The 56,206-nt window shown below is 71.8% G+C and carries 51 protein-coding genes (1 of these 51 only partly in view); 31 read left to right on the top strand and 20 right to left on the bottom strand.

The window, feature by feature from the left end; all coding sequences use genetic code 11:
- Both AB0K35_RS07115 and AB0K35_RS07110 read right to left on the bottom strand, forming a co-directional pair.
- Nucleotides 1–1,173, bottom strand: partial view of an MFS transporter gene (locus AB0K35_RS07115; RefSeq protein ID WP_363884169.1) — the 5' portion only. The gene continues 123 nt to the left of window position 1, outside the view; only the first 1,173 of its 1,296 coding nucleotides appear in the window; the start codon lies at nt 1,171–1,173; its stop codon lies off the left edge, out of view.
- Nucleotides 1,174–1,247: 74 nt separating this feature from the next.
- On the bottom strand, nt 1,248–2,528 hold the full coding sequence (locus AB0K35_RS07110) for an MFS transporter (RefSeq protein WP_357364313.1): 1,281 nt from the start codon (nt 2,526–2,528) through the stop codon (nt 1,248–1,250).
- A 152-nt stretch (nt 2,529–2,680) separates the two neighbouring features.
- Between AB0K35_RS07110 and AB0K35_RS07105 the strand changes: the two genes are divergently transcribed.
- Complete coding sequence (locus tag AB0K35_RS07105; protein WP_124817985.1) at nt 2,681–3,448, top strand: phosphoglyceromutase; 768 nt, start codon at nt 2,681–2,683, stop codon at nt 3,446–3,448.
- Between the two features lie 65 nt (nt 3,449–3,513).
- Here AB0K35_RS07105 and phoU read toward each other — a convergent pair whose 3' ends face one another.
- A complete protein-coding gene (gene phoU, locus AB0K35_RS07100) occupies nt 3,514–4,167 on the bottom strand; it encodes a phosphate signaling complex protein PhoU (RefSeq protein WP_238666950.1) in 654 nt (217 codons plus the stop codon).
- Between the two features lie 204 nt (nt 4,168–4,371).
- On the opposite strand from phoU, the gene AB0K35_RS07095 reads away from it, so the two are divergent.
- Complete coding sequence (locus AB0K35_RS07095; protein ID WP_238666949.1) at nt 4,372–5,655, top strand: ATP-binding protein; 1,284 nt, start codon at nt 4,372–4,374, stop codon at nt 5,653–5,655.
- A 24-nt stretch (nt 5,656–5,679) separates the two neighbouring features.
- Nucleotides 5,680–6,363 (top strand): response regulator transcription factor, encoded by a 684-nt coding sequence (locus AB0K35_RS07090; RefSeq protein ID WP_030329696.1) that lies wholly within the window; start codon nt 5,680–5,682, stop codon nt 6,361–6,363.
- Between the two features lie 272 nt (nt 6,364–6,635).
- On the opposite strand, the gene AB0K35_RS07085 is transcribed toward AB0K35_RS07090, so the two are convergent.
- Nucleotides 6,636–7,433, bottom strand: coding sequence for a hypothetical protein (locus tag AB0K35_RS07085; protein WP_363884501.1), 798 nt, complete (start codon nt 7,431–7,433; stop codon nt 6,636–6,638).
- Between the two features lie 80 nt (nt 7,434–7,513).
- On the opposite strand from AB0K35_RS07085, the gene AB0K35_RS07080 reads away from it, so the two are divergent.
- Nucleotides 7,514–8,458, top strand: a complete 945-nt coding sequence (locus tag AB0K35_RS07080; RefSeq protein WP_238666948.1) for a Ppx/GppA phosphatase family protein — start codon at nt 7,514–7,516, stop codon at nt 8,456–8,458.
- 75 nt (nt 8,459–8,533) lie between these two features.
- The gene (locus AB0K35_RS07075; RefSeq protein ID WP_238666947.1) at nt 8,534–9,340 is read left to right on the top strand and encodes a sugar phosphate isomerase/epimerase; all 807 of its coding nucleotides are present in this window, start codon (nt 8,534–8,536) and stop codon (nt 9,338–9,340) included.
- A gap of 31 nt (nt 9,341–9,371) precedes the next feature.
- Here AB0K35_RS07075 and AB0K35_RS07070 read toward each other — a convergent pair whose 3' ends face one another.
- From AB0K35_RS07070 to AB0K35_RS07060, 3 genes are read right to left on the bottom strand one after another with little or no spacing between them, the layout of a single operon-like run.
- On the bottom strand, nt 9,372–9,959 hold the full coding sequence (locus AB0K35_RS07070) for a CGNR zinc finger domain-containing protein (protein ID WP_238666946.1): 588 nt from the start codon (nt 9,957–9,959) through the stop codon (nt 9,372–9,374).
- An 18-nt stretch (nt 9,960–9,977) separates the two neighbouring features.
- The gene (locus AB0K35_RS07065) at nt 9,978–11,144 is read right to left on the bottom strand and encodes a glutathionylspermidine synthase family protein (RefSeq protein WP_238666945.1); all 1,167 of its coding nucleotides are present in this window, start codon (nt 11,142–11,144) and stop codon (nt 9,978–9,980) included.
- A 1-nt stretch (nt 11,145) separates the two neighbouring features.
- Nucleotides 11,146–11,418, bottom strand: a complete 273-nt coding sequence (locus tag AB0K35_RS07060) for a hypothetical protein (RefSeq protein ID WP_238666944.1) — start codon at nt 11,416–11,418, stop codon at nt 11,146–11,148.
- Nucleotides 11,419–11,524: 106 nt separating this feature from the next.
- Here AB0K35_RS07060 and AB0K35_RS07055 point away from each other — a divergent pair, with 106 nt between their 5' ends.
- The 11 genes from AB0K35_RS07055 to AB0K35_RS07005 all read left to right on the top strand — a co-directional run bounded on the left by AB0K35_RS07055 (nt 11,525) and on the right by AB0K35_RS07005 (nt 21,922).
- Complete coding sequence (locus tag AB0K35_RS07055; RefSeq protein WP_238666943.1) at nt 11,525–12,445, top strand: proline dehydrogenase family protein; 921 nt, start codon at nt 11,525–11,527, stop codon at nt 12,443–12,445.
- Nucleotides 12,446–12,551: 106 nt separating this feature from the next.
- Nucleotides 12,552–13,352, top strand: a complete 801-nt coding sequence (locus AB0K35_RS07050; protein WP_363884164.1) for an alpha/beta hydrolase — start codon at nt 12,552–12,554, stop codon at nt 13,350–13,352.
- Complete coding sequence (locus AB0K35_RS07045) at nt 13,345–13,920, top strand: TetR/AcrR family transcriptional regulator (protein WP_238666941.1); 576 nt, start codon at nt 13,345–13,347, stop codon at nt 13,918–13,920. The genes AB0K35_RS07050 and AB0K35_RS07045 overlap by 8 nt, the downstream gene beginning before the upstream one ends.
- Nucleotides 13,921–13,989: 69 nt before the next feature.
- On the top strand, nt 13,990–15,279 hold the full coding sequence (locus AB0K35_RS07040) for a hypothetical protein (RefSeq protein WP_363884162.1): 1,290 nt from the start codon (nt 13,990–13,992) through the stop codon (nt 15,277–15,279).
- 79 nt (nt 15,280–15,358) lie between these two features.
- Complete coding sequence (locus AB0K35_RS07035; protein ID WP_363884499.1) at nt 15,359–16,705, top strand: efflux RND transporter periplasmic adaptor subunit; 1,347 nt, start codon at nt 15,359–15,361, stop codon at nt 16,703–16,705.
- The gene (locus AB0K35_RS07030; RefSeq protein ID WP_363884160.1) at nt 16,702–17,604 is read left to right on the top strand and encodes an ABC transporter ATP-binding protein; all 903 of its coding nucleotides are present in this window, start codon (nt 16,702–16,704) and stop codon (nt 17,602–17,604) included. The genes AB0K35_RS07035 and AB0K35_RS07030 overlap by 4 nt, the downstream gene beginning before the upstream one ends.
- Complete coding sequence (locus AB0K35_RS07025; RefSeq protein WP_238666938.1) at nt 17,601–18,785, top strand: ABC transporter permease; 1,185 nt, start codon at nt 17,601–17,603, stop codon at nt 18,783–18,785. The genes AB0K35_RS07030 and AB0K35_RS07025 overlap by 4 nt, the downstream gene beginning before the upstream one ends.
- 212 nt (nt 18,786–18,997) lie before the next feature.
- A complete protein-coding gene (locus tag AB0K35_RS07020; RefSeq protein WP_007465625.1) occupies nt 18,998–19,207 on the top strand; it encodes a helix-turn-helix domain-containing protein in 210 nt (69 codons plus the stop codon).
- Nucleotides 19,208–19,477: 270 nt separating this feature from the next.
- Nucleotides 19,478–19,579 (top strand): AURKAIP1/COX24 domain-containing protein, encoded by a 102-nt coding sequence (locus tag AB0K35_RS07015; RefSeq protein ID WP_007465623.1) that lies wholly within the window; start codon nt 19,478–19,480, stop codon nt 19,577–19,579.
- Between the two features lie 122 nt (nt 19,580–19,701).
- Entirely contained in the window at nt 19,702–20,778 is a 1,077-nt protein-coding gene (locus AB0K35_RS07010) for an NAD-dependent epimerase/dehydratase family protein (protein ID WP_238666937.1), read from the top strand.
- 235 nt (nt 20,779–21,013) lie between these two features.
- Nucleotides 21,014–21,922: a lysophospholipid acyltransferase family protein gene (locus tag AB0K35_RS07005; protein WP_238667159.1), complete on the top strand. Its 909-nt coding sequence runs from the start codon at nt 21,014–21,016 to the stop codon at nt 21,920–21,922.
- A 35-nt stretch (nt 21,923–21,957) separates the two neighbouring features.
- Here the strand turns inward: AB0K35_RS07005 and AB0K35_RS07000 are convergent, their stop codons facing one another.
- The 3 genes from AB0K35_RS07000 to AB0K35_RS06990 form a co-directional block, all read right to left on the bottom strand.
- Nucleotides 21,958–22,827, bottom strand: a complete 870-nt coding sequence (locus tag AB0K35_RS07000) for an HAD-IB family hydrolase (RefSeq protein ID WP_238666936.1) — start codon at nt 22,825–22,827, stop codon at nt 21,958–21,960.
- A gap of 126 nt (nt 22,828–22,953) precedes the next feature.
- On the bottom strand, nt 22,954–23,823 hold the full coding sequence (locus AB0K35_RS06995; protein WP_363884157.1) for a DUF5667 domain-containing protein: 870 nt from the start codon (nt 23,821–23,823) through the stop codon (nt 22,954–22,956).
- A 289-nt stretch (nt 23,824–24,112) separates the two neighbouring features.
- Complete coding sequence (locus AB0K35_RS06990; RefSeq protein ID WP_238666934.1) at nt 24,113–25,069, bottom strand: ECF subfamily RNA polymerase sigma factor, BldN family; 957 nt, start codon at nt 25,067–25,069, stop codon at nt 24,113–24,115.
- A 585-nt stretch (nt 25,070–25,654) separates the two neighbouring features.
- On the opposite strand from AB0K35_RS06990, the gene AB0K35_RS06985 reads away from it, so the two are divergent.
- The 3 genes from AB0K35_RS06985 to AB0K35_RS06975 are packed head-to-tail and all read left to right on the top strand — an operon-like array spanning nt 25,655 to nt 28,189.
- Nucleotides 25,655–27,262: an AMP-binding protein gene (locus AB0K35_RS06985; protein ID WP_363884154.1), complete on the top strand. Its 1,608-nt coding sequence runs from the start codon at nt 25,655–25,657 to the stop codon at nt 27,260–27,262.
- On the top strand, nt 27,252–27,506 hold the full coding sequence (locus tag AB0K35_RS06980) for a glutaredoxin family protein (protein ID WP_030490173.1): 255 nt from the start codon (nt 27,252–27,254) through the stop codon (nt 27,504–27,506). The genes AB0K35_RS06985 and AB0K35_RS06980 overlap by 11 nt, the downstream gene beginning before the upstream one ends.
- Before the next feature lie 20 nt (nt 27,507–27,526).
- The gene (locus AB0K35_RS06975; protein WP_238666932.1) at nt 27,527–28,189 is read left to right on the top strand and encodes an HAD hydrolase-like protein; all 663 of its coding nucleotides are present in this window, start codon (nt 27,527–27,529) and stop codon (nt 28,187–28,189) included.
- Here AB0K35_RS06975 and AB0K35_RS06970 read toward each other — a convergent pair.
- Both AB0K35_RS06970 and AB0K35_RS06965 read right to left on the bottom strand, forming a co-directional pair.
- A complete protein-coding gene (locus AB0K35_RS06970; protein ID WP_030329744.1) occupies nt 28,170–28,823 on the bottom strand; it encodes a response regulator transcription factor in 654 nt (217 codons plus the stop codon). The genes AB0K35_RS06975 and AB0K35_RS06970 overlap by 20 nt on opposite strands.
- A 58-nt stretch (nt 28,824–28,881) precedes the next feature.
- Nucleotides 28,882–30,186 (bottom strand): sensor histidine kinase, encoded by a 1,305-nt coding sequence (locus AB0K35_RS06965; protein WP_238666931.1) that lies wholly within the window; start codon nt 30,184–30,186, stop codon nt 28,882–28,884.
- 371 nt (nt 30,187–30,557) lie between these two features.
- Between AB0K35_RS06965 and AB0K35_RS06960 the strand changes: the two genes are divergently transcribed.
- The 6 genes from AB0K35_RS06960 (at nt 30,558) to AB0K35_RS06935 (ending at nt 37,025) form a co-directional block, all read left to right on the top strand.
- A complete protein-coding gene (locus AB0K35_RS06960) occupies nt 30,558–31,328 on the top strand; it encodes a redox-sensing transcriptional repressor Rex (protein ID WP_238666930.1) in 771 nt (256 codons plus the stop codon).
- Complete coding sequence (locus AB0K35_RS06955; protein WP_238666929.1) at nt 31,325–32,722, top strand: glutamyl-tRNA reductase; 1,398 nt, start codon at nt 31,325–31,327, stop codon at nt 32,720–32,722. The genes AB0K35_RS06960 and AB0K35_RS06955 overlap by 4 nt, the downstream gene beginning before the upstream one ends.
- A complete protein-coding gene (gene hemC, locus AB0K35_RS06950; protein ID WP_363884151.1) occupies nt 32,719–33,687 on the top strand; it encodes a hydroxymethylbilane synthase in 969 nt (322 codons plus the stop codon). The genes AB0K35_RS06955 and hemC overlap by 4 nt, the downstream gene beginning before the upstream one ends.
- Nucleotides 33,684–35,264 (top strand): uroporphyrinogen-III synthase, encoded by a 1,581-nt coding sequence (locus AB0K35_RS06945; RefSeq protein ID WP_112584249.1) that lies wholly within the window; start codon nt 33,684–33,686, stop codon nt 35,262–35,264. Before hemC ends, AB0K35_RS06945 begins: the two co-directional genes overlap by 4 nt.
- 20 nt (nt 35,265–35,284) lie before the next feature.
- A complete protein-coding gene (gene hemB / locus AB0K35_RS06940; RefSeq protein WP_363884149.1) occupies nt 35,285–36,277 on the top strand; it encodes a porphobilinogen synthase in 993 nt (330 codons plus the stop codon).
- 244 nt (nt 36,278–36,521) lie between these two features.
- Nucleotides 36,522–37,025 (top strand): helix-turn-helix transcriptional regulator, encoded by a 504-nt coding sequence (locus AB0K35_RS06935; RefSeq protein ID WP_363884147.1) that lies wholly within the window; start codon nt 36,522–36,524, stop codon nt 37,023–37,025.
- Between the two features lie 86 nt (nt 37,026–37,111).
- Here AB0K35_RS06935 and AB0K35_RS06930 read toward each other — a convergent pair whose 3' ends face one another.
- From AB0K35_RS06930 to AB0K35_RS06920, 3 genes are all read right to left on the bottom strand, one after another.
- A complete protein-coding gene (locus AB0K35_RS06930) occupies nt 37,112–40,414 on the bottom strand; it encodes a lamin tail domain-containing protein (RefSeq protein WP_363884145.1) in 3,303 nt (1,100 codons plus the stop codon).
- A 92-nt stretch (nt 40,415–40,506) separates the two neighbouring features.
- On the bottom strand, nt 40,507–41,523 hold the full coding sequence (locus AB0K35_RS06925) for a GNAT family N-acetyltransferase (RefSeq protein WP_238667158.1): 1,017 nt from the start codon (nt 41,521–41,523) through the stop codon (nt 40,507–40,509).
- A 72-nt stretch (nt 41,524–41,595) separates the two neighbouring features.
- The gene (locus AB0K35_RS06920; protein ID WP_363884143.1) at nt 41,596–43,155 is read right to left on the bottom strand and encodes a lytic murein transglycosylase; all 1,560 of its coding nucleotides are present in this window, start codon (nt 43,153–43,155) and stop codon (nt 41,596–41,598) included.
- Nucleotides 43,156–43,191: 36 nt separating this feature from the next.
- Between AB0K35_RS06920 and AB0K35_RS06915 the strand changes: the two genes are divergently transcribed.
- Nucleotides 43,192–43,407, top strand: coding sequence for a zinc ribbon domain-containing protein (locus tag AB0K35_RS06915; protein WP_238666924.1), 216 nt, complete (start codon nt 43,192–43,194; stop codon nt 43,405–43,407).
- A 152-nt stretch (nt 43,408–43,559) separates the two neighbouring features.
- Nucleotides 43,560–46,400 carry an adenylate/guanylate cyclase domain-containing protein gene (locus AB0K35_RS06910; protein ID WP_363884140.1) on the top strand — a complete coding sequence of 947 codons (2,841 nt, stop codon included), beginning with the start codon at nt 43,560–43,562 and terminating at the stop codon, nt 46,398–46,400.
- A 122-nt stretch (nt 46,401–46,522) separates the two neighbouring features.
- Here the strand turns inward: AB0K35_RS06910 and AB0K35_RS06905 are convergent, their stop codons facing one another.
- Together AB0K35_RS06905 and AB0K35_RS06900 are read right to left on the bottom strand one after the other, a co-directional pair.
- Nucleotides 46,523–47,059, bottom strand: coding sequence for a phospholipase (locus AB0K35_RS06905; RefSeq protein WP_363884138.1), 537 nt, complete (start codon nt 47,057–47,059; stop codon nt 46,523–46,525).
- A gap of 178 nt (nt 47,060–47,237) precedes the next feature.
- Nucleotides 47,238–48,890 carry a family 10 glycosylhydrolase gene (locus AB0K35_RS06900; protein ID WP_363884136.1) on the bottom strand — a complete coding sequence of 551 codons (1,653 nt, stop codon included), beginning with the start codon at nt 48,888–48,890 and terminating at the stop codon, nt 47,238–47,240.
- Between the two features lie 202 nt (nt 48,891–49,092).
- Between AB0K35_RS06900 and AB0K35_RS06895 the strand changes: the two genes are divergently transcribed.
- Entirely contained in the window at nt 49,093–50,595 is a 1,503-nt protein-coding gene (locus AB0K35_RS06895) for an amino acid permease (protein WP_363884134.1), read from the top strand.
- 120 nt (nt 50,596–50,715) lie between these two features.
- On the top strand, nt 50,716–51,768 hold the full coding sequence (locus tag AB0K35_RS06890; RefSeq protein WP_363884132.1) for a LacI family DNA-binding transcriptional regulator: 1,053 nt from the start codon (nt 50,716–50,718) through the stop codon (nt 51,766–51,768).
- 46 nt (nt 51,769–51,814) lie between these two features.
- Here the strand turns inward: AB0K35_RS06890 and AB0K35_RS06885 are convergent, their stop codons facing one another.
- From AB0K35_RS06885 to AB0K35_RS06875, 3 genes are all read right to left on the bottom strand, one after another.
- Complete coding sequence (locus AB0K35_RS06885) at nt 51,815–52,540, bottom strand: methyltransferase domain-containing protein (protein ID WP_238666918.1); 726 nt, start codon at nt 52,538–52,540, stop codon at nt 51,815–51,817.
- Between the two features lie 261 nt (nt 52,541–52,801).
- On the bottom strand, nt 52,802–53,110 hold the full coding sequence (locus tag AB0K35_RS06880) for a hypothetical protein (protein ID WP_124822832.1): 309 nt from the start codon (nt 53,108–53,110) through the stop codon (nt 52,802–52,804).
- 38 nt (nt 53,111–53,148) lie between these two features.
- Nucleotides 53,149–54,786, bottom strand: a complete 1,638-nt coding sequence (locus AB0K35_RS06875; protein ID WP_363884129.1) for an ABC-F family ATP-binding cassette domain-containing protein — start codon at nt 54,784–54,786, stop codon at nt 53,149–53,151.
- Nucleotides 54,787–54,848: 62 nt separating this feature from the next.
- Between AB0K35_RS06875 and AB0K35_RS06870 the strand changes: the two genes are divergently transcribed.
- Entirely contained in the window at nt 54,849–55,619 is a 771-nt protein-coding gene (locus tag AB0K35_RS06870; protein WP_238666916.1) for an ROK family protein, read from the top strand.
- A gap of 130 nt (nt 55,620–55,749) precedes the next feature.
- The gene (locus AB0K35_RS06865; protein ID WP_112584722.1) at nt 55,750–56,118 is read left to right on the top strand and encodes a tetratricopeptide repeat protein; all 369 of its coding nucleotides are present in this window, start codon (nt 55,750–55,752) and stop codon (nt 56,116–56,118) included.
- Nucleotides 56,119–56,206 lie beyond the last annotated feature (88 nt).

Here is a 56,206-nt window from a genome sequence, read left to right as displayed (position 1 = left end):
CAGCCCGCCCACGATCAACCAGTGCCGGTCGCCCAGGTGCTGGAGGCTCACCCCGCCGAGGGTGGGCGCGACGAACGCCGCGGCTGGGAACGTCAGGTAGAAGACCGACTGGTAGCGCGCTCGTAGCTGCGGTGGAGCCAGGTCCGCGTTGATCTGCGCGTTGGGTGGGGCGGCGAGCATCGAGCCGACCGTCCAGATCACAGCGGCACCCAGGTAGATGGCGAGTTCGTCGGCGATGGCGAGCGCCCCGAACCCGAGCGCGAGCAGCGCCGTGGAGGCGGACAGCACCACGTGCTTGCGGTGCCTGTCGATCAGCCGGGGCACGAACAACTGCCCGACCACGATCAGCGCGCCGCCGAGCGCCACCACCAGCCCGTACGCCGATGGTCCGAGGCCGTCCGCGCGCATTGCCAGCGGCATGATGGTCGACGTCTGCATGGTGAGTACGGCGAGCACGAAGGTGAGCCCGACGAAGACCAGGAAGGTGCGGTCGGTGAGCGCCGTGTGCAGTCCGGGCCGACGGGCCCGGATGGATTTCGGTGCCGCGACTGTGACGGGCGGTGGGCCTGCCGCTGGTCGGGTCAGCCGCAGGGTTTCGGGCACCTTCCAGGCGATCACGGCGGCGGCGGTCAGTGTGGCGCCCGCGTCGACAAGGAACAGCGCGGTGAAGCTGGCCTCGGCCAGGACCCCGGCGAGCAGCGAGGCGACAGCCATGCCGAGGTTGAACGCCCAGAACTGAAGGTTGAACGCCCGCGAGCGGCGTTCGGCGGGCACCACGTCGACGATCGCCGCCACGAACGCCGGGCTGGGCATCGAGTGGACCACGCCGATCAGCGCGGAGAGCATCGCGATCAGCAGCAGGGGGCGGGTGAAGGCGAGCGCCACCATCAGGCCGACAGTGGCCAGGTGTGCGGCGAGCAGGGTCGCCCGGCGTCCCCACCGGTCGGCGAGCACCCCGCCGAGGAGCACTCCGGCCGCTCCGCCGGCCCCGTACGCGCCGACCACGGTGCCGGCCAGCCCTTCGCTCGCGCCGCGTACGTCGGTGAGGTAGAGCGAGAGGAACAGCATGGCGAACGCGCCGGCCCGGTTGATCAGCAGGCCGGCCCAGAGGTACCAGAAGGTGGCGGGTAGTCCGCCTGCGGTGTCGTGCCACCAGCGCCGCAGGGCGTGCACCCGGCCTCCCGACAGTTCAGGTTGTTAACTGTTTCCACTGCACAGTAGGAACTCCGGCACCGCCGCGCTACTCATTACGCCTCGGCGGGCTGTGGCGCACGGGACGCGGTGGTCGGTGCGAGTGCCTCACCGGAGCGGCGCAGCGCGGTCGCGCGCCGTTCCCGGGCCGGCCCGGACACCAGGTGGGCCACGGCGGTCAGGAGGCCGAGCGCGGCGCAGCCGTACCAGAGGGTGTCGTTACCGGCGTGCTCACGCACCAGGCCACCGAGGATCGGCGCGCTGGCCCCGGCGATCTGCCACGAGAGGGAGAACACGCCCTGATACCGACCGCGCAGTTCGGCCGGGGACAGTTCGGCGATCAGCGTGGAGTTGGAGGGCGAGTTCAGCATCTCGCCGACCGTCCAGATCAGCACCGTCAGCCCGTAGAACCACGGGGTGCCGGCGAACGCGGTCAGCCCGAATCCCACGCCCATCACCACGGATGCCAGCGCGAGCACGTGTGAGCGGCTCCGGCCCCGGATCAGTCGGGGCACGAAGAGCTGTCCGACCACGATGAGGATGCCGTTGAGCGCGATCACCGAGCCGTACGTGGCGGGGCTCAGGCCGTCGTCGCCCATCGCGATCGGCAGCATCGAGATGTGCTGGAGGAACACCAGCGCGGCGAACAGGTTGAGTGCCACGAAGCCGAGGTAGACCCGGTCGGTGAGGATCGTGCGCAGCGCGCCACGTGGAGCCGCCGCTGCCGTGACGTCGGCGGCCGGGCCGGCCTGTCGGGTCTCCGGCACCTTGCTGAAGATGATCAGCGCGGTGATCAGCATGGTGGCCGCGTCGACCACGAACAGCAGCAGGTAGTCGGCCTGGGCGGCGAGGCCGGCGAGGACGGCGGCGCAGGCGAAGCCGAGGTTGATCGCCCAGTAGTTGAGCGAGAAGGCGCGAAGCCGGTCCTTCGCCGGCACCACGTCGATCATCATCGCCCCGAACGCGGGCCGGGCCGCCTCGGCGAACATGCCGAGCAGCAGCGCGCCCAGCGCCACCGCCCAGAGATCCCGGGCCAGCCCGAGCCCGAGCATCATGACCGCCGCGCCCACGTGGGCGGTGAGCAGTGTCGGCCGGCGGCCCCACCGGTCGGCCAGAGTGCCGCCGGCGGTCGTGCCGAACGCCCCGCCAACGCCCCAGAGGCCGATCACCAGGCCGGCCTGCGAGGCCGAGAAGCCACGTTCCTGAGTCAGGTAGATGGCGAGGAAGACGAGGACGAACGAGCCGAGTCGGTTGATCAGAGTGCCGGACCACAGGTACCAGAAGGTGGTCGGTAGGCCGCCGGTGGTGTCCCGGAACCAACTCCGCATCGTCCGCATATGGCGCCCCGCTTGCAAGTAATGACCGATGTGACTGGCGTGCCTTACAACCCTAGTGGCGGCCGGATCCGCTGGTCATCAGCTTTTTCACGTGGTGGTCGTCACGACGGCTGCCCGCGTGTCCGCCGGGCGGTTGAGGCAGGATGATCCGCATGACTGCGAGCGAAGGGCCCACCGTCGGGACGCTGGTCCTGCTGCGACACGGTGAGAGCGACTGGAATGCCAAGAACCTCTTCACCGGCTGGGTGGACGTCGACCTGACCGAGAAGGGCGAGGGCGAGGCGCGGCGCGGCGGCGAGTTGATGCGCGAGCACAGCCTGCTGCCGGACGTCGTGCACACCAGCGTGATGCGCCGTGCGATCCGCACCGCCGAGCTGGCGCTCAACGCCGCCGACCGGCACTGGATCGCCGTGCGCCGGTCGTGGCGGCTCAATGAGCGCCACTACGGCGCCCTGCAGGGCAAGGACAAGAAGCAGACCCTCGACGAGTACGGCGAGGAGCAGTTCATGCTCTGGCGCCGGTCGTACGACACGCCACCGCCGCCCATCGACGACAACGACGAGTGGTCGCAGGTGGGTGACCCGCGCTACGCGCTGCTGCCGACCGAGCTGATGCCGCGCACCGAGTGCCTCAAGGACGTCGTCGACCGGATGCTGCCCTACTGGTACGACTCGATCGTGCCGGACATCCTGGCCGGCCGGACGGTGCTGGTGGCCGCGCACGGCAACTCGCTGCGCGCCCTCGTCAAGCACCTCGACCAGATCTCCGACGAGGCGATCGCCAAGCTGAACATCCCGACGGGCATCCCGCTGCGCTACGACCTCGACCCGCAGCTGCGCCCGCTCACCCTGGGCGGCACCTACCTCGACCCGACCGCTGCGAAGGCAGCCGCCGCGGCGGTGGCCAACCAGGGGCGCTGAGCCACCAGAAGAGGGGGCCCCTCGTCATCGCGGGAAGCGATGGCGAGGGGCCCTTTCCCTGCCGGTCAGTTGCCGCTGGGCGCGCTCTCCCCGGTGATCAGGTAGATCACGTGCTCGCCGGCGTTTACCGCGTGGTCGGCGAAGCGCTCGTAGAAGCGGCCCAGCAGGGTGGCGTCGATGGCCGTCTCCACCCCGTACGGCCAGTCGTCACCGAGCAGCACGGCGAACAGGTTCTTGTGCAGCTCGTCCATGGCGTCGTCGTCGCGGTCCAGTTCGCCGGCGAGGTCGGCGTCGGGCTTCGCCAGCACCGAACCGATCTTCACGGCCATCCGGTCGGCGATCTCGGACATCTCGGTGAAGACCGTCCGCAGCTCGGCCGGGACGGCGGGGGAGGGGTGCCGGCGCAGCGCTGTCTTCGCCACGTGCTCGGCGAGGTCGCCCATCCGCTCCAGATCGGCTGCCACGTGCAGCGCGGTGATCATCGCCCGGAGGTCGGAGGCGACCGGCGCCTGTCGGGCGAGCAGGTCACAGACCCGCTCCTCGACGTGCCGGTAGAGGTCGTCGATCTCGGCGTCCCGCTCGATGACCGTCTCGGCGGCCTGCCGGTCGGCGGTGAGCAGGGCCCGGGTGGCCTGGCGCATGGCGGCGCGGACGCCCTCCGCCATGTCCACCAGCAGTTGGCTGACGATCTGGAGGTCGGCCCGGAACTCGTCGCGCATCATCACGTCCTGTGGTCGGTCGCCGCCGACGGGTGCCGGCGCAGGGGGTTGAGCAGGTGCGACGCCAACGGTAGGGCGCGTGGACGGATCCCGGATGAACCACGGTGAACGACGCCAGACGTGGGGGTGAACACTTCCGTAAGTGAGGGTAGTTCGTCCCGTTCTGTGTGGTAGCCAGGTTAACAATGACCCTACGATCGCCGGGTGGAGTGGGCGGTGGCGGTCGTGGTGGCCCTGGCGTTGGTGGCCGGGATGGCCGCCGGTCTGCTGCTGCCCCGGTTCCTGCCGAGGCGGAACGGTCACTCCACGTCGACGGGGAGCGTCAGCTTCCGCTGGAGCAGGGGGAGGCCCGCGATAGCCGACGAGCAGCAGGCCGGGCTCGGCCGCCGGACGATCGACTCACTCCGGGCCGGTGTCGTGGTTCTGGACAACGACGACGTCCCCGTGCTGATCAACCCGGCCGCCCGCGCGATGGGGCTGCTGCGCACCGGCAGCACCCCCGGCTCAATCGCCGCGCACCCGCTGATCCGTACCCTTGCCGGCCAGGTACGACGCACCGGCGTGCGACGCGAGATCGAGCTGGACCTGCCCCGAGGTCGCGACAGCGCGGGGGAGAACCCGCTCGGCGTGCACCTGCGGGCGATGGGTCTCGGCAACGGCTTCATCGCGGTCGAGGCGGTCGACGTGACCGAGTCGCACCGGCTGACCCGGGTACGACGCGACTTCGTGGCCAACGTGAGTCACGAGTTGAAGACCCCGATCGGGGCCCTGCAACTGCTCGCCGAGGCCTTGCTGGACGCCACCGAGCCGGCCGACGCCGCTGCGCCCGACCTCTCCGAGGACCTGGTGGCCGCCCGCCGGTTCGCGGAACGGATCCAGCACGAATCGACCCGGCTGGGTCGGCTGGTGCAGGAGTTGCTGGAGCTGACCCGGTTGCAGGGGGCTGAGCCACAGCCGCCACCGGAGCCGGTCGCCCTGGACTGGGTGATCGCCGAGGTGGTCGACCGGACCCGCACCACTGCCTCCGCCCGCGGTGTCACAGTGACAGTGGAAGGGGCGCGTGGGCTCACCGCGTACGGCAGCGACTCCCAGCTCGCCACTGCTGTGGCGAACCTGGTGGAGAACGCGATCAACTATTCGGGCGAGGACACCACGGTGCGGGTGACCCTCAGCGGCGACGACGAGCACGTCGAGGTCGCCGTCGCCGACCAGGGCATCGGTATCGCCCCCACCGACGTGGACCGGGTCTTCGAGCGGTTCTACCGGGCCGACCAGGCCCGCTCGCGTGCCACCGGCGGCACCGGGCTCGGCCTGGCGATCGTGAAACACATTGCGAGCAACCATGGCGGACGGGTCGAGGTGTCGAGCACTCTTGGTGGTGGATCGACGTTCACCCTCCGGCTGCCCGCCAGTCCACCGGACGACCTCCTGGCGACACTGCCGCCGGTTGGGATCGAGTCCGGTCCGACTGGGCTACGGCAGGTCTGACAGCAGATGGAAAGGAAATCCCCGTTGAGCCGCGTTCTGGTGGTCGAGGACGAGGAGTCGTTCTCCGACGCCTTGTCGTACATGCTCCGTAAGGAGGGCTTTGAGGTTTCGGTCGCCGCGACCGGCACCGACGCCCTCACCGAGTTCGACCGGACCGGCGCCGACATCGTGCTGCTCGACCTGATGTTGCCGGAGATGTCAGGGACCGAGGTCTGCCGGCAGTTGCGGCAGCGCTCCGCCGTTCCGATCATCATGGTCACCGCCCGCGACAGCGAGATCGACAAGGTGGTCGGGCTGGAGATCGGCGCCGACGACTACGTCACGAAGCCGTACTCGCCGCGGGAACTGGTCGCCCGGATCCGGGCGGTGCTGCGCCGGCAGAGCCCGGAGGTGGCCGAGGCGGGTGCGCCGACGCTGGCCGCCGGGCCGGTGCGGATGGACATCGAGCGGCACGTGGTGACAGTCGACGGCGGGGCCGTGCAGCTGCCGCTGAAGGAATTCGAGCTGCTGGAGCTGCTGCTGCGCAACGCGGGCCGGGTGCTGACCCGTGGCCAGCTCATCGACCGGGTCTGGGGCGCCGACTACGTCGGTGACACCAAGACGCTTGACGTGCACGTCAAGCGGCTGCGCTCCAAGATCGAGCCGGAGCCGTCGGCGCCGCGCTTCATCGTCACAGTGCGGGGTCTGGGCTACAAGTTCGAGCCGTGATCGGCGTACCCGAAGGGGGTCTGCGCTCGGCGCAGGCCCCCTTTCGGGCTGTCCGCCCTTGCTCAGGCGAGCACGTTCAGAGAGCTGAACCACCTGCCCGCCGGGGGAAGCGAGTTCGTTGGTGCGGTCCTTTGGAGCTGATGCCGTAAGCGAGTCATCCAGCGACGTCGTAGCGCCGATGCCGTAAACGAGTCAGCTCCAAAGGAGTTCCACCCGAGGCCCCCGGCTCTTTGTCTGCGGCCGTTGCAGCGCTGCTTTCTCGCCGCCGATCGCTAGACCTCGTCTGCGGGGTGCGGGGCGATCATGCCCTGCTTCGTCCTGGTCGCGCACAGCTCGGCCAGCCGCTCGTAGGCGGCAGCGCCGATCAGCGCGGTCAGCTCCGGCCCGTACGACAGGTACATCGGCTCGGTGCCGACGTGGGCGTCCGTCGAGGAGGTGCACCACCAGTCCAGGTCGTGCCCGCCGGCTCCCCAACCCCGCCGGTCGAACTCGGACAGGGTGGAGACCAGCACCTTGCTGTTGTCCGGCCGCTTGACCCAGTCCTGATCGCGGCGGATCGGCAGCTGCCAACAGACGTCCGGCTTGTATTCCAACGGGTGCACCCCGTCGCGCAGCGCTTGGGCGTGCAGGGCGCAACCGCCACCGCCGGCGAAGTCGGCGTCGTTGAGGAACACGCACGGACCGTCGGGGCCCTGGGTGGCGGTGCGGCGGGCCGGGTTCTTGCCGTCGATGGTGTCCTCGTCGGTCCAGTTCTTGAACCCGCGCCGGAAATGCTGCCAGGTCGACGGGCTGAGCCGCTTGACGGCGTTGCGGACCCGCTTCTCGTCGTCCGAGTCGGTGAAGAACGCCCCGTGCGAGCAGCAACCGTCGGCGGCCCGGCCGGCGATGATGCCGTGGCAGCCCTTGCCGAAGATGCAGGTCCAGCGGGAGAGCAGCCAGGTCAGGTCGGCCCGGATCAGGTGCGTCTCGTCGGCCGGGTCGGTGAACTCGATCCACTCCCGAGGGAAGTCCAGGGGCACCTCGCGACTGCGCGGGTCACCCGGGTCGTCCACCAGCACACGGAGCTCCATCGTCACTCGGCCCAGCGTACGCGCGGTGACGTCCGCAGGCCGGTGAGCCGCGCAAACGTGTTGCGCCTAGGGTCTTCAGCATGCGACTGGGTGTCCTCGACGTCGGATCCAACACGGTGCATCTCCTTGTGGTGGACGCGCACCACGGCGCGCACCCGTGGCCGGCGCACTCCGAGAAGGTGGTGCTCCGGCTGGCCGAGCAGATCGGCCCCGACGGCGCGCTGACCGAGGCGGGGGCGGACGGCCTGGTCAAGGCGGTGGGCATGGCCAAGGCGGCGGCCACCGGGTTGGCGGCCGACGACCTGATCGCTTTCGCCACGTCCGCGGTGCGCGATGCCACAAACGCGGCCGAGGTGCTGGCCCGGGTCCGGGACGAGACCGGCGTACGCCTTGCGGTGCTCTCCGGGGCGGACGAGGCGCGGATGACGTTCCTGGCCGTACGGCGGTGGTTCGGCTGGTCGGCGGGCCGGCTGCTGGTGCTGGACATCGGTGGCGGCTCGTTGGAGATCGCCGCCGGCATCGACGAGGACCCGGACGTGGCGGTCTCCCTGCCACTCGGAGCCGGTCGACTGACCCGCGAGCGGCTGGGGGTCGATCCGGCCAGTGCGGCCCCGCCGTCGGCGGAGGCCGTCGACAAGCTCCGGGAGTACGTGGACGGCCGGCTGGACAAGGTCGTCGACCAGATGACCGAGGTGGGCTGGGGTCGGGCGGTGGCCACCTCGAAGACGTTCCGGACCCTGGCCCGACTGGCCGGGGCGGCCCCGTCCGGTTCCGGGCTGTGGGTGCGACGCAGCCTGACCCGGGCCGGCTTGCGGCAGGTCATCAGTTTCATCCGGCACATCCCACCGGCGCAGTTGATGGAGCTGGAGGGGGTCAGCGCGGGTCGGGCCCACCAGTTGCTGGCCGGTGCGGTGGTCGCCGAGGCGGTGATGCGCCGCCTGGATCTGGACTCGCTGGACATCTGCCCTTGGGCGCTGCGGGAGGGTGTCATCCTCCGCCGACTCGATCAGCTGGAGCCGATCTGATCAGGTGGCCGTTTCCGGTCGGTTTGCCGGCGCTCGTCACGATGCCCCCGGCGCTGCCGGGCTACGCTGACTGATGTGACTTCCCGCGTGCCAGTGCTCCTGTCCAGCTCGTCGGTCTTTCCCGAGCCGACCGCGGCGGCGTTCCAACTGGCCGCGGCGCTCGGCTACGACGGCGTCGAGGTGATGGTCTGGACCGACGTGGTCAGCCAGGACGCGGGCGCGCTGCGCGGCCTCTCCACGCACTACGACGTGCCGGTGCTCTCGGTGCACGCGCCCTGCCTGCTGGTCACCCAGCGGGTGTGGAGCCCGGACCCGTGGGAGCGCCTGCGCAAGGCCGCCGAGCTGGCCGAGACGCTGGGCGCGCCGACCGTCGTGGTGCACCCACCGTTCACCTGGCAGCGCGACTACGCCCGCAACTTCGCCGAGGGTCTGGCCACCGTCGCGGACCGGTTCAGCGGGCTGCGCTTCGCTGTGGAGAACATGTACCCGGTGCGGATGGCGGGCCGGCAGTTCGTCCCGTACGTGCCCGGCTGGGACCCGACCGACGCCGGCTACCCGTCGTACACCCTTGATCTGTCGCACTGCGCGGCCTCGCACAGCGACCCCCTGGAGATGGCCGACCGGATGGGCGCCGGGCTGGCGCACGTGCACCTCGGCGACGGCACCGGCGAGGGCCGCGACGAGCACCTGGTGCCCGGGCGCGGCACCCAGCCCTGCGGGGAGCTGCTCTCCTCGCTGGCCGGCAGGGGTTTCACCGGGGCGGTGGCGGTGGAGGTCGCCACCCGGGGCGCGAAGAGCCGCGCGGTGCGCGAGGCGGACCTGCGCGCCGCGCTGGAGTTCGCCCGCCAGCACCTGCCCACGTCCTCACCTGTCGACGCCTGACCCGTCCGCCCGAGATCGGGCGGTGGCGGTGTCAGCTGACCGGTGAGAGGGAATCGGCGGCGGAGGTCGGCTGCTGGGCGACGGTCACCTGCTCGCCGACCGCCGCCCGCTTACGGGCCCGGTGCGCGGCGACGTGCGAGCGGGTGGCGCAGCGCTCCGAGCAGAACCGCCGGCAGCAGTTGGACGACGTGTCCAGGTAGACGTTGCCGCACCGCTCGTCGGCGCAGACCCCGAACCGGGCGCTGCCGTACTCGCAGAGCCAGACCGACAGCCCCCAGACCGCGCCGGCCAGGTATTCGGCGCTGACCGAGGCACCCCGACTGGTCACGTGCATGTGCCAGTCGCTGGAGTCGTGCCCGGAGATGCGCGGCTGCACCGGGAACGCCTCGAGCAGCGTGTTCAGCTCGGTGACCGCCTGGGCGTCCCGCCCCGAGGTGCCGTACTCGAAGACGTCGCGCAACCGTTTCTGCGCCCGGCGGAAAATCGCCACGTCCCGGTCCGCGACCTCGTCGCGCATCCAGGCGTTCTCGTCGGGGAAGAGGGCCCGCAGGTCGTCGAGGTCGTCCAGGCGGGCGTTGACCAGGTCAACGCCGGTCCGGGCGTACGCGTCGAAGTTCACACCCCAACGGTAGACGACTCAGCGGGTGCGCGGCGCGTCGATGTAGTGCGGCAGGAACCGCGCGTAGCCGTCGGTGATCAGACTCGCGCTCTCCCGCACACCCACGCCGGCCGATTCGCCGTCGACGATCCAGCTGCCCAGCACCATCCGGTTGCCAGCGAACTGCGGCAACGCCCGGAACTCCTGGTAGCACCAGCCCTCGTCGCCGTAGATCCCCGGGTTGGTGATCTCCTCATCGGCGGTGACGATGCGTACCGACCCACCCTCGCGGCCCAGCAGTGGCTTGGCGACGTACTCCGGCATGCCGCGCGGCGAGTCGAGGTACGCCGGGAGCAGGTACTCGTGGCCCGGGTACAGCTCCCAGAGGACCGCGAGCAGCGCCTTGTTGGAGAGCAGCAGTTTCCAGGCCGGCTCGATCCAGGTGGTCGGGGTGCCCGGGGCCAGGGCCGCCGGCCCGTACGGCTCGGCCAGCATCCACTCCCACGGGTAGAGCTTGAAGCAGGTGGTCACCGGGTTGTCGTCCGCGTCGACGAAACGCCGGCCGTCCCAGCCGATCTCCTGGATGGGCTGGAGCTCGACGCTCAGGCCGGCCTGCCGGGCGGTCTCGGCGAGGTAGCCGGCGGTCATGTGGTCCTCGCCGGACTCCTCCTCGTTCGACCAGAGCACGTGCACCCGGGGGTCGTGCAGCCCGGCCCCGATCTTGGCCCAGGCGCCGACCAGCCGCTCGTGCAGGCTGTTCCACTGGTCCAGCTCCGGCCGGGTCTGCTCCAGCCAGTACCACTGGATGATGCTCGCCTCGACCAACGCGGTGGGGGTGTCCGCGTTGTACTCCAACATCTTCGGAGGCCAGGTGCCGTCGTACGCGAGGTCGAAGCGCCCGTACAGGGTCGGCGGCGTCTCCCGCAGCGACCGGGCCACCGCCTCGGCCGCCCACTCCGGGATGCCGAACTCGGCGTACCGGCGCTGCGCCACCACGTGTTCGGCGGCGGCCACCGACATCCGGTGTAGCTCCTCGGTGGCCTCCTCCAGCCGCAGCACCTCGTCCAGGTCGAAGGCGTACGCGGCGGTCTCGTCCCAGTACGACATGATCCCGCCGTCGGGCAGCTCGGTGTCGACGTAGACCAGCCCCTGCGACCGGATGGTGGCGTCCCAGTCGGGGCGGGGCGTGACCGTCTCGCGGCGCATGTCAGCCGCCGCAGGCGGCGAGGTGGGTGCCGAATCCGCCGCGTTCGGGCAGGGCCGCAGTGGTCGGCTCCGGGGCGGTGCGACCGGCCGTCGGGTCGGTGACCCGCATCGCCAGCGCGACCGTGTCGCCGCCGCCGACCGGCCCGAGGGCGCAGTCGTCGTCATCGTCGTCGTCCGAGGTCATGTTGCAGCCGGAAAGGGCGAGCGCGAGAGCGGTGAGCGCGCCGAGCTGCACGGAGGCCGATCGGAGTCGGCGGCGGGGGCGTTGGTCCACGGCATCGTTGTAGCCGATCGACGCCACCGCCGCCGCCCCGCCCCCATGCCGAGGTGGCCCGGCCGCCCCTCGGCGAGGCCCCTGGCAGGGGCGTTACGCTCGGCTCATGCTCCGTTCCGTCATCCTCGCCGCCTCCCGGTCATCCCAGGTCGAGCGGCTCGTCGCGACTGCCCCGTACACCCGGGACGTCGTCCGCCGGTTCGTCGCCGGCGCTGCCACAGACGACGCGTTGCGCGCGACCCGCGGGCTCGTCGACGACGGCCTCGCGGTCACCCTCGACCACCTCGGTGAGGACACCGTCCGCCCCGAGCAGGCCACCGCCACCCGGGACGAATATCTGAAACTGCTGAGGATGCTCGGTGCCGCGGGGCTCACCCCGGCCGCCGAGGTGAGCGTGAAGCTCTCCGCCCTCGGCCAGATGTTCGACGAGCAGTTGGCGTACGACAACGCGCGGGCGATCTGCGCGGCGGCCGACGCGGCGGGCACAACTGTCACGCTGGACATGGAGGACCACACCACCACCGACTCGACGTTGGAGGTGCTGAGCCGGCTGCGCAAGGACTTCCCGTCGACCGGCGCGGTGCTCCAGGCGTACCTGCGGCGGACCGAGTCGGACTGCCGGGAGCTCTCCTCGGCCGGGTCGCGGGTGCGGCTGTGCAAGGGCGCCTACAAGGAGCCGGAGTCGGTGGCGTACCAGTCGGCCCGTGAGGTGGACAAGTCGTACGTGCGCTGCATGAACATCCTGATGTCCGGCGACGGTTACCCGATGCTGGCCACCCACGACCCGCGGATGATCGCCATCGGTGAGGACCGGGCCCGGTGGTTCGACAGGGGGCCGGAGCGCTTCGAGTTCCAGATGCTCTACGGCATCCGCCCCGAGGAGCAGGCCCGGTTGGCCGGCGACGGCTACACGGTGCGCACCTACGTCCCGTACGGCGACGAGTGGTACGGCTACCTGATGCGCCGGCTCGCCGAGCGCCCCGCCAACCTGGTCTTCTTCGGCCGTGCCCTGATCTCCAAGAAGTAGTTCCTCCGGTTCGGCCGACGGGCCGACGGTGGCCCCTCGGGTCACCGTCGGCCCGTTTCCGGTATCCGGCTTGCCAACGTTGGCTAAGTGACTTAGCTTTAGAGCTATGACAACTAGCCAGGTGCGGCGGGACGGCGGACACATCGCGTACGAGGCGCAGGGCGAAGGGCCGTTGGTGGTCCTCGCGCACGGCATGGGCGAGAACAGGGCGAGCTTCCGGCACCTCGTGCCGCTGCTGGTGGCAGCCGGCCACCGGGTCGCCTCGGTCGACGTCCGGGGGCACGGCGAATCCAGCGCCGGCTGGCACACGTACGCCCCGGCGGAGGTCGGCGCGGACCTGCTGGCCGTGGTCCGCGACCTCGACGCCGGTCCGGCGGTGCTGGTCGGCAGCTCGTCCGCCGCGGCGGCCGTGGTCTTCGCCGCCACCGACGCGCCCGAGCTGGTCACCGGCATCGTGCAGATCGGCGCGTTCGTCGGTCAGCCGAAGCTCAACCCGCTGCTGCGGATGGCGATGTGGTCAGTGCTGCACAGCCCTCGACTGTTCGGGATGTTCCACAACACCCTGTTCCCGGTGCACCGGCCCGCCGACGACGCCGCGTACCGCCGCGCGATGGTGGCCAACCTGCGCGAGCCCGGCCGGATGGCCGCGACACGCGGCGTGATCGCACCGGCCGAGCCGCACTGGACCGCCCGCGCCCCGCAGGTGCGGCAACCGGTGCTGGTGCTGATGGGATCCAAGGACCCGGACTTCCCCGACCCGGGAGCCGAGGCGCGGGCCGCCCGGCGGCTCTTCGGCACCGCCGAAGCTCGGATGATCGAGGAGTCCGGCCACTACCCGCACGCCGACCGGCCGCAACGCACCGCCGAGGAGCTGCTCGGCTTTCTGGCGGTGTGCGCCGGTGCCTAGGGTCGGCCTCAACCAGCAGACAGTCGTACGGGAGGCGGCCCGGCTGGCCGACGAGGTCGGCTTCCAACAGCTCACCCTCGCCGCGCTCGCCAGCCGGCTCGGGGTGGCGCTGCCCAGCCTCTACAAGCACGTACGGGGGGCGGACGCGTTGGCCCAGAAGCTGGCCGCCCTGGCCACCGCCGAGCTGGCCACCGAGATGACCACCGCCGCCGTCGGCCGCTCCGGTGGCGACGCGCTCCGGGCCATGGCGGAGGCCTACCGGAACTACGCCCTGCGGCACCCCGGCCGCTACCCGGCGACGCAGCGGGTGCCCGACCCGGCCGACCCGGAACACGTCGAGGCCGGCGAACGCGCGGTCGGTGCCATCTTCGCCGTGCTGCGCGGGTACGGGCTCACCGGCGACGACGCGGTGGACGCCACCCGTGCGCTGCGCAGCGCCCTGCACGGCTTCGTGACCCTGGAGGCCGCAGGCGGCTTCGGTCTGCCCCGTGACGTCGACCGCTCGTACCACCAGTTGGTAGCGAGCATGGACATCTCGTTCCGCTCCTGGCCGCGCACCGGCGGGTGAGCGAGCGGCAGTCCCGATCGGCCCGGGGCGGCCTCGCCGCATCCAGGTAGTGGTCGTACCCTTCGGCGGGTGACTGACGAGGTGCAGCAGCCAGCACCGCGGCGGCTCTGGCCGCTGTGGACGGTGCTCGTGGTGGTTGTCCTGCTGCTGGGCTGCGGCCTGCCGGCGGCGCTCGTCGTCGGAGTGATCCGGGAGACAGGCGCGCGCCCCACAGTCAGTCGGGTCGGTGCGTCGGCGGCCGACGACCCGGCCACCGCAGTGGCCCGCGGGTTGTCCGACCGGATCACCGCCCAGCTCCACAGGCAGTCCGCGGCACTCCTCGGCGGCGACCGCGCCGGGTTCCTCGCCATCGCCGATCCCGTCGCCCACAACGACCTGCGCAGACGCTTCGCCGCACTACGCGAACTCAAGGTGACCGGCTGGCGGGCCGAGCCGAGTGGCCTGCCCGTGCCGATCATCGGCAAGCCCGGCGAGTGGCGGCTGCTGGTGCGCTTCCAGTACTGCTTCGTCACGCCGAACTGCCGGCCCAGCCCGGTGCTGATCGGCACCCGCTGGCGGGAGAACGGTGACCAGCCCCGGATGGTCGCCATGGAGGAATCCAAGTCAGTGGAGACCGGCACCCGACCGTGGGAGATCAGCGAGCTGGCGGTCGCCGTCGGCGCGCGGACCATGGTCGCCACCACCCCGGCGCTGCGCGGCAAACTGCCCGGCCTGCTCGCGCAGGCGGAAGCCGCGGCCAAGGTCGCCGACGGGTACGCGGTGACCGGATCACCGCCGGACCGGTACCGGATCTTCTACGCCGGGCGCACCGAGTGGCAGCGCTGGTACGGCGGGGAGCGCCCGGAATGGACCGGCGGTTACGCGGTCACAGTGGGCGGCGGTCACCACGAGGTGGTGCTCAACGCCGAAGGGCTCACCAACAGCGGCACCGACGACCTGCTGCGGCACGAGCTGACCCACGCGGCGTCGCTGCCGGAACGCGGCTACCCGGGCAAGCTCACCTGGTGGTTGGTCGAGGGCCTGGCCGAGTTCGCCGGTGCCGGCGACCAGGCGGTCGACAGGTACGAGGGGATCGCCGACGTCCGCAAGATGGTCCGGGGCGGCTGGGACGGCAAGTTGGAGGGCGTCAACCCCGCCGACGACGCCCCCGCCGAACGGGTCGCCGCCAGCTACGGCATCGGCTACCTGGCAGTTCGGCACCTCGTCGACAGGTACGGGCCGCTGCGGCTGCTCACCTTCTTCAAGACGGTGGTGCACGACGGCCGAACCATCGACGCGGCCTCCGAGAAGGCGTTCGGTGAGCAGTGGTCGACGTTGCACGACGAGTGCGTGGCGTACGTCCGCGCCGCCGCCGGCTGACGCAGCTCGGAGGCGGTGCGGCGGTGCGCCGTACCATCGATGGGTGCGCCGTCCTCAGTCGTCACGGCCCGCCAGCACCATGCGGCCCCGCCTGCTCACCGCCCTGACCGCCGTCGTCGTCCTCACCGCCACCACCGCCGCGTCCTGCGGCGACGAAGGCCCCGATCTCGCGCTGGCGTCGGCCGCCCGCAACCCGGTCACCGAGGTGATCGATGCGCCCGCGACGGTGACCGCCCGCGCCGCCGCCACCCTCACCGCTCCCGCCGACGGCACAGTGGCCAGCCTGCGTGTCCAGCCTGGACAGCGGGTCAAGCGCGGTCAGGTGTTGGCGGTTGTCGACTCGCCGAGCGCGCAGCAGCGTCTCCGTCAGGCCAAGGAGGCGCTGTCCGCCGCGAAGCGCGCCGGCCGGGGCGTCGGATCAGGCAGCCTGACCAGCAGCCGGCGTGGCACCGACAAGGCGGCCAGTGAGGCGTTCGACGCGGCGCGGAAAGCCGCCGAGAAGATCGCCGATCCGCAGTTGCGGAACGCGCTGCTGACCCAGGTGACGTCCGCTCAACAGCAATACAGCGCCGCCGCGCGCAGCGCCGACCAGGCGGTTCGCGCGGTGCAGCGGGGGATCAACGGGTTGAGTTCCGCCGTCGGCGCACTGTCCGCGGCGCAGCGGCTCCAGGCCCAGCAGGCGTACGACCTGGCGAAGGCGACAGTCGACGCGCTGACCCTGCGTGCCCCGATCGCCGGGGTGGTGCAGCCCGGCGGCACCCGGGCCGGCGGTGGCGCGAATGCCGGTCTGGTCGGGCTGTTGGAGCAGGCCGGTGGGGCGGGCCTCGACCCGTCCGTGCTGGCCCCCAGCCAGGGCGGTCCGCCGGCCGGGGTGGACGACGCGGTAGTGGTTGGCGGGCTGGTCACCGCCGGCACACCGGTGCTGACAGTGGTGGACACCGGGCAGCTCGGACTGCTCGCCGAGGTGGACGAGACCGACGTACTCCTCGTCAAGGCCGGTGTGACAGCCACTGTCGAGTTGGACGCCGTCACCGGTGCCAGCTACGACGCCACCGTCCGCTCGGTCGACGTGCTGCCCACCAACTCCGCGCAGGGCGGGGTCACCTACCGGGTCCGCCTGGCGCTGGGCGCCGGGAAGCTGGCCGAGGACGAGCCTGCTCCGACGCCCCGCCCCGGCATGAACGCGATAGTGCACCTGCGGGTACGCGAGGCCGCCGACGCGGTGACCGTCCCCGCGTCGGCGGTGTTCTCCGCCGACGGCCGGGACGCGGTCTGGGTGGTCCGGGACGGCAAGGCGGGCCGGGCCTCGGTGACAGTGGGCGTCCAGGGGTCCGACCTGGTGCAGATCCTCAACGGCGTGCAACCCGGCGACCGGATCGTGGTGCGCGGCGCCGACCAGGTCCGCGACGGCCAGGAAGTCCAGTGACCGAACCCGCCGTCGCAGACCGGTCGGCAGGGGAGCGCGTACCGGCCATCGAGGCGGTGGACGTGTCCCGGACGTACCAGCTCGACGGGGTGTCGGTGGCGGCGCTGCGCGGGGTGTCGCTCACTGTGCAGCCGGGGGACTACGTGGCCCTGGTCGGGCCGTCCGGCTCGGGCAAGTCCACCCTCATGCACCTCCTCGGTGGGCTGGACCGGCCCACCGGTGGCCGCCTGGTGATCGGCGGGCGGGACGTCAACGCCCTCGCCCCACCGGAGATGGCGACCCTGCGCAACGAGACCATCGGCTTCGTCTTCCAGGCGTTCCACCTGCTGCCGCGTACCTCGGCGGTGGAGAACGTGGCACTGCCCCTTGTCTACCGGGGAGTGTCGGCGCGGCAGCGGCGGGAGCGGGCGGCGGCGATGTTGGGCCGGGTCGGCCTCGGGCACCGGCTGGACCACCGGCCCAACCAGATGTCCGGCGGTGAGCAGCAGCGGGTGGCGATCGCCCGCGCCCTGGTCACCGAGCCGACGGTGCTGCTTGCCGACGAACCCACCGGCAACCTGGACAGCGTCACCGGCGCCGCCGTGCTGGAGCTGTTGGAACAACTGAACGCGGAGTCCGGGGTGGCGCTGGTGATGGTCACCCACGACCAGGAGGTGGCGGCCCGCGCCCACCGTCGGATCACCATGCGCGACGGGGTGGTCGTGGCCGACAGCGCCGACCCGTCCTCCGCCCATGATCGACCGCCGTCCGTTGATCACGGTCGACCTGCGACACTGGTCTCCGCTCCCAGCGCGGAGCCCCGGTCCGCGTCCGGAAGCGGTCCGGGGCACCCGTCCGGTGGCTCCGGTGGCGCCGCCGGAGCCACCGGGCGCCTTCCGCACGACGGGGGTACGGCGTGAGGGTCGCCGAGGCGTGGCGGGTGGCGCTGGACGCCCTGCGGGCCAACCGGCTGCGCAGCGCGCTGACAATGCTCGGGGTGATCATCGGGGTGGCCTCGGTGGTGCTGCTGGTGGCCATCGGCACCGGCACCAAGCAGAAGGTCGAGCAACAGGTCGAGGGCCTCGGCTCCAACCTGCTGCTTGTCGTGCCCGGCCGGATCGAGGTGGGCAACGCGCCTGTCGTCTCGCCGCTGACCCTCAAGGACGTGGACGCCGTCACCCGGGTGGTCGGCGACCCCGATCGGGTGGCGGTCACCGTCGCCTCCGGGGCGACAGCGCGGGCCGGTGCCCGTTCCGACTTCACCACCGTGCAGGGCGTCCTGGAGACGACCCCGGCGGTGTTCACCCGCTCGCTGGCGCGGGGACGCTACCTCACCGGCACCGACGTGGACACCAGCCGACGGGTGGCGGTGCTCGGTGACTCGGTCGCCCGTGCGCTCTTCCCCGACCGGGACCCGCTCGGCCAGCAGGTGGCGCTGGCCGGGGTGCGGTTCCGGGTGATCGGTGTCTTCGCGCCGCTGGGGCAGAGCCTCGGCGTCGACCGGGACGACGAGGTGCACGTGCCGGTGACCGCCGCGCAGCGACTCTGGGGCACCCAGCGGGTCGACGGCATCGCGGTGAAGGCACCGGACCGGGAGCGGATCGACGAGCTGGGCGAACGGATCGTCGCCGAGCTGAACCGTCGCCACCCGGACACCGAGTTCAGTGCCGTCACCCAGCAGCAGATCCTCGGCGTGCTCGGCGACATCCTCGGTGTCCTCACCGGCGTGCTGGCGGCCATCGCCGGCATCTCGCTGCTCGTCGGCGGCGTCGGCGTCTCCAACATCATGCTGGTCAGCGTCCGGGAGCGGACCCGGGAGATCGGGCTGCGCAAGGCCGTCGGCGCACGACCCCGCGACATCGGCGTGCAGTTCCTGCTGGAGGCGGTGCTGCTCACCACGATCGGCGGGCTCACCGGGATGGCGCTGGGAGTGGGCACCGCAATGCTTGTCGACGCGCTGTCGCCAATTCCGGCGGCGATCACCTGGTGGTCGTTGGCGCTCGCCTTCGGCGTTTCGGCGGTGGTGGGCATCGTCTTCGGGGTGGTTCCCGCGCAGCGCGCCGGCCGTCTCGACCCGGTGGTCGCGCTGCGTACCGAATGAGCACGACCGGAACAACCGGACGACGGACGCGCACTGGCGGATACCGGGAGCACGGATCGGGTGAACAGGCCCCCGAAGCATGATCAGTTGCAGGAAGGGATCGCGCCGGTCACAACCGCCCCGCTACCGTACTGGTAACACGCGCGTCGCCGGCCCGGCCCGGAGCATCCGTCGGGTTGGCACGCGCCGGGCATGGGATGGGTCGGTGAGCCATGGCCGGGTCACAGTCCGACGGACGGCTGTCGGAGGTCAAGTTCCTGACCGTTGCGGAAGTGGCGACGGTCATGCGGGTGTCAAAGATGACTGTCTATCGCCTGGTGCACAGCGGTGAGCTCACCGCCGTCCGGGTCGGCCGGTCATTCCGGGTGCCCGAGCATGCGGTGCACGAATATCTCCGGGGTGCCTTTCAGGAGACCGCCTGAGCCACCGGCCCGCCCTCTGGCCGGCGGCTGACCGGCATCGGTGGGCGTAAGGAGTGAGCTCGCGGGCCCTGCGGTCGCGAACCAGAGGCAGCGGCGACGGGGGCGCGTTGGTCCGGCTGACGCCCTCCGGCTACCCTGGAGCCCGACCGAGACCCCACCGGTGCGCCCCGCCGCCCAGACTGGTCCGGTCCGTTGTCCGCAAGCGGTCGCCGTCGCCACCTGCGTGGTGTCATCCGGTCCGCCCCGCACGTTGTATCGAAAGGCTGTCGTATGGGCTCGGTGGTCAAGAAGCGCCGTAAGCGCATGGCTAAGAAGAAGCACCGCAAGCTGCTGCGCAAGACCCGCGTCCAGCGTCGCCGTCTCGGCAAGTGATCGCCGCCGGGCTCAACGCCCGGCGTTCGGCGTCACTTGCCAAACTGTCGACCTCCGGAGGCTCAGGTGATCAGGCCGTGGTCGTCCCGGCTCGGTCCATCCTGCCGGCGTAGGTGCGTCAGATGACCCCCGGTGGCACCTCAGGTGCTCCGGGGGTCGTCGTCGTCACCGGAGTGGGCCGTTACCTGGGTGCCCACGTGGCGGCCCGACTGGCCGCCGATCCGCGCATCGAACGGGTCATCGGTGTCGACGCACCGGACTCCGGCATCGAGTTCACCGACCTGCTCGACCGGGTCGAACGCATCCGCGTCGACAGCGGTTCCCTCGGTGGCCTCCTCGCCGACCTGGACGTCGACGCGGTGGTGCACCTCGCGTTGGTCACCTCACCCGACCCGCAGCACGGCGGCCGGTCCGCGATGAAGGACCAGAACGTCATCGGCAGCATGCAGATGCTCGCCGCCTGCCAGCGGGCACCCCGACTGCGCAAACTCGTGGTCCGCTCGTCGACAGCCGCCTACGGGGTGTCGTTCCGGGATCCGGCGGTCTTCACCGAGGAAACCGAACCCCGCGAGGTGCCGCGTGGCGGTTTCGGCCGCGACATCCTCGACCTTGAGGGGTACGTGCGCGGCTTCCGTCGCCGTCGGTCCGACGTCACCGCCACGGTGCTGCGCTTCGCCCCGTTCATCGGCTCGACCGCCGACACCACGTTGACCCGCTACTTCTCGCAGCCGTTCGTGCCGACCGTCTTCGGCCGTGACCCCCGCCTCCAGTTCCTGCACTTCGACGACGCGTTGGAGGTGCTGTACCGGTCGATCGTGGAGGACCATCCCGGCACCTACAACGTCGCCGGCCCCGGGGTGCTGTCGCTGTCCCAGGCGATCCGGCGCGCCGGACGGGTCGCCGTCCCGGTGCTGGAGCCGGGTCTCTCTGGGGCCGCCGCGCTGGCCCGCACCATGGGCTTCGGCCGCTACGGCCTGGACCAGGTCGACCTCTTCGTGCACGGCCGGGTGGTCGACACCAGCCGGCTTGAGCAGGAGTACGGCTTCACGCCCCGGTCGACCGCCGAGGCGTTCGAGGACTTCATCCGGGCCCATCACGGTGGGGTGGTGGTCACCCGGGATCAGTTGGCCGCTGCCGAGCAACTCGTCCTGGACGGCATCCGGCAGGTCCGCTCAGCGGTCCGGGAGCGTTCATCATGAGCGCGAGGAGTGAGCCGGTCCTGCGAGCCCCGCAGTCGCGAACCGAGGCGGCATCATGAGTGGGCCGGAGGAGCGGCGCGACCCGCAGTCGGTCGGGCGTTTCGACGTACCGCAGCAGGTGCCCGCGCCGGACGCGGAGCCGGCGCGGCGCAACGGACACCGACCGGCCGCGCCGGCCGCGCAGGCCGCGCCGACCCCGACGGAACCGCCGGCCTCGTCCGCACCGCCGGCCTCGATGCCGGCCGACGAGGTCGACGCCGGGTTGCCCGGCGGCACCGAGCCGGCGGTGTCGGACCGCCCCGGCGACCACTGGGACCGCAAGGTCGCGAACGGGTTGGCGTTCCTGCGCCGGCGGCTCTCCGGTGACTACGAGGTCGACGAGTTCGGTTTCGACTCGGAGTTGACCGATGCCGTCTTCCACCCGCTGCTGCGGCTGCTCTACCGGGACTGGTTCCGCACCGAGGTCAGTGGGGTGGAGCACGTCCCCGTGGACGGGCCCGCCCTGGTGGTCGGCAACCACTCCGGGACTGTGGCGCTGGACGCCCTGATCCTCTCGGCGGCGCTGCACGACAAGCATCCCGCCCACCGCTACCTGCGGCTGCTCGGCGCCGACCTGGTCTTCCGGATGCCGGTGGTCTCCGAGTTGGCCCGCAAGACCGGCGGCACTGTGGCCTGCAACCCGGACGCCGAGCGGCTGCTCGGCGGCGGCGATCTGGTGGGTGTGTTCCCCGAGGGCTTCAAGGGCATCGGCAAGCTCTACGCAGACCGTTACAAACTGCAACGCTTCGGGCGGGGCGGTTTCGTCTCGGCGGCGCTGCGCACCGGCACCCCGATCGTGCCAGTCGCCATCGTCGGCGGCGAGGAGATCTACCCGATGCTCGCCGACATGAAGCCCCTGGCGCGGCTGCTGAAGCTGCCCTACTTCCCGGTCACGCCGACGTTCCCGCTGCTCGGCCCGCTGGGCATGGTGCCGCTACCCAGCAAGTGGCTGATCGAGTTCTGCCCGCCGATTCCCACCGCCCACCTGACCGACTCGGCGGACGACCCGCTGGTGGTCTTCAACCTCGCCGACCAGGTGCGGGAGACCATCCAGCAGACGCTGCACACGCTGCTGGAGCGACGGCCCGACCCGTTCGGCCCCTAGCCGCGGGTCGGAGCCGAGGCTTCTGAACGGGCGTCTCAGCCGGCGCGGCGGCGGCGTTGCAGGGCCAGGCCGGCGGTGACCGCGCCCGCGACCAGCCCGGCCGCCGCTGTCGACGGTACGGCGATCTTGACCGCACGGCGACCGGTGCGGAAGTCCCGCACCTCCCAGCCGTGCTGGCGGGCCTGCCGCAGCAGGGCGCCGTCCGGGTTGACGGCCACCGCCCGGCCCACAGCACAGAGCAGCGGCAGGTCGTTCGCGGAATCGCTGTAGGCCGCGCAGCGGGACAGGTCGAGCCCTTCCACGGCGGCGAGCTGGGTGACCGCCTCAGCCTTGGCCGGCCCGTGCATCAGGTCACCCACCAACCGCCCCGTGTACGCCCCGTCCAGCACCTCGGCCACGGTGCCGATGGCGCCGGTCAGGCCGAGCCGGGCGGCGATCACCCGGCCGATCTCGACCGGGGCGGCGCTGACCAGCCAGACCCGCTGACCGGCGGCCAGGTGACGCTGAGCGAGCTGGTGGGTGCCGGCCCAGATCCGGGGGGCCATCATCTCGTCGAAGATCTCCTCGGCGAGGTGTTCGACCTCGTTCACCCGCCAGCCCTGGACGAAGGCCAGCGCCGCCTCCTTGGCCAGTGACATGTCACCGGCGTGCTCCCGGGCCAGCAGTCGGAAGCGGAGCTGTTGCCAGGCGAATCGGGCCAGGTCGGCGGTGGTCACGTAGTTGCGGGAGGCGAGACCACGGGCGAACCAGTAGATCGATGCGCCCTGCATCATGGTGTTGTCCACGTCGAAGAACGCCGCGGCGGTCTGGTCGGGTGCGCTGACCGGGGCCAGGTCGGTCTCCGCCCAGGCTGCGGTGTGCCCCTCGGCGTCGGTGCTGACCGTCACCTTACGGCTACGCGCCACGCGAATCCCTTCCTCACCGGTACGACGGATGCTCCTCCGCGAGGGTATCCGCCGTAGACGGGCGACCGGCCGGGCACACAGCGAACTGTGGCGCGGCCGGTCGGACGTGCGGTATGGGGACGCGGGTCAGCGGGCCCCGGGGCAGGTGCTCGGATCTGGCCCGAGGGCGTCGCTGGCGGTCGGTGCCGGCAGGCCGCAGGAGATCGCCGCGCGCAGGTCGTCCGAGCGTTCCCGGATGCTGTCCAGCAACGCCAGGGACCGCTGGGTGCGTTCCCGGTCGACCCGGGTGCTCCCGTCGAGCAGACCGCGTACCGCCCGGCGCTGGCTCGACACGAAGGTGTTCAGAGTGTCCAGGCTGCCCGGCTCGGCCCGCTGTACTGCAGCCGAGGTCAGCAGGCGAACTCCCTGCCGGCTGTCGGCGTCCATGTCGTCGAGGACCGCGCTGTAGCCGATCCGGTCGCCGCGCAGCTTTGCGGCTTCGCCGACTCTGGTCCGGGCGAAGTCCAGGAAGAGCTGGCCCCGGCTGATGTCGGAGCTGGCCAGGGCGAGCTGTGCCCGTTCGGTGGAGCGCTTCATGCCGTACAGCGCGTCACCGGGCACCGCGTTCTCGCTGGCGGCGGAGATCCCGGAGACGGCGATGGCCCCGGCGGCGATGCCGACCAGGATCGCGCCCCGGGCTCGGGCCCGCCGTGCGGTGACCGCCGGCAGTAGCCGCCCGCGGGTGGTGGTGGCGGCCGGTTCGCTGACCGCCGCTGGCGTGTTGCCCAGCCCTTCCCGCTCGGCGGTTGCGAGCAGCATCGCCCGCAGGCCGGTACGGAAGTCCTGGTCCACCTCGACAGCCGGGGGGTCGACGCTGAGCCGCTGACCCACTGCGACGAGCGGCGCCAGTTGGCCGTCCACCCGGGATCGCACGTGGTGTCGTCGAGCGCCGTTGGCCTCGTCGAGAAGCTGCGCGAAGCGCTCCGCGCGCCGGCGGGAGAAGAGGGTGTTGTCCACCGCAGGCACCTCCTCTCGCTGGTCACGGCCGGTCGGCCGCCGTCGTTGCCAGCGACCGGGCGGCAGTGTGACACCACGGAGGTGAGGTGCCGCCGGCATGCCGGTCGGACCTCGGTGACCCGGGCCTGCCGGGACATCCACCGGTCGCACCCGGAGAAACGCGGCGGACCGGGCACGGGTTACGGGCCTGGCGGAGCGGAAATTACAGAAAGTGATGGTCATCACCGGGCGGGACCGACTCTGAGCTGCGCGGACGCTGATCGGCGCCCGTCGGTCCCGCCGTAACAAACTACGGCTGGAAGCCGTCGGGCAGCAGCCGGGCCAGGGCGCGGACGGCGCGGTACTGGAGGGCCTTGATGGCTCCCTCGTTCTTGCCCATCGCGCGGGCCGTCTCGGCGACCGAGAAGCCCTGGAGGAAGCGGAGCACTATGCACTCCTGCTGCTCCGGGTTGAGCTGCTTCACAGCGGTGAGGAGCGCGACGTTGGTGATGTGCTCCACCACCGCCGCCTCCGGGCTGCCCTCCGGGCCCCGGTCCTCCCGGTCGGCGTCGAGCACGTCGCCGGTGGTGACCTCCAGCCGGTACCGGCCCGACTTGAAGTGGTCCGCGACGAGGTTGCGGGCGATCGTCACCAGCCAGGCGCCGAGGTCGCGGCCCTGCCAGGTGAAGCTGCCGATCCGCTTGAGCGCGCGCAGGAAGGTGTCCGAGGTGAGATCCTCGGCGAGTTGCCGGTTGCCGACCCGGAAGTAGACGAACCGGAAGACGGTGTCCACGTAACGGTCGTAGATCAGACCGAACGCCTCGGACTCGCCGGCCTGGGCCCGCTCGATCAGCGTCCAGACCTCGGTTGCCGGGTCGGACGGGTCCGGGCGGCTCGGGAAACCGGTCGGGGTGGTCGCGGTGGTGGCCGGCACCGCCGGGATCACCGCTGTCTCACCAGCCGCCGGGTCGGTGGTGACCGCCGGTGTGTCGCTTACCCGACGGCCCTGCACGGGCATTGTGGGCCGCTGCGGTACGGCGACCCGGCCGCCGGCCGGCTTCGCGTTTCCACCGGGCACCGCGGGTCGCGGCGGTGGCTCGTTGTGGTGTGGCCGGCTGCGGATCCGTTGCGCCGCGCCGTCACCCCGCACGACACCGCCGTGCTGTTCGTCCGATGGGGCACGGGCCGCTGGCCGCTCGTTGACGTGGGAGCGGGCGGGTTGACCGGTCAGGCCGACCGGGCGTTCCGCGTAACCGAAGGTGGTCACCGTGTTGCCCCCGTCCCGTCGGTCGCCGGACGGGCCGGTCTAGGTCTCGTCGGTGCGGACCGACCGGATGACCGGTCGGGCAGGACGGTCACGGGAGTTGCCGACGGGCGGCAATTCCCCTGGAGGTGCTGGTCCAATGCGCTCACAGGCACGGGGGCCTCCTCGGGCTGAGGGGTGTCGACTCACGGCAAATGGGGTGAGCCGACCCGAGTGATGATAGGGCCAACGTCACCCGCGCGTGGCAAGTCCGTTACACAAGGCGGAAGTATTTCCCGCTCCGTCGCACCGGTGGCGGACCGGTTGTCCGTCGTGTGCGATTGACTTTCCGTCGGCTTGGTGTTCCAGGGTGGATCCCCAGGTCGGAGGCTTGCCGACCGTTCGGCTGACCGGCCGCGCCGGCCGGCCGGGCGTCGCGGCCGAACTGCCCGTGGTCAGCGTCGCACGTCCCATCGACAGGACCTGATCGGATCGCCGGTGGCACACCGGACAGTCCCGTACATGGGACTGTCGCGGTGTCGTCCTCCGGGCGTGGCCCCAACCGTCGGGCGTGGTCCGTCGTCGTCCGCTGTGCCAGACTCGATCACCGTGCAGGACGCCTCGGAAAGCCCCGCGCCGAACCTCGCCGACCAGGTCCGCCGGGCGGCTCTCGACAGCGCCGACCGGCCCGCGCTGCACTGGCGCGAGCAGACGGTGAGCTGGTCCGAACTGGACGCCGCGGTGGACGCCGCCGCCCGGGGCCTGTCCGCCGCCGCGCCACCCGCCGACCCCGGCGGTACGCCGCCACGCGTCGCCATCGCGCTGCCCAACACACCGGACTTCGTGATCGCCTGGCTCGGCGCCCTCCGCGCCGGGCTGGTCACGGTGCCGGTCAACCCCGGCCTCACCGCCCCGGAGCTACGACACGTGCTGGCCGACTCCGGCGCGTCGGTGCTCATCGCCACCGACCACGTCCGAGGTCTGGTCGCCGACGTGGCAGCCGAGTTGCCCGCGCTCGCCTCGGTGCACGGCACGCCACCGACCGCCGAGGCGCCCGGACCGGCACCCCGCCCTCAACGCGGCGGCGCCGACCTGGCTGTACTGCTCTACACCTCCGGCACCGAGGGGCGACCCAAGGGCGCGATGCTCTCGCACCAGGCGCTGCTCGCCAACCACGAACAGGTCGCGGCGATCGAGCCGCCGGTGGTCGGGCCGAACGACACTGTTCTCCTGGCGTTGCCGCTGTTCCACGCGTACGGGCTCAACTCGGGGCTCGGCGCGGTAGTGCACCACGGCGCTACCGGTGTGCTGCTCGACGAGCCGGGCCCGACGGCAGGGCTGGACGAGGTCGCACGGCACCGGGTCAGCGTGCTGGTCGGCGTACCGTCGATGTTCCTGACCTGGGCCGGCGCGGCCACGGCCCGCGCGGCGACCGCGTCGGTGCGGGTGGCGGTCTGCGGCGCGGCACCGCTCGAACCCGCTGTCGCGGCGCGCTTCACCGAGGCCACCGGGCATCAGGTGCACATCGGGTACGGCCTCACCGAGACCGCGCCGGTGCTCACCTCCACCCTTGTCGGCGGCGGGGCCAAGCCGGGTTCGATCGGCCGACCGCTGCCCGGGGTGCGGCTACGCCTGGTCGGCGCCGACGGGGCGGACCTGTGGCGCGACGGGCTGGCCGTCCCCGACGACGACCCGGACGAGCTGGACATCTCCGACGTGGCGCCGGGCACCGACCCGGGGCAGATCGTGGTGTCCGGCCGCAACCTGTTCACCGGCTACTGGCCCGACGGTCGGGGCGGCCCGGACGCCGAGGGTTGGTGGGCCACCGGTGACATCGCGTACGCCGACGAGGACGGCGACCTCTTCCTGGTCGACCGGCTCGGCGAGCTGATCCTGGTCAACGGGTTCAACGTCTATCCGCACGAGGTCGAGCTGGTGCTCGCCGGGCACCCCGGCGTGGTCGAGTCGGCGGTACTGGGTGTGCCGCACCCGCGGACCGGCGAGACTGTGCGGGCGTACGTGGTGCCGGTGCAGGGCCGACCGGTGACCAGCGAGGAGTTGCTCGCCCACTGCGCTCGGAACCTGGCCCGGTTCAAGTGCCCGACCGCTGTCGAGTTCGTCGACGCCCTGCCGCACTCGGCGATCGGCAAGGTACGCAAGACCCAACTCCGGTCGGCGACGCCGACCGACAGCACGGAGGTAACCGATGGCCAGTGACGCCCGACTCGCCCTGATCACCCGACCCGGCTGCCACCTGTGTGACGACGCAAAGGCGGCGCTCGACCGGGTGGTAGCGGTCACCGGCGACAAGTGGGTCGAGTGGGACGTCACCGGCGACGAGGGGCTGGAGCGGGAGTACGGGGACCGGCTGCCGGTGGTGATGCTCGACGGCAAGGAGCACGGCTACTGGCGGGTCGAGGAGGACCGGCTGCTGCGGGACCTGACCACGCCGCAGCTCTGACTGGTGCCTATGGTGCTCTGATGACCTCTGCGCACCCGCACCTCGTCTGGGACTGGAACGGCACCCTGCTCAACGACCTCAGCCTCGTGGTGTCCGCCACCAACGTCGTGTTCGCGAGCCTGGGTGGGCCGACGGTCACCTCGGACGAGCACCGGGTGCGGTTCCGCAGGCCGATCGCCGAGTACTACGCCGAGGTGCTCGGGCAGGCAGTGGACGACGACGAGTTCGGCCGACTGGACAAGATCTTCCACGACGCCTACCGCACCGGGCTGACGACCTGCGAGCTGGCCGCCGACGCGCGCGCCGCGATGGCGGCCTGGCCGGGCAGCCAGAGCCTGCTGTCCATGTGGTTCCACGAGGAGCTGGTCCCGACCGTGCACACGTACGGGTTGACCGGTCACTTCACCCGCGTCGACGGCCTCCGGGCCGCTGTCGGCGGCGGCCACAAGGCCGAGTCGCTCCAGCTGCACCTGACCGAACTGGGCGTGGACGGCGCTTCGGTGGTGCTGATCGGCGACTCCATCGACGACGCGGACGCGGCGCTCGCGGTGGGTGGCAGTGCCGTGCTCTACACCGGCGGGTTCACCGACCCGGCCCGGCTGCGCGCCTCCGGTCACCCGGTGGCCGACACCCTCACCGACGCGGTGGCCCTGGCCCGTGAGGTCAGTTCCGCAGGTAGGTGAGGACGGCCAGCACCCGCCGGTGCTGTTCGGTGTCCGGCGGCAGGGTGAGCTTGGTGAAGATGTTGCGCACGTGCTTCTCCACCGCGCCGTCGCTGACCACCAGGGCGCGCGCGATGGCGGTGTTCGAACGCCCCTCGGCCATCAGGGCGAGCACCTCGCGCTCGCGGGGGGTCAGCTCGCGCAGCGGGTCGTCGCGGCGACGCCGGGCGAAGAGCTGACCGACCACCTCCGGGTCGAGCACGGTGCCGCCGCCCGCCACCCGCCGCAGCGCGTCCAGGAACTCGTCGATCGCTGCCACCCGGTCCTTGAGCAGGTAGCCGATCCCGCCGCCGGCGCCGCCGGTGGTGGCGAGCAGATCATCGGCGTACGACACCTCGACGTACTGGGAGAGCACCAGGATCGGCGTACGCGGCACCAGCCGGCGTGCCTCCACAGCAGCCCGCAGCCCCTCGTCGGTGTGCGACGGGGGCATCCGGACGTCGACGATCGACACGTCGGGCCGGTGCTCGACCACCGCCTCGACCAGGGCGTCACCGTCCCCGACGGCGGCCACCACCTGGTGCCCACTTTCGGTCAGCAGCCGGACCAGCCCCTCCCGGAGCAGGACGGCGTCGTCGGCGATCACGATGCGCATGGCTGTGTTGTCTACCACGTCCGGCCCGTCGTACGGGCTCGGCGCGGTGCCGGACCGGTCACAGCGGCAGCTCGGCGCGGATCTCGGTGGGTCCGCCGGTCGGGCTGACCACCACCAGTTCGCCACCGGCGGCCCGGACCCGGTCGGCGATGCCGGCGAGCCCGTGCCCCTTCGCCAGGTGTGCACCGCCCTGCCCGTCGTCGCCGACCCGTACCTGCAGGTGGGTGCCCTGCCGGGCCACGGCGACGGTGGCCTCGGTGGCCCGGCTGTGCTTGGCGACGTTTGTCAGCGCCTCGGACACCACGAAGTACGCGGTGTTCTCCACCGCCGGGTCGAGCCGCCCGGCCGGGGTGCCGAGCTGCGGGTCCACCTGGAGCTCGATCGGGATCAGCCCGCGGCCGGCGATAGCGGCCAGAGCGCTGGGCAGGCCCCGGTCGACAAGGATCGGCGGCGCGATGCCCCGGGACAGCGCCCGCAACTCGGCCAGCGTGTCCCGGGTCTGGGTGACCGCCTCGTCGATGGTGCGGCCGGCAGCCTCCGGGTCCGAGGCGAGCTGCATCCGGGCGCGGCTGAGGTCCATCGCCAGTCGGACCAGGCGTTGCTGGGGGCCGTCGTGGATGTCACGTTCCAACCGGCGCAGCGCGGAGGCCTCGGCGGACACGGCGGCCCGCTTCTGCTCCTCCAGCACTGTGATCCGGTCGCGCATCTCGGCCACCCCGGTCAGCATCGCCTTGGCGAAGCTGGCCTGGAGCAGCGCGCAGCCCCGCACCACGATCGGCAGGGTGATCAGGAAGAACACCCCGAGCGCGCTGTACAGGCCGATCCGGGCGGTGGTCGAGTCGCCCAGGCCGAGCAGCTGCGCCAGGTCCTGGTCACCCTCGCCGTCGGCCCTGGGCAGGGCCCAGTCGTACGCCCAGTAGAGCGAGCCGGCGATCGCCGCTGCCCACCAGGACAGCGTCACGACGAAGGTGCTCGTCGCCGCGATCAGCCGCAGGATGCCGTGCGCCAGGTCGAGCCAGGACTGGGCGTCCCGCATCGGCACGAAGATCCGCCGCCAGGCGTTCGCGCCGGCCTCGGGAAGCCGGTAGTGCGGCCGGATCCGGGGCTGGTGGAGCACCGCTGGCAGCCGCAGCCGCTCGACGTCGGCCAGCCCACGGGCGGTGTACAGGGTGCCGCTGAGGATCGGCAGGCCGATCACCGTGACCACCAGGCCGATGCCGACCGCGAGGCCGACGATGAGGACGACGAAGCTGGCCAGCGCCAGGGGCAGGCCGAGCAGCACGTACCCGGAGTCGACGAAGAGCTGGCGGGGGATGCTCGGTGCCAGCGTCGGTCGGTCGCTGGTGGCGGCAACGGCGGTCATGCTCAAAGGCTAGGCATCTGGGCTCGGTGTCCCCATCCCGAAACCCCGCCTCTCCTCCGTAGTGCTGCCCCTACCACCGCCGGGACGACCCCTGGACAGGGCCGGCGCGGGATTGGTCAGAGAAGTCGGGATTGAGCAATAATCGCCCGGGCGGTGAGCGGACCAGGCCGTTCAATCGATCTTGCGGAATGGAGGGGCTGGTGACGTCGCGCCACGCAGCGACAAGATCGCGATTTGTGCACGTCTTCACAAGCGCCTACGCTGTGACTCCGACGCGCCCTGCTAGCACAGCCGGCAACCTCGGTCGCCAGCGGGAGTCCACAAACGGCCGACCAGCGGAGTTGGCCGAGGATCGCACCGCACGGAGTCTCATGAGTCAGCACCGTCACCCAGGCGCGCCCGGCCGCGCCGGTGCCGTACCGACGCTCCCGGATCTGCCCGAGGCGACCGTCGCTCGGCTCCCGGAGTACCTGCGCGCGCTGCACAACCTCGCCGACGCCGGGCACGAGACGGTCTCCAGCGAAGGTCTCTCCGCCGCCGCCGGGGTCAACTCCGCCAAGCTCCGCAAGGACCTCTCCCACCTCGGCTCGTACGGCACCCGGGGCGTCGGCTACGACGTCGCGCTGCTGATCGAGCAGATCGAGTATGTGCTCGGGCTCACCCAGCGCCGGGCGGTCGCCCTGGTCGGCGTGGGTAATCTCGGTCACGCTCTGGCCGGGTACGACGGCTTCGCCAGCCGGGGCTTCCGGATCGCCGCACTGCTCGACGCCGATCCCTCCCGGGTCGGTGAGGAGATCAACGGCCTGGTGGTCAGGCATGTTGACGACCTGCCGACGGTCGCCGCGGAGGAATCCCTCGCGATCGGCGTGATCGCCACCCCGGCCGCCGCCGCCCAGCAGGTCGCCGACCAACTGGTCGCCGTCGGCGTGACGAGCATCCTCAACTTCGCGCCGTGCGTACTCTCGGTTCCGGAGGGGGTCGACGTGCGCAAGGTCGACCTCGCCATCGAGCTGCAGATTCTGTCCTTCCACGAGCACCGCAAGGCGTCGCTGACCGCGCTGCCCGCCACCGGCGGGACCGCTTTCACCGCCCTGCCGGGCGGGTTCGCGGCCACCGACACCCAGGAGGCGATAGGCACGTGAAACTGCTCGTCGTCGGCGCGTCCTACCGGACCGCCCCGGTCGCCACGCTGGAGCAGCTGGCCGTGCCCCCCGCCGACCTCACCCGCACACTGGACCGCCTGGTCGCCCAGCCGTACGTGGCCGAAGCGGTGATCGTCTCCACCTGCAACCGGGTGGAGGTCTACGCCGCCGTGTCCGGTTTCCACGGCGGGCTCGGCGACGTCTGCGCCGTGCTGGCCGAGCAGGCCGGCAGCTCGCCGACAGCGCTCGCCAGCCACCTGTACGTGCACTACGACACCGCGGCCGTGGACCACGTCTTCCGGGTCGCCACCGGTCTGGACTCGATGGTGGTGGGCGAGGCGCAGATCCTCGGCCAGCTGCGTGACGCGTACCACTGGGCCACCGGCGCCGACTCGGCCGGCCGGCTGCTGCACGAGCTGATGCAGCAGGCGCTGCGGGTCGGTAAGCGCGCCCACGCCGAGACCGGCATCGACCGGGCCGGCCAGAGCGTCGTCACCGCCGCCCTGAAACTGGCCGCCGGGCACCTCGACGGCGACCTCGTCGGCCACCCGGCCCTGGTGGTCGGCGCCGGTGCGATGGGTTCGCTCGGAGTGGCCACGCTGTCCCGGCTGGGCGCCGGGCCGCTCACCGTCAGCAACCGGGGCGCCGACCGGGCCGTCCGGCTCGCCGAGTCGTACGGGGCGACTGCCGCGCCGATGACCGAGCTGGCCGACACCCTCTCCACAGTGGACATCGTAGTGGCCGCCACCGCGTCCACCGAACCGGTCCTCACCCGGTCGGTGGTCACCGCGGCGCTGGCCGAACGTGACATGTCCCGGGGCCCACTGGTCCTGCTCGACCTGGCCGTACCGCGCGACGTCGAGGAGGGCGTCGCCGAGCTGCCCGGCGTCGAGGTGATCGACATCGACCGGATGGCGGCGCTGCTCGCCGACGGTCCGGCCGCTGCCGACGCCGCAGCCGTCGAACGCATCGTCCTCGGCGAGGTGGAGGGCTTCCTCACCTGGCTGCGTGGTGCCGACGTGGCACCGACAGTGGCCGCGCTGCGCGGCCGGGCCGACGACGTGGTCACCGCCGAGCTGCGCCGACTGGCCCAGCGCCGCCCCGACCTTGGCGACGACCTGCGGGCCGAGGTGGCCCGCACCGTGCACCGGGTCGTGCAGCGGCTGCTGCACCAGCCCACCGTCAAGGTCCGCCAGTTGGCCGCGGAGCCCGGCGGCGACCAGTACGCGGCACTGCTGCGCGAGCTGTTCGACCTCGAGGTGCCGCAGACCTCGCCGGTGGACACCGTCCCGGACGTGCTGACCCCCGACCTCGGCATGGCGTTCCCCGGCACCGACGCGGTGTCCGGAGCCGACGCCGCCGAGCCCACCCCACCCACCGGAGGTGCGCGATGACCGCCCCCCTGCGCCTCGGCACCCGGGGCAGCGCCCTGGCGATGGCCCAGTCCGGCCAGGTCGCCGAGGCGGTGACCGCCGCCACCGGTCGCCCCGTCGAGCTGGTCGAGGTGGTCACCGCAGGCGACCGCTCCAACGCTCCGGTGCACCGGCTGGGCGTCGGGGTGTTCGTCTCCGCCCTGCGCGACGCGCTGACCGCCGGGACGATCGACTTCGCTGTGCACTCGTTCAAGGATCTGCCCACGGCCGCCGCCGGTGGGCTGCACATCGCGGCGGTTCCGGCCCGGCAGGACCCGCGCGACGCGTTGGTGGCCCGCGACGGCCGGACGCTCGCCGAGTTGCCGCCCGGGGCCACCGTGGGCACCGGCGCGCTGCGTCGGATCGCCCAGTTGCACGCCCTCGGCCTGCAACTGGAGGTCACCCCGATCCGCGGCAACGTCGACACCCGCCTGGGGCGGGTGCTCGGCCCCGAGGCCGACCTCGACGCCGTCGTCCTGGCCCGGGCCGGTCTGGCCCGACTCGGCCGGCTCGACGTGATCACCGAATCGCTGGACCCGATGCTCATGCTGCCCGCTCCCGCTCAGGGTGCGTTGGCAGTGGAGTGCCGGGTCGACGACCAGGACCTGGTCGAGCTGCTCGCCGTGCTCGACCACGCACCGTCACGTGCCGCGGTCACCGCGGAACGTGCGTTTCTGGCAACCCTGGAGGCCGGGTGCAGCGCACCCGTCGCCGCCTATGCCGAGCTCGCCGAAGGCGAGACCGGCGATGAGATCTACCTGCGCGGGGCGGTGATCAGCCCGGACGGCACTCGTGACCTCCGGCTGTCCCGCACCGGAACGCCCGCCGACGCGGCGGAGATCGGTAAGGCACTCGCCGCCGAACTCCTCGACCTCGGCGCCGACTCGATCCTCGGCCACGAAGGACACACCGGCCCGGGGACCCAGCAATTTGGGAGCACAGAATGACCCGCACCCGTAAGCCCGTCGGCCGTATCGCGTTCGTCGGGGCTGGCCCCGGTGACCCGGGCCTGCTGACCCGTCGGGCCCACGACGCCCTGGTCGACGCCGACCAGGTGATCTACGACCGGGGAGTCCCGGAGTCGTTGCTCACCGTCGTTCGCGCCGAGGCCAGGGACGATGCCGAGTTCACCCCGGCCGAGGGCGCGCCGGGGGACGTGGCGAAGGTGCTGATCTCCGCGGCCCGCTCCGGGCTCAACGCGGTGCACCTGGTCGCCGGTGACCCGTTCGGCCACGACTCGGTGGTCAAGGAGGTGCAGGCGGTGGCCCGCACCGCCGCCCACTTCGAGGTGGTGCCCGGCGTCGGCCAGGCCGAGGGTGTGGCCACCTACGCCGGAGTCCCGCTGCCGGGTGTGCGTACGGCCGCCGACGTCGAGGACGTCAGCGCGCTGGACTTCGAGGCGTTGGCCACTGCCGTCGGCAGGGGTTCGCTGGCGCTCGCAGTGGACGCCGGTGACCTCGCCGCCGTCCGGGACGGCCTGCTCGCCGCCGGGGTCGACGGCACCACCGGCGTCGGAGTGACCGGCGACGGCACCGGCGAGACCCAGTACACGACCACGTCGACGGTGGACAGCTTCGTGGCCGCCGCGCTCGGTTTCACCGGCCGGGTGGTGCTCACCGTCGGTGTCGGCGTGGGGCAGCGCGACAAGCTGAGCTGGTGGGAGAACCGCCCGCTGTACGGCTGGAAGGTGCTCGTACCCCGGACCAAGGAGCAGGCCGGCGCGATGAGCGCCCGGCTGCGCGCGTACGGGGCGATCCCGTGCGAGGTGCCGACCATCGCGGTCGAGCCGCCGCGCACCCCGGCGCAGATGGAGCGGGCGGTCAAGGGCCTGGTCGACGGCCGGTACGCCTGGGTGATCTTCACGTCGGTCAACGCGGTCCGCGCGGTGTGGGAGAAGTTCGCCGAGCACGGCCTCGACGCCCGGCACTTCGGCGGCGTCAAGATCGCCTGCATCGGTGAGGCGACAGCGGACGCGGTCCGCGCGTTCGGCATCCAGCCGGAGCTGATCCCCGCCGGGGAGCAGTCCTCGGAGGGCCTGCTGGCCGAGTTCTCGCCGCACGACGAGATCCTCGACCCGGTGGGCCGGGTGCTGCTGCCGCGCGCCGACATCGCCACCGAGACGCTCGCCGCCGGGCTCACCGAGCGCGGCTGGGAGGTCGACGACGTGACCGCGTACCGGACGGTGCGGGCCGCTCCGCCGCCCGCCGAGATCCGCGACGCGATCAAGTCGGGCGGGTTCGACGCGGTGCTCTTCACCTCGTCGTCCACGGTGCGCAACCTGGTCGGCATCGCCGGGAAGCCGCACGCCCGGACCGTTGTTGCCGTCATTGGGCCCAAGACGGCGGAGACCGCTACGGAGTTCGGCCTGCGCGTCGACGTCCAGCCGCCGCACGCCTCGGTGCCCGACCTGGTGGAGGCGCTCGCCGCCTACGCCGTCGAGCTGCGGGAGAAGCTGGCCGCCATGCCGGCCAAGCAGCGCCGTGGCTCGAAGGTGCAGGGCCCGACCGCTCTGCGCTTCCGGTAGTCGTTCGAGGAGGGCCTGCCATGTCGTACCCAGAGATCCGGCCCCGCCGGCCCCGCCGGCTGCGCCGCAACCCGGCGGTCCGCCGGCTGGTGTCCGAGACCCGGGTCGACCCGGCCGAGCTGGTCGTGCCGATGTTCGTCAAGGAGGGGCTGACCGAGCCCCGCGCCATCGGGTCGCTCCCGGGGGTGCTCCAGCACTCCCGGGACTCGCTGCGCAAGGCGGCCGTCGAGGCGGTCCAGGCCGGTGTCGGCGGGATCATGCTCTTCGGCGTGCCGGAGCAGCGGGACCCGACCGGCTCCGGCGGCACCGACCCGAACGGCATCCTCAACGTCGCCATCCGCGATGTGGTGGCCGAGGTGGGCGACGCCACGGTGGTGATGAGCGACCTGTGCCTCGACGAGTTCACCTCGCACGGGCACTGTGGGCTGCTCACCCCCGACGGCGAGGTCGACAACGACTCGACCCTGGCCGCGTACGCCGAGATGGCGGTGGCCCAGGCCGCCGCCGGGGTCGGCATGGTCGGGCCGTCCGGGATGATGGACGGCCAGGTCGGCGTGGTACGCCGGGCCCTCGACGCCGCCGGCTACCAGGACGTCTCCGTGCTGGCCTACGCGGTGAAGTACGCCTCCGCCTTCTACGGTCCGTTCCGGGAGGCGGTGGAGTCGGCGCTGGAGGGCGACCGGCGCACCTACCAGCAGGACCCGGCCAATCTGCGTGAGTCGCTGCGCGAGGTCGCGTTGGACGTAGCCGAGGGCGCCGACCTGGTGATGGTCAAGCCGGCGCTGCCCTACCTCGACGTGGTGTCGGCGGTGCGGGCCGCGGTGGACGTCCCGGTCGCCGCCTACCAGGTCTCCGGCGAGTACGCGATGGTCGAGGCGGCCGCCGCGAACGGCTGGATCGACCGGGAGCGGGTGATGCTGGAGACGCTCACCTCGATCAAGCGGGCCGGCGCGCAGGTCATCCTCACCTACTGGGCCGTCGAGGCCGCCGGCCTGCTCCGCCACCGCTACTGACGGTCGCCGCCCGGCGGCCGAACCGCAGCACCCTGCGCTTCGCCTGCCGCCCGGCAACACCGTCACCTGTCACGTCACCTTTGCTCTGCTTCCACAGAGGCAACATTCAGAGCTCCGCTGTGTTGCGTCCGATGAAGCAGAGCAAAGGTGACGTGGTTTGCACCCGGTCCCTGACTCCCTTCAGTTGTCCACAGGGTTTTCCACAGGGATTGAGTCTGACGTTCGGGGCGGTAATCGTTGTCGCATGGCTTCGGCGCTCGATCCTCCTACGCCCCCCGGTCCCACCGTCGGTCGGTTCCCCATCGCCGGCCTGGTTCGTCGCGCCCGCCGCATCAAAGGGCTGAGCCAACGCCAGATGGCCCGGTTCGCAAAGGTCTCGCCCTCCACGGTGGGGAAGGTTGAGGCTGGCAGCCTGACACCGAGCCTGGCCGTGCTCGAGCGCTTGCTCGGTGCGGCCGGGCTCTATCTGACCGTGGTGGACCAGGAGGGCAGGCTCGTTCATCCGATGGCCGACCGCGAGGACGTTCACGACGCCGCGGGCCGCCGCTATCCCTCGCACCTCGACACCATTCTCGACCCGGAGGAGGGGGAGTGGTGGGGGGACATCTACGGGCTGGCCCGGCCTCCGGAGACCTACCACCGCAGTTCCGCTGACCGCGAGGCGCGACGGCGACGCAGCCAATGGGAAGTGCGGGTGGCGCAGCACCGCGACGTGCCACCCCCACCGATGGTGCACGACTACTACTGACTCTTCGAGCACAGGGCTGGGTAGACGACGAGCGGTCCGCCGTCCGAAGAAACCTGGACGGCGGACCGCTGACGGCGCCCGGCGGTTCAGTCGTCGTTGGTGATCGTTCCGGTCGCGAGTGGGTCAGCCAGCCGCAGGCCGGGTACGCCGGCCACCAGCAGCGTCAACTTCTCGTCCGCCTCCCGCCTGCGGTCACCGCGTACGGACACCGGGAACGTCACCGACGTCTGCCCGGCGGCCAACACCTTGCAGCCGGCGTACGGGTCGAAGTCCGAGCCTGCCTGCGCCGTGAGGCCGACGGTGGCGGCGCAGAGCAGCACCGACTGGGACAGCGGCCGAGAGACGGTGGCGGTGAAGGTGAGCTGCCTGGTGCCCTGGTTGCCCTCGGCCACCGCCGTGTCGGCCACTGTCAACGACGCCCGGGACCGGAACCGGGCCACCTGCGGGTCGTGGTCACTGGAACCCCGCGACCCGTCACCGGCGAACTCCGCCGGCCAGTCGGCGTTGATGTGCGCCGCCCGCACCTGCACCAGGTCGCCGTAGAACGCGTCGTTGACGAACAGGTGGTCGAGTGTCTGCGCCTGCCCCTCGAAGCTGTACGAGTAGGCCGAGGCCGGCACGTCCGCGACGAGGTTGTCCCACAGGTTGTGCAGGCCCGCCTCGTAGAGCGGGGCGAGCTGGTCCGACGGCGTGGGCTGGTCACCGGTCGCGCTGAGTTCCTGGTGCCCAAAGGGCAACGGATCGTCCGGGCGGGGGAACACGTTCAGGTCCCCGCCGTAGACCACTCGGGCGGTCTGATCGGCCGCCTCGATCGCGGTGACGATCGCCGCACCGTAACGCGCCTGCTCCCGCCGCTGCCCGACCCGGCTGTCCGGACCCGAGGAGTAGTGGTTGCTGAGGGCGTACAGGGTGAACCGCTCGGTCGAGCCGGGCGCCGCGGCCACGCTGAACTTGCCCAACTGCGGAGCGCGGGTGAAGACGTTGCTCCCGTCCCGACCGGTCGAGGTGTCCACATCCGCCGGCAACACCGCGTTGAGGGCCTTCGGGTTCTGCACGTCCGCGTTGGTCGGCAACCCCGCAGCCCGATACTGAACGGTCGGCGCCGACCCCAGCAGGGGGTCCGCCGCCGTCGCTGCCGCCAGCGACACCCGGTCCGTGCGGTACAGGAACGCTGCGGTGATACCGCGGGCGTCCGCGCCGGTCCGGTCATAGGCGGCGGCGTACGCGGGCCCGCCGGCCGCCGCGACCGTGAGCGCCAACTCCTGGATGCTGTCCGGAGCGCCATCGGCGTTGTTGGTGTCGCCGCAGCTCAGAGCCGCCCCGGAGACCGTGCATATGTCCTGGTCCTCGGCCTCCTGCACCAGGATCAGGTCCGGTGCGTGCAGGTCCTTGACGATCTGGTCGGCCAGCGCGGCAAGTTGCTCGCGGTATTCCGCCTCGCTGCCCGGGACGTAGTCGAACGGCGGGGCGACGCCCACGCAGCCGGCGTTACCGGCGAAGTCGCAGCCGTCGAACGGGTCGTCGCGGTAGTCGTACAGGTTCTCCACGTTGTAGGTGGCCACTGCCACCTCCTGCGACCGGTCGGCCGGCTTGGGCGGGTTGTTCTTCGACGGGTCGGCCCCGGCGGCGAACTCCGCCCGCTCGACCTGGACGCCGTACTTCTCGAACGAGTAGTAGACCCCGCCCACCGCGTCCGCCCGCAGCGTGTCGAAGGTGTGCGCCGGCGGGAGCAGCGCGGCGCTGTCCCCGGCGGTGGCCTTCACGCCCATGCTGCCGAGCAGCGTCCGCTGGCCGTTGCCGTCGTCGAAGCGGCGGGTCGGGTCGTTGTCCAGTGGGTGCGAATCACGGAAGACCCGCCGAGAGTACGGGTCGGCGCGGTCCAACAGCGGGTCGTCGCGGTCGACCACCCACAGCTCCGCGTCGGCAGTGGAGGAGAAGACGTCCCGGCCGCTCACCGCGCCGCTGCCCGCGCGTACCCGCATCCGGGAGCCCTCGTGCCGCTCCCAGAAGCGCTGCGCGTCGGTCAGTACGGCCGGCGGCAGCGCGTCGGTGACCGCGACCGCGGTGTCCACGACCAGCCCACCGCCGATCCGGCGGACCAGCGACGCGCCGGAGAGCTGGGTGAAGTTGTAGTACTCCGACACCCGGGCCCGCAGCACCACCTCGTCGCCGACAGTCGGCACGTAACCGCCGATCAGCGAGGTGAACGTGCCCATGAACACGAAGATGCCGTCGGAGCTGGTCGGGTCGCCGTCGGTGTCACCAACGCGGCTCTGCAGGAAGAAGCCGTGCTGCTCGGCCCCCGCCGAGGTACGTGCCACCGTCAACTGGGTGATCACGCCGCGTACGTCGTACATCGTGCTGCTCGTGCCGTTGCCGCTCGCCGGTGCGAGCGGTGACCTGTCGCCCGGACCGGACTCGGCGTCGGTGGTCGGACCCTGCACCTCACCGACGGTCAGCTCCCGGGTCACCTGCACGACCAACGCGCAGCTCGCGGTGCCACCGCCGGCGTCGGTCGCGGTGAGGGTGACGGTGTAGGCCCCGGCGGCGAGGTCGGCGCTCACGCCGACCGTGGCGCGGGCGGTGCCGCCCACCCCGTCGGCGGGGCTGAACGCGGTACGGGTGATCGAGCCGGAGGTCGGGGTCGGGCTGATCGCGGTCACCGCCAGGTCGACGATCGTGTCGTCGGGGTCAGCGGCGGTCACCTCCCGGCTCGCGGCCGTGCCGGCGGCGGTGACCAGCGCTCCACCACAGGTCAGCGTGGCCGGCACGTCGACCGGGCCACCTCCGTCCACCGAGTGCGCGCCCAGCCCGTCGAACGTGTCGACGGGGAAGCCGGCCCACTGTGCGGCGGGGTCGAACGCGTCGGACGGGTCGGTGTCACCGGCGGCCACGCTCGGCAGCCGGCGCATCGTGTTGTCCGCGGTGCTGGTCACGCCGGCGCCCCACTCGGTGCCCGGGTCGACGCCCACCTGGCCGATCGAGTCGAGCACCGTGGTGCCCCGGCGCAGCACTATCGCGTCGTCACCGTTGAAGAGGCTCGCCCCGGTCGTCTGGTCGGCCTGGGCGAGGATGGCGGCCCCGGCCGATGCGCTGGCGAAGACGAACGCGTCGCCGGCCGCCACGCTGCCGGTCAGGGCGATAGTGGTGGCAGTGGTGGCGCCGTTGAAGTAGAGCTGCAACTGGTAGCCACCGGCCGCCAGGTCGACGGCGGTGCCAGTGCCGTTGAACAGCTCGATCGCCTTGTTGTTCGACGAACCCTCGACGTACTCCGAGATGAACAGGTCGGTGGGCGCGGCGCTGGCCGCGGTGGGTGCGACGCCGAGCGCCGTGACTGTCACGGCGGCGGTGGCGGTCGCGAGCGCGGCGATTGAGCGGCGCGGGCGCATAGGGCCTCCACGATGGGTGGATGGGGGTCAACGCACGTTAAGGTGCGCGACTGTCCACCGTCCATCCCCTAATGGACAGTTTCGTGAATTCCTCAGCGCGGCGGATCGAGGCGGTGCACCAGCTCAGCGACATCGACGCTGTATTCGCACCAGTCCCGGTCGGGGCGGTAGCCCAGCTCCGCGTTGACCTTCAACATCGCCTCGTTGGCCTGCGCGTTCCAGGTCTGCACCTCGATCAGCTCCGGCTCGGCGGAGCGCAACTCCAGCAGCATCCGGGCCTTGATCGCCCGATCGATGCCGTAGCCCCGGTGATCCTGCGCGACAATCGTGTCGTACTGGTCGGCGCGGGTCGGGTGCTGCGCCGGCACCACCACCTCGGTCAGACCGCCCACCTCGCCGCTCTGCTCGTGCCGGGCGAGCACGATGTACGGCTTCATGCCCCGCCGGTGCAGCGTGTCGAGGCTGTCCCGCAGCCGCTCCGGGTCGTAGGAACTGGGGCGCAGCTCACCGTCGTCGACGTCGCGCACCTCGGCCTTGGCCCGCGCGTACGCCTCGATCAGGTCGTCCGGCGGCCCGCCGGGGAAGAACTCCAGCTGGTAGCCCGAACCGATGCCGGTGGCCATCTCGGCCAGCTCGGCCCAGTCCACAGCGGTCAGGTCGAGCACGCTGCGCGTCTCCACGTACTCCCGGTTGAAACCGAGCGACTCGTAGAACCCGATGGCGGGCGTGTCGCCGACGACCTCGACCCCGATCGACCGGAAGCCCTCCTGGTAGACCCGGCGCGCGGCACGTAGCACCAGGTCACGGCCGAGCCCGGTGCGCCGCGCGGACGGGTGCACAAGCACCTCGAGCACACCGATGTCACCCAGAAGGAGTACGTGCACCTGGCCGAGCACCGCGCCCGTGGCACCCGGGGCGGTCGGCTCGGCCTGGGCGATCCAGGAGATCCGCCGCTCGCCGGGCATCACCTCGGCGAGGTATTCCCGCAGCGAAGTCTCCCGCCAGGGCGGGTCCTGCGGCAGATCGGCCGCCAGGACCGCGTTCAGCGTGGCCAACAGCGACGCGATCTCGGCGGACGACGCGGTCCTGGGGTCCCACTCGCGCACCATCACCCGTCTAGCTTGCCGCTAACAGAGGCCCGGGGGAAGTGTCCAGACCTCCAAGGTATCGAGACGATCACTTCATGGCCGACTGGCCCGTCCGTACCGGTTCGCGGTGTCGTAGACGTCCTGGGCGTACCGCCGTACGTCGTTGTAGGAGAGGATCGCGTTCCACCAGTCGCCCGCAATGCTCAGGTTTCGACCGCCCTTGCAGAGGTAATTGCCCGCTGCCAGGGCGGCGTCGTCCAGGTCGTGCGGGTCCTTGCGGCCGTCGTTGTCCGCGTCCGCGCCGATCTCCTGCCAGGTGCTCGGGATGAACTGCATCGGGCCGATGGCGCGGTCGAGGGTGGCGTTCCCGTCGAGCGCCCCACGGTCGGTGTCGATGATCCGCATCCGACCCTCCTTCCCGTCCAGCGGCAGGCCGAAGATGTTGGGCACCGCCTTGCCGTCCTGCCCCAACCGCGCCCCGTTGGTCGAGCCGTGATCCGATTCGACCTTTCCGATCGCGGCCAGCGTGGTCCAGCTCAGCGCACAGCTGCGGTTGGTCTGGGCGAGCACCAGCTCGGCGTAGCCGTACGCCTGCATGGCGACCGCCGGGATTCCGACCTTGGCACCGACCTGCTGCGCCCAGCCGGCCAGGGCGTCCGACGGTCGGCCACCGATCACCGACCCCGTCGGCAGCCCGTTGCCGGGCAACCCGCCGGTGGGCAGCGGAAGGGTCGGCAGCGGCCCGGTGGGCAGCGGGCTGGTCGGCAGGCCGGACGGCACCCCCGGCGCGGCGACCCCGCTCGGCGTGGCCGAAGCGTCGACAGCGACCGGGCGCGGCGAGCGGATCGCGGCTGGCACCAGCAGTGCTCCCGCCGCCCCGGTCGCGGCCACCAACGCCAGCAGGAAGACGCCGGGCACTGTCAGCCGACCACTCGGCCGACGTGCCCAGGCGCGGGTCGCCTGGGCCGCCGCGGCTGCTGCCCGGCGCGGCGGCAGACGTACCGCATGGGCGAACTGCACCCGGCGCCGGCGGGCCGGGTCGGACGCCGGCACGACCGGGATCTCATCCACAGTGGTCTTCGCTGGACCCGCGGCACCGGCGTTCGCTTCGTCAGTTGGCGTGTCGGCGCTCGACGCGCCGGCCGTCTTCGGCGCGGCCGGGCCACTGGCGCTGCCGTCCGCCTTCGCATCCCCGGCTTTCGCGGTCTCGGCTTTCGCGTCCTCGGCTTTCGCGTCCTCGGCTTTCGTGGCGTCCGCTTTCGCGGTCTCGGCTTTCGCGTCGTCGGCTTTTGCGGTCTCGGCCTTGGCTGCCTCGGCCTGGGAAGCGGCTGCGGGGCCTGCGGTCGGGACAGATTCGGCAGGGATCTTCGTGCCGGTGGCGCGCGCGTCCGGATCGGACCCGGCGGCGTCGGCTGCGGTGGGCTTCGCCGCTGGCGGAGCCGGCGTGGCGGCCGGTGGCGTGGCGGCCGGCGGCGTGCTCGGCGCGCCTGGGGAACGCCCGCTCAGCCAGGGGCGGCGGGGGCGGGGCACATTGCGCGCCAGGTCGGGCGCGGCCCCGGAGCCTTCGAGCGGCCCGTCCAACGGCGCGGCCGGTCGTAACGGTTGCACACGCGTGTCGTCCTCGCCGTCCACCACCTGTCGAGTATCACCCATGCTCCGCGAACCGTCAGATCCACGTACCCTGGGTGCATGCCCCGGTACGAGTTCCGTTGCCGCGCCTGCGGCGACACCTTCGAGGTCAACCGTTCGATGGCGGCGGCCGGTGAGCCGGCCAGCTGCCCTCAGGGACACGCCGACACGGTCAAGCTTCTGTCCGCTGTCGCGGTCACCGGTCGCAGTGGCGGTGCCGGTGGCGCCCCGGCACCCGCCGCTGGTGGCTGCTGCGGCGGCGCCTGCGGCTGCTGATCGGGCCAGTTCGCCGCCGCCTGGTGGGCCGGCCTTGCCGGGAGCGGGCCCGAGTGGCACGTTGAGGCGGCACTTGCCCGGCCGTTCTCACGATGTGTGATCGTTCGGACTCAGGCAGCATGAACCCGACGTCACGGGCGGAGGTTCCTCGCATGTCGCCACGGATCCAGCTCCCGAGCGGTTGGGTGACCTTCGTATTTACCGATATTGAGGGCTCGACCCGGCTGGCTCAGCTGCTCGGCCCTGACTACCGCCCGGTGCTCGCTGAGCATCGACGCCTGCTGCGCCGCACGCTGGCCAGCACGGGCGGCGCGGAGCTGCTGACCGAGGGCGACTCGTTCTTCCTGGCCTTCGAGGAAGCGACCGCGGCGATGACCGCGTGCCTGACCGCCCAGCGGGCACTGTCCAGCCACGACTGGCCCACCCCTGAGGCCGCGCCCCGGGTGCGGATGGGCCTGCACACCGGCTATGCGGAGCCACGCGACGGCGAGTACGCCAGCCCCGAGGTGCACCGGGCTGCCCGGGTGGCGGCCGCCGCGCACGGCGGGCAGGTGCTCTGCACGGCGTCCACCGCACGTCGGGCCGAGCCGATGCCGCCGGGTGCGACCCTGCTCGACCTGGGCCTGCATCGACTACGCGGCTTCGACGACCGGGAACGACTGTTCCAACTTGTCGCCCCGGGTCTGGAGCGGCAGTTCCCCCGGCCCCGCACCGCCGACGCGGTGGCGCACAACCTGCCCACCCAGGTGACCTCGTTCGTCGGCCGGCAGGCCGAGCGCATCGAGCTGGGCCTGCTGGTGCGTCAACACCGCCTGGTCACCGTGCTGGGCGCTGGCGGCGCGGGCAAGACCCGGCTCGCTGTGGAGTTGGCCAGCGGAGTTGTCGAGGCGTACCCGGACGGGGTCTGGTTTGTCGACATCGCCTCGGTGACCGACCCGGGGCTGGTGGCGTTCGCCATCGCCGCCGTGCTCGGCCTGCGTCCCGAGCCCGGTCGGCCGATGCTGGACACCCTCGTCGAGTACGCGGCAGGCCGTCGGATGTTTGTCGTACTGGACACCTGCGACACCCAACCGGCGGCCTGCGCCGAGGTGATCGCGCGTCTGCTGTCCGGTGGGAGTGGCGTACGGGTGCTGGCCACCAGTCGTGAGTCGTTCAGCCTGCCCGGCGAGGTGGTGTGGCGGATTCCGCCGCTCTCGGTCGACCGGCGCGCGGACGGCGCGGAGAGCGACGCGGTGGCGCTTCTGCTGGACCGTACGGCGGCCGCGCGTGGTGGTCGACAGCCGGACCCGGCCGAGTCCGCCGACTTGCGCCGGGTGGTGCAGCGGTTGGACGGCCTGCCACTCGCCATCGAGTTGGCCGCCGCCCGGCTACGGGTGCTCTCCGTCGGCCAGCTCGCCGAGCGGCTGGACGATGTCCTCGGCACCCTGGACGCCGGCCGGCAGGACCCGGATCCGACACCGGTGGAGCGGGGCTGGTCCGGCAACCAGCAGGACACCGTGGACCTGGTCGCCGCGGCGGCCGGGGCGTCACCGCCCACCCCGGCGAGCCGGGCGGTGCAGCGCTCGGCCACCGAACGGCATCTGACCATGCAGGCCACCGTCACCTGGTCCTACCGGACGCTGGGGCCCCGGGCCGCCCGCCTGCTGCGGTGGCTGGCGGTCTTCGCCGGCCCGGTGGACCTGGCGACGGTGGAGTGGCTGCTGGGTGACGATCCGCTGGACCCGCTCTCGGTCCTGGTGGACAAGTCGATGGTGTTGGCCGAGCCGCGTGCCGCCGGCAGCACCTACCGGATGCTCGACCCCATCCGCGCGTACGCGGCGCGGCGGTTGGCCGAGGCGGGCGAGGAGCAGGCCGCTCGGGACCGGCACGTGGCGTGGTCGGCGCACGCGTTGGACCGGGCCCACCTGGGCCAGGACGGCCGACCGGTGACGCTGTCGTTGTATGCCCTCGATCCACTGGCCGGGGAGCTGCGCGCCGCGCTGCGCTGGTGCGCCACCGGCGGCAGCGCCCGTGCCGGTCTCGGCCTGGCGGGCGGCCTGGACCAGTGGTGGCTGGAGCGGGGCCTGGCCCGCGAGGGGCGGCTGTGGCTGTTCCGGCTGTACGGACGCATCGCGGAGACGGGGGAGCGGATCCCGGAGGCGGAGATGGCGGCGGCGTACCACATGCATTCGCTGCATGCCAGCGCCGACGGCGAGTTCGCCGAGGAGCTGCGCTACTCCCAGCGGGCGGAGGCAGCGGCTCGGCAGGCCGGCGACGCCGGGTTGCTGGCCCGGGTGCTCGCCGGCAGGGCCGCGCCGCTTGTCGACATGGGGCAGTTCGTCGAGGCCGAGCGGGTGTGCCGGGAGGTCATCGACTGGGCGCACGGGCAGGACGTGGTCGGCGAGGCGCTGTTCGCGGTCTTCAGCCTGGCCGAGCTGCTCTGGCGGCGGGGGGCCCTGGAGGAGGCTGCCGAGCTGCTGGGCGCGGTGCGTCCAGTGGAGGCGGCCCGACCCGTGGAGCGGGGCCGGCGTTCGGTGGACATGCTGCTCGGCATGGTCGCGCTGGCCCGCGGCGACGTGATCGCCGCACACGAGCATCTGCTGGTGGCGCTGCGCTCCCGGATGGGCCACGGCTACCACGGCCGGGCGTGCGACACCTTGAACGCGGTAGCGGTGCGTTGCGCGATCGGCGGAGAGCGGTTGACGGCCGCCCGCCTGTTCGGGGCAGCGCAGGCCACCAGGGCGAGCATGCGTGCCACCCCGGGCATCTTCGGCGGTTACTGGGCGGAGCAGCAGGGGGAGTTGCGCGCGGCGCTGGGCGACGCGGCCTTCGACGACGCGTACGGCGAGGGTGCGGAGCTGGGGCTGGACGAGGCCGCGGCGCTGGCACTCGACGTGGAACACCCGGACCTGGCGGCGGACTCGACCCGCTTCAGCACCGGCCTGTCCCAACCGACCCCCCGCCGTCCCGCCGACCCCGACCGCCACCCCGCCACCCGAACCGAACGCGCCTGACCCCACCCACCCCCTCTTTGTCGATCATGAAGTTATTGCCCCGCGGCGCGGCGGGTCGCAGCGATAACTTCATGATCAACGGGGTGAGTGGGGGTCGGGGTGGGGGTTGGGCCCTGGGGGGGTTAGTGGGTTGCGGCGTTGGCTTCGGCTTGGGCCTTCATTCGGGCGGCGCGGTCGATGTCGGCCTGCTGGACGGCCGCCACCGAACCGAAGATGCTGACCGCCTGGTAGTAGGTCCAGGCCAGGCTGTAGCAGGCCGGTCGGACGACCGAGTTGTACGTGGTGCAGACGCGCTTCAGGTCCGCGTAGAAGGCGCTGTCGAGGCGGGACTTGTTTGCCGGGAACTGGCCGACCGCCTTGTAGTTGCGGTAGCCGAAGTCGTGGCGGTAGCAGCCCAGGTTGAAGGTGAAGCCGAGCGGGTTGTCCGGGCTGGATGAGCAGTAGTCGGTGGACCAGTTGAAGTTGTACTCGGCCCAGGGGGTCCGGTTGACCCGGGCGCTGTTCCACGAGTTGTAGCTGGAGGCGCTGGTCTGGGTCCAGCTGGACAGCACGGAGAGCCGTTGGGCGGGGGTGACGGCGGCGGCGGGGGAGGCGATGGCGAGGGTGGCGAGCAGCGCTAACGCGCCCGAGGCGATGAGGGTGGCGAGACGTCGGGGCACGGGTGACCTCCGCGGGGTGTGCGGGTGGGACGGAAGTTACCGGCGGGTTACCGGATGTCGATGAGTGTCGATCAGCTGATCAACTAGGCGGTATGCGCATCGCCAACTATTGGTGACATACGTTGAAACAGACGAATGCCCCGGACGCACGAGGCGTCCGGGGCATCCGGGGAGGCGGTCAGCGCCTGACGAATACCGGCGGGCTGGTGGGGCTCTCGTTGGCCGACCGGTCCACCGCGGTCAGCTGGTAGGTGTAGCGCCGACCGGGCTCGGCCGAGGTGTCCACCCAGGACTGGACGGTGCCGGGCGTGGCCCGGACGGTGTCGACCAGGTGCGCGGCGTCGGCGGTGGCGCACCGGCCGGGCAGCGTGGTGCCGTCGAAGCGGTAGATCGCGTACGAGGTGGCGGTGCCGAGCGGGCCGACGCCGTCGGCGGGCTGCCGCCAGGTGAGCCGGACCCCGTCGGCCTGCCTGGTCGCCTTGGTGACCACGGGGAAGAGCAGCGGCCGGGCCGGCAGGTGGGGCATCGCCGGCACCAGCGCCGGGCGGGAGTAGTGCGCGGCCGCGTAGATGTCGGTGGCGCCGAGCCGGTTGGCCCGCACCTGCACCGCGGAGAAGTGCACGTTGCCCTGCACCTCCGGGTACGACCGGTTGAGCGTCAGGTGGTCGGACAGCTCACGTGGGTTCTGCCAGTACGGCCCGTACGCCGGGTCGCCGCTCTTGTAGTCGGCCTGGCCGATGTAGAGCTGCACGCGGGTGCCGCGCACCGTCTCGGCCCACCACGGCACGAGCCGTGCGTAGTCGGCGGCCGGGTACTGGCCGATGTACCAGTAGAGCTGCGGCACCACGTAGTCGATCCACTCCTGCTTGATCCACTTGCGGGTGTCGGCAGAGATGATGTCGTACGACTGGCTGCCGGTGGTGTCCGAACCGAGCGGGTCGGCGGTCTTGTTGCGCCAGATGCCGAACGGGCTGACGCCGAACTTCACCCACGGCTTCGCCGCCTTGATCTTGCCGTTCATCTCCTGGATCAGCAGGTTGATGTTGTCCCGCCGCCAGTCGGCCCGGTCGGTGAAGCCCCGGTTGTTTGCCGCGAAGGTCGCATCGTCAGGCACCTGGTAGGTACCGCTGGGGTAGGGGTAGAAATAGTCGTCGAAGTGGACGCCGTCGATGTCGTACCGCTTGACGGCATCCATCATGGCGGTCTGGACGAACTCGCGGACCTCGGGGATTCCGGGGTTGTAGTAGAGCCGACTGCCGGCCACCCCGGCCGGTGGGTAGGCGAAGGTCCAGTCGGGGTGCTGCTGAGCCGGGTGGCCGGGGGCGAGCTGGCTCGGGTCGGCGCCGGCACCGCCCGGTGCGGGCATGGAGACGCGGTACGGGTTGAACCAGGCGTGGAACTCCAGGTTCCGCTTGTGCGACTCGTCGACCAGGAAGGCCAGTGGGTCCCAGCCCGGGTCCTGGCCGCGTACCCCGGTCAGGTATTCCGACCAGGGCTCGTACGGCGAGGGCCAGAGCGCGTCAGCGGTGGGCCGGACCTGCACCACGACGGCGTTGTGGTGCAGTCGCCCGGCCAGGTCGAGCAGCTCGCGGTACTCGGCCTGCTGGGCCGCGATCCGGTCCGGGTTGGTCTGGGACGCCTTGCTGGGCCAGTCGATGTTGACCACCGAGGAGATCCACATGGCCCGGAACTGCCGTTTCGGGGTGGCCGGGTCGGTGGCGCAGGTGGTGGTGTCGGCCGCGCTGGGTGCGGCGCTCGCGGGGGTGGCGCTGACGAACGTGCCGAGCAGGGCTGCGACCAGCCCGGCGACTCCGAGTCGGGTGGCTTTCATGCGGTGTGTCCCTTCGTTGGGGCTCCCGGATGTTTCGCGCGGTGCGCGGCAAGATTCGCCGTCGATGTCCGCGTTGCTGGTAGGAAATTTTCACAGTCTGGCCATCGCCGCAAGGGTTCGTGGTTGACCAATCGTGCCGGTGGGTAGCAACGCCGGTCACCGGCCGCCACGGAGGTGGTCGCACGGTGGGAGGGGTGACCGGGTGTCCGTGCTGCGCACAAAACCAATCAAGGACGTGATAGCCCAAGGTGAGGCGGACGGCAGCGACGGCCAGTTGGGGCTGAAGCGACGGCTCGGCGCGGTCGACCTCACCGGCTTCGGCATCGGCATCGTGATCGGCACCGGCATCTTCACGCTCACCGGGATCGAGGCCCGGGACAGCGCCGGGCCGGGCGTGGTGATCTCCTTCGCCATCGCCGGCGTGGTGGCCCTGCTCGCCGCCCTCTGCTACGCCGAGTTGGCCTCCAGCGTGCCGACCGCCGGCAGCGCCTACACCTACGCGTACGCCACCATGGGCGAGATCGTCGCCTGGATCATCGGCTGGGACCTGCTGCTGGAGTTCGCGCTCGGGGCCGCGGTGGTGGCCCGAGGCTGGTCCGGCTACCTCGCCGAACTGCTCGACCTGCCAACCCGGTGGTTCGGCGAGGAGGGCAGCACCGTCAACGTGGGTGCCATCGCCATCGTGCTGATCCTCGGCATCGTGGCGATCGTCGGCATCCGGGAATCCGCCCGGATCACCAACCTGCTGGTGCTGGTCAAGGTGGCCATCTGCGTCTTCGTGGTGGTGGCCGGGCTGTTCTTCGTCAAGGCCGCCAACCTCACCCCGTTCATCCCGCCGGCCGAGGCCGCCGGGAGCGGCGACGACGGCATCAAGCAGCCGGTCACCCAGGCGCTCTTCGGGCTGGAGCCGTCGGTCTTCGGCTTCGTCGGGGTGCTCAGCGCCGCCGCCGTGGTCTTCTTCGCGTACACCGGCTTCGAGGCCGTGGCCAACCTGGGCGAGGAGACGCGGAAGCCCAAGCGGGACCTCACCCTGGGTCTGCTCGGCACGTTGCTGATCTCCACAGTGCTCTACATCGGCGTGTCGCTGGTGGTGGTCGGGATGGTGCCGTACACCGAGATCGACAGGGGCGCCCCGATCGCGTCGGCCTTCGAGTCGGTCGGCGCCGGCTGGGCGGCGGTGCTGGTCTCCATCGCCGCGGTCGCGGGCCTGACCAGCGTCATCCTGGTCGACCTGGTGGCGATGGGCCGGATCGGATTCGCCATCGCCCGGGACGGGTTGATCCCGCCCTCGATCGCGAAGGTGCACCCGCGCTGGGGCACCCCGTACCGGATCTCGGCGATCATGACGGTGGCGGTCGCGCTGCTGGCCGGCTTCCTGCCGCTGTCCGCGCTGGCCGACCTGGTCAGCATCGGCGCGCTCTGCGCGTTCGTCCTCGTGTCGGTGGCGGTGCCGATCCTGCGCCGCAAGCGGCCCGACCTGGAGCGGCCGTTCCGGGTGCCGTTCTCACCGGTGCTGCCCATTGTCTCGGCGTTGGCCTGCTTCTACCTGATGCTCAACCTGTCTGTGGAGACCTGGCTGCGGTTCCTGGCCTGGATGCTGCTCGGCGGGTTGATCTACTTCGGCTACGGCCACCGCCGCAACCGGCTGGCCCAGCACGAGCCCGCTGTCGCCCCGGCGTCTCGGGAGCCGAGCGCCGACAGCTGATCCGACGGGATGAGGAGGGGCCTCCTGCGACGGCAAGGGGCCCTTTCCTCATCGTTCGTGCACCGTCGCGGAGAAGTCGCTGACGGTATGGTGCGCCCGTCACCTCGGGGAGGTTGCGGCGTGCGACACAGACTCAAGGACGTGGCCGAACGGGCCGGCGTCTCCGTCAAGACCGTCTCCAACGTCGTGAACGGCCACGTGCACGTGCGACCGGACACCCGTGCCCGGGTCGAGGAGGCGATCGTCGAACTCAACTACCGGCCCAACCTCTCCGCCCGTCACCTCCGCAAGGGACGCACCGGCGTGATCGCGCTGGCGGTTCCGGAACTGGACATCCCGTACTTCGCCGAGCTGGCCCGTCACGTCGTCAGCGTCGCCGCCGAGCACGGTTGGACGGTGCTCATCGACCAGACCGGCGGCCGGCGTGGCCAGGAACGGGTGCTTGCCTCCGGTATCACCGACCACCTGATCGACGGGCTCATCCTCAGTCCGTTGGCGCTCACCGTGGCGGACCTGGCCGCTCTGGACGGCACCCCGATGGTGCTGCTCGGCGAACGGATCGAACACTGCCCGGCGGATCGCGTGGTGATCGACAACGTGGCAGCGGCCCGGGAGATCACCAGCCACCTGATCCAGTTGGGTCGCCGCCGGATCGCGGCCGTCGGCGCGCAGCGCACCGACGAGGGTGCCAGCGCCCGGCTGCGCCTGGCCGGCTACCGCGACGCGCTGCGCGCCGCCGGCCTCGACCACGACCAGACCCTGGTGGCGTCCGCGCCGGCCTGGCACCGCGCTGACGGCGCGGCCGCGATGCGGGGACTGCTCACCTCCGGCGTACGCCCCGACGCCGTCTTCTGCTTCAACGACACGCTGGCCCTCGGTGCCCTGCGGACCCTGCACGAGGCTGGCCTGCGGGTGCCCGAGGACGTGGCGGTGGCCGGCTTCGACGACATCGAGGACGGCAGGTTCGCCACCCCCGCCCTGAGCACCGTCGCCCCGGACAAGGAGCAGGTCGCCCGCCTGGCCGTCCAACTCCTCGCCAACCGCCTGGATGGCGACCCGACCCTCCCCGCCCAGCAACTAACGGCCCCGTACCGCCTGAAGCTCCGCGAGTCCACCACCCCTCGCGTTGATCATGAAGTTATTGCCACGAATGACGGCGTGTCGGCGCAATAACTTCATGATCGACGTGGGGTGGGTGGGTGGGTGGGTTGGTGGGTGGTTAGTCGAAGAAGCGGGCCAGGTGGGACTGGGGTGCTGGGTCGGCGTCCGGGGGGAGGGGCGTCAGGTCGGCGAAGATCGAGGCGCCGTCGCAGCCTGCGTGCAGTGGGTACCAGCGCGGCGTGCCAGGTGGCCGCAGTTGACAGATCCCCTTGAACGTCTGCACGTCCATCAGTCGGACGTGGGTTGGGTCGGCGACCGCGTTCACATGCCCCCACCAGGGGCTCATCACGTGCAGCACCCCACCGGGGCGGAGCACCCGGTGACACTCGTCGACCAGCGGCAGGAAGTCGATCAGGTGCTCCAGGATGTGCACCGCGAAGAGGACGTCCACCGAGTTGTCGGCGAGCGGCAGCGAGCCGGACAGGTCCGCCACGGCATCCACGCCGGGCGCCGGGTAGATGTCCAGCCCCAGGTTGCTCGACCACTGCTTGGTCGGCCCACAACCGAGGTCCACCACCACCGGCGGCCGCCCGCCGATGCCGACCCGGCACCAGACGCCGTAGACGCCGGCCAGCCGCCCCACCATGTCCCGCACCAGCCGTAGCTGGGCGGGTTCGGCCACGTCGCCGCTCAGATGGGCCACCCCCCGGTCGAACCGCACCTCGACCGCCAGGTCCCGCAACCGATCATCGTGGCGGACCTGGTCCGCCCATGCCTGGGCGAGGAAATCGTCTATCGCCCGCAGCCGGTCGGCCGAGGGCGGAGTCTGTGCCAAAGCGACCATTCGGGCCACCTCCCGCCGCGCGATACCCGCAATCGCGCCCGTTATGCCCCGCTCGTCCACCTGGTCGGCGTGGCCCGCGCAACCGTGGTGTGGGCGTGTCGCAGGATGCGGGGCAGGACGCAGTCATCCTGATGCCACACAGGCATCAGGATGACTCTGGGGCATCAGGCTCAACGGAGACATCGGCTCCGCCCGGGCGCGGGGCGAGCCGCGAACGACCAACTCGGCTCATGCCACCGCAGTCGGCCCGGCGTGGTCGGGTCAGCCGGAGAGGGTGCGGCGGCCCCCGCGCATCCGCTGGCGAGGCGGCGGGTCGGCGGGCTTCGGCCGCTTGAGGTGGTAGCGGTGCAGTTCGTGGTTGCCGGGCAGGGACGGGTCCTCGCTCATCGCGACCAACTCCCAGCCCTGGTCGCCGGCCCGGTTCAGGTGAGCCAGCGAGGTGTCGCCGTACGGCGTCACGTCGACCATCGAGCCGTCCGGCCCGTACCAGACGAAGACGACCTCCCAGCCGAGGTCGTTGGTCGCAGCCTGACGGCGGCGGACCAGCAGGGCGTACTCCCACTTGAGCATGGCGTCATTCTCACCCCGCGCCGGCCCGCGGGCACGGATCAATCCTCGGCGATCCGCCCGGCGTCGACCCGCAGTCGCCTGTTGGTCTCGATGGCGGCCAGCATCCGCCGGTCGTGGGTGACCAGCAGCAGCGTTCCGGGGTAGCTGGCCAGCGCCGATTCGAGCTGCTCGATGGCGGGCAGGTCCAGGTGGTTCGTGGGCTCGTCCAGCACCAGCAGGTTGACCCCGCGACCCTGGAGCAGGGCCAGCGCGGCCCGGGTCCGCTCGCCGGGGGAGAGGGTGGCCGCCGGTCGGGGCACGTGCGCCGCCCGTAGGCCGAACTTGGCCAGCAGGGTCCGCGCGTCCGCCGGCGACATGTCGGGTACGGCCGCCTCGAACGCGTCGATCAGCGGTACGTCGCCGAGGAACAGCCCGCGGGCCTGGTCCACCTCGCCGACCACCACGCCGGGCCCGAGCGAGGCGGTGCCGGCGTCCAGCGGTAGCCGGCCCAGCAGCGCTGCCAACAGGGTGGACTTGCCCGAGCCGTTCGCCCCGGTCACCGCGACCCGGTCCGCCCAGTCGATCTGGAGGTCGATCGGGCCGAGGGTGAAGCCACCACGGCGTACCACGGCTCCGCGCAGCGTGGCCACGACGGAGCCGGCGCGGGGCGCGGCGGCGATCTCCATCCGCAGCTCCCACTCCTTGCGGGGCTCCTCGACCACGTCGAGCCGTTCGATCAGCCGATCGGTCTGCTTGGCCTTGGCGGCCTGCTTCTCGCTCGCCTCGGCGCGGAACTTGCGGCCGATCTTGTCGTTGTCGGTGGCCTTGCGGCGGGCGTTCTTCACGCCCTTCTCCATCCACCCACGCTGGGTGCGGGCCCGAGCCTCCAGCCCAGCCTTGGTGTCGGCGTACTCCTCGAAGTCCGCGCGGGCGTGCCGGCGGGCCACCTCGCGCTCCTCCAGGAAGGCCGCGTAGCCGCCGCCGTAGTGGTTGATCTGCTGCTGCGGCAGGTCCAGCTCCAGCACCCGGGTCACCGTGCGGGTGAGGAACTCCCGGTCGTGGCTGACCAGCACCGTGCCGGCCCGTAGCCCGGTGACAAACTCCTCCAGCCGTTCCAGGCCGGCCAGGTCCAGGTCGTTTGTCGGCTCGTCGAGCAGGAACACGTCGTACCGGCTGAGCAGCAGCGACGCCAGCCCTGCGCGGGCCGCCTGCCCGCCGGAGAGCCCTGTCGTCGGGTGGTCAAGGTCGACGGCGAGGCCCAGGTCGGCGCTCACCTGCTCGGCGCGTTCGTCCAGGTCCGCGCCGCCGAGGGCGAGCCAGCGCTCCAACGCGTCGCCGTAGGCGTCGTCGGCACCCGCCGCCCCGGCGGTCAGCGCCTCGGTCGCCGCGTCCAACGCCAACTGAGCGGCGGTCACCCCCGTCCGGCGGGCCAGGAAGTCCCGTACCGTCTCGCCCGGCCGCCGCTCCGGCTCCTGCGGCAGGTGGCCGACGCTCGCGGTGGGCGGGCTCAGCCGCACGCTGCCGGCCTCGACCGGCAGCAACCCGGCGAGGGTACGCAGCAGCGTCGACTTGCCGGCCCCGTTCGGCCCGACCAGCCCGACCACGTCGCCGGGGGCGACCACCAGGTCCAATCCGGCGAAGAGTGGGCGGTCACCGTGCCCGGCGGCCAGGTCCTTGACGATCATCGTGGCGCTCATCAGGACGGCAGCCTATCCGGCCGCCCGCATACCAGCCGCCGGCAGCGGGCAGACTCAACGGCGTGGTGACCACACTGGCGATCGATTGCGGCGGCGGAGGCATCAAGGCGTCCGTGCTCGACGAGGCGGGAACGATGCGGGCCCGGCCGTTGCGGGTGCCCACGCCGTACCCGTTGCCGCCGACGTTGTTTGTCCGCACCCTGCTGGAGCTGGGCGGGCGCCTGCCGACGGCGGACCGGCTCACGGTCGGCGTACCCGGGATGATCCGGCACGGAGTGGTGGTTTCCACCCCGCACTACGTGACCCGGAGCGGCCCGCGCAGCCGGGTCGACCCGGACCTGCTCGCCGAGTGGTCCGGCTGGGACGCGCGGGGCGCCCTCGCGGACGCGTTCGGGGTGCCGGCGCTGGTGCTCAACGACGCCGAGGTGCACGGTGCCGGGGTGGTCGCCGGCACCGGCTGCGAGCTGGTGCTGACCCTGGGCACCGGGCTGGGCAGCGCGCTCTACGACGGAGGGGTGCTCGCCCCGCACCTGGAGCTGTCGCACGCGCCGGTGCGGTGGGGCACCACCTACGACACGTACGTCGGCGAGCCGGAACGTCGGCGGCTCGGCGACGCCTTCTGGTCCCGGCGGATCCGGCAGGTGGTGGACGGGCTCCGCCCGGTGTTCCGCTGGGACCGGCTCTACCTGGGTGGGGGCAACTCCCGACTGATCCGGCCCGAGCAACTGGCCCGGATGGGCGACGACGTGGTGGTGGTGCCGAACACCGCCGGAATCGTCGGCGGTGTCCGCGCCTGGGAACTTTCCGCCGGACGCCGGGACGCCCGCACCTGACCGTTCGACGCCCCCTCAGCGGCCTTCGGTGGCTGGAACTGACCCGATCTCGACCCCGGGAACAGTCGCCAAACTTCCGGTGTTGTGCCAGCGTCGGAACAGGTGACGGTGCGACCCGAGGAGGTGGCAGATGGATCTTCTGGCGGACTACCGGCGGGCGACCATGTTCTTCGAAACCGGTGACCCCAGCGGGGCAGCCCGACTGCTGGAGCCGATCATCGACGCCGAACCCGGCAACGCAGCGGTACGGCAACTGCTGGCCCGGGCGTACTTCCAGTCTGCCCAGCTCAACCGGGCCGAGGAACACCTGCGTGAGCTGGTCGAACGGGACCCGAGCGACCACTACGCGCACCACGTGCTCGGTCGGACCCTCGAACGGCTCAACCGACACACCGACGCGCTGCGGCACCTGCGGATCGCCGCCGCGATGTACGCGGCCAACGACGACTACCGGACCGCGCTGGAGCGGGTGGAGACCCGCCTCGGCGGCAGGCGCTGAACGTGCGGCGTGACACGGCAGGGGCGGTCCTTCGGGGCCGCCCCTTCGTCGTCGGACAACCTTTCGGAGGTGCCTAGGATGGCGGACA

The sequence above is a fragment of the Micromonospora sp. NPDC053740 genome (assembly GCF_040677775.1).
Lineage (GTDB): Bacteria > Actinomycetota > Actinomycetes > Mycobacteriales > Micromonosporaceae > Micromonospora > Micromonospora alfalfae.
Note: the sequence above shows the minus strand (reverse complement) of the source record. Positions and strands in the feature narration are given on the sequence as shown.

What these genes read in the sequence shown, in the direction of transcription:
- AB0K35_RS07015 (WP_007465623.1), top strand. Translation starts at nt 19,478, where the DNA reads ATGGGCTCGGTGGTCAAGAAGCGCCGTAAGCGCATGGCTAAGAAGAAG.
- AB0K35_RS06910 (WP_363884140.1), top strand. Translation starts at nt 43,560, where the DNA reads ATGTCGCCACGGATCCAGCTCCCGAGCGGTTGGGTGACCTTCGTATTT.
- AB0K35_RS06900 (WP_363884136.1), bottom strand. Translation starts at nt 48,890, where the DNA reads ATGAAAGCCACCCGACTCGGAGTCGCCGGGCTGGTCGCAGCCCTGCTC.
- AB0K35_RS06945 (WP_112584249.1), top strand. Translation starts at nt 33,684, where the DNA reads ATGACCCGCACCCGTAAGCCCGTCGGCCGTATCGCGTTCGTCGGGGCT.
- AB0K35_RS07020 (WP_007465625.1), top strand. Translation starts at nt 18,998, where the DNA reads ATGGCCGGGTCACAGTCCGACGGACGGCTGTCGGAGGTCAAGTTCCTG.
- AB0K35_RS06970 (WP_030329744.1), bottom strand. Translation starts at nt 28,823, where the DNA reads ATGCGCATCGTGATCGCCGACGACGCCGTCCTGCTCCGGGAGGGGCTG.
- AB0K35_RS07005 (WP_238667159.1), top strand. Translation starts at nt 21,014, where the DNA reads ATGCCGGCCGACGAGGTCGACGCCGGGTTGCCCGGCGGCACCGAGCCG.
- AB0K35_RS06930 (WP_363884145.1), bottom strand. Translation starts at nt 40,414, where the DNA reads ATGCGCCCGCGCCGCTCAATCGCCGCGCTCGCGACCGCCACCGCCGCC.
- AB0K35_RS07050 (WP_363884164.1), top strand. Translation starts at nt 12,552, where the DNA reads ATGACAACTAGCCAGGTGCGGCGGGACGGCGGACACATCGCGTACGAG.
- phoU (WP_238666950.1), bottom strand. Translation starts at nt 4,167, where the DNA reads ATGCGCGACGAGTTCCGGGCCGACCTCCAGATCGTCAGCCAACTGCTG.
- AB0K35_RS06975 (WP_238666932.1), top strand. Translation starts at nt 27,527, where the DNA reads ATGACCTCTGCGCACCCGCACCTCGTCTGGGACTGGAACGGCACCCTG.
- AB0K35_RS06935 (WP_363884147.1), top strand. Translation starts at nt 36,522, where the DNA reads ATGGCTTCGGCGCTCGATCCTCCTACGCCCCCCGGTCCCACCGTCGGT.
- AB0K35_RS06920 (WP_363884143.1), bottom strand. Translation starts at nt 43,155, where the DNA reads ATGGGTGATACTCGACAGGTGGTGGACGGCGAGGACGACACGCGTGTG.
- AB0K35_RS06875 (WP_363884129.1), bottom strand. Translation starts at nt 54,786, where the DNA reads ATGAGCGCCACGATGATCGTCAAGGACCTGGCCGCCGGGCACGGTGAC.
- hemB (WP_363884149.1), top strand. Translation starts at nt 35,285, where the DNA reads ATGTCGTACCCAGAGATCCGGCCCCGCCGGCCCCGCCGGCTGCGCCGC.
- AB0K35_RS07110 (WP_357364313.1), bottom strand. Translation starts at nt 2,528, where the DNA reads ATGCGGACGATGCGGAGTTGGTTCCGGGACACCACCGGCGGCCTACCG.
- AB0K35_RS06880 (WP_124822832.1), bottom strand. Translation starts at nt 53,110, where the DNA reads ATGCTCAAGTGGGAGTACGCCCTGCTGGTCCGCCGCCGTCAGGCTGCG.
- AB0K35_RS07080 (WP_238666948.1), top strand. Translation starts at nt 7,514, where the DNA reads ATGCGACTGGGTGTCCTCGACGTCGGATCCAACACGGTGCATCTCCTT.
- AB0K35_RS07055 (WP_238666943.1), top strand. Translation starts at nt 11,525, where the DNA reads ATGCTCCGTTCCGTCATCCTCGCCGCCTCCCGGTCATCCCAGGTCGAG.
- AB0K35_RS06915 (WP_238666924.1), top strand. Translation starts at nt 43,192, where the DNA reads ATGCCCCGGTACGAGTTCCGTTGCCGCGCCTGCGGCGACACCTTCGAG.
- hemC (WP_363884151.1), top strand. Translation starts at nt 32,719, where the DNA reads ATGACCGCCCCCCTGCGCCTCGGCACCCGGGGCAGCGCCCTGGCGATG.
- AB0K35_RS07035 (WP_363884499.1), top strand. Translation starts at nt 15,359, where the DNA reads ATGCGGCCCCGCCTGCTCACCGCCCTGACCGCCGTCGTCGTCCTCACC.
- AB0K35_RS06885 (WP_238666918.1), bottom strand. Translation starts at nt 52,540, where the DNA reads ATGGTCGCTTTGGCACAGACTCCGCCCTCGGCCGACCGGCTGCGGGCG.
- AB0K35_RS06965 (WP_238666931.1), bottom strand. Translation starts at nt 30,186, where the DNA reads ATGACCGCCGTTGCCGCCACCAGCGACCGACCGACGCTGGCACCGAGC.
- AB0K35_RS07065 (WP_238666945.1), bottom strand. Translation starts at nt 11,144, where the DNA reads ATGCGCCGCGAGACGGTCACGCCCCGCCCCGACTGGGACGCCACCATC.
- AB0K35_RS06925 (WP_238667158.1), bottom strand. Translation starts at nt 41,523, where the DNA reads ATGGTGCGCGAGTGGGACCCCAGGACCGCGTCGTCCGCCGAGATCGCG.
- AB0K35_RS06865 (WP_112584722.1), top strand. Translation starts at nt 55,750, where the DNA reads ATGGATCTTCTGGCGGACTACCGGCGGGCGACCATGTTCTTCGAAACC.
- AB0K35_RS06980 (WP_030490173.1), top strand. Translation starts at nt 27,252, where the DNA reads ATGGCCAGTGACGCCCGACTCGCCCTGATCACCCGACCCGGCTGCCAC.
- AB0K35_RS07010 (WP_238666937.1), top strand. Translation starts at nt 19,702, where the DNA reads ATGACCCCCGGTGGCACCTCAGGTGCTCCGGGGGTCGTCGTCGTCACC.
- AB0K35_RS06960 (WP_238666930.1), top strand. Translation starts at nt 30,558, where the DNA reads ATGAGTCAGCACCGTCACCCAGGCGCGCCCGGCCGCGCCGGTGCCGTA.
- AB0K35_RS07085 (WP_363884501.1), bottom strand. Translation starts at nt 7,433, where the DNA reads ATGGAGCTCCGTGTGCTGGTGGACGACCCGGGTGACCCGCGCAGTCGC.
- AB0K35_RS07105 (WP_124817985.1), top strand. Translation starts at nt 2,681, where the DNA reads ATGACTGCGAGCGAAGGGCCCACCGTCGGGACGCTGGTCCTGCTGCGA.